This is a genomic window from Bradyrhizobium sp. UFLA05-125 (assembly GCF_059803515.1).
In genome coordinates this window covers 282937-339338 of the sequence record NZ_JBANBJ010000002.1, presented here as the reverse complement: position 1 = coordinate 339338, position 56402 = coordinate 282937, and the positions used below count along the sequence as shown (strand labels likewise).

Sequence of the window (56402 nt, the reverse complement as noted above, 5' to 3'; positions counted from 1 at the left end):
CTGCGACACTTCGACCCGTTCAGACAGGCCAGAGGCCACCATCCACCAGCCGACCGCGCCTTGCAGCCCGCCGAGGCCGAACAGCAACCACAGCCGCCGTTTCAATTCGTTCGACAGACCGCCTCGCCACAGGAAAAACAGGAATGGCAACAGATAGGCGACGCCGATGAAGCGGCCGAGCAGCCGGTGGCTCCATTCCCACCAGAAGATGGTCTTGAACTCAGACAAGCTCATGCCAGAATTGAGCTCGCGATATTGCGGGATCTTCTTGTAGGCCTCGAAGGCCTCGGTCCACTGCGGCTCGGTGAGCGGCGGCAGCGCGCCCGCTACCGGCTTCCATTCGACGATCGAGAGCCCGGCCTCGGTCAGCCGCGTCGCGCCACCGACCAGCACCATCAGCGCGATCAGCGCGGCCACGGAAATGAGCCACCAGCGCACGGCGCGATGCGGGTCGGACGGAGCTGATATCGTGGTCATTTTGGCCGGAGAAACCAATGCTTGAACCAAACTGCGCGCCCCTTATAGTCCCCCGCTCCCGCAGCGCAAGTTACGCGAAAAGCCGCAAGCTCCCGCCATGAAGATCCGCACCCGCAAGTTCCTCGGTACCATCGCGCTCCTGGTGCTCGCGGCAATTTGGGCGCTGCTCGGCATGACGCTGGCGCAGATGCCGTGGATCGCAGAATCCGGCTGGCGGCAGGCGATCTACTACGTCGTGGTCGGCATGGGCTGGGTGCTGCCGGCAATGCCGGTCGTGAGCTGGATGCAGCGGCCCGACCCGGTCTAGCCTACGCAAACGCGCTTGCGCGTTTGTCGGCAGCAAGCTCTGGTGTCCACTCATCCTCCCGGATCGAACTTAACTCAAGACGTCGTACTGCCCGTCGGCTTCACCGGCGGAAACGTCACGCCGGAGACAAGCACGCGCAGCATCCGCAACGAGCGGCGCCGGCCGTCCCAGGAAATCCGCGGTAGCGCGCGCAGATTGGTCCGCCCCTCGACGTCCACGATGCCAGGAATCGTCGACACCGCGCTGGCAAAGCCCGCCTCCTCCGCCATCACCACATGGCTGCGCCGGAACGAGCTGCGATCGCCGAACGGATAGGCAAAGTGTCCGATCTCGCGGTGGAACGCGGACTCCGCCACCGCCTTGCCCATCGCCATCTCGCGCGCGGCGGCCGTATCCTTCATGGTGGCGAGCGCAGCATAGTTCACCGTCGCGCTGCCGATCGTCACCAGCGGGTCGGCCGCGAGTTTCGAAAGATCCGACCAATCCATCGACGCGTCGCGCGAGACGGCGGCGAGGTCGACCTGATGGCGCTTGCAGAGATCGTTGATCGCAGTCGAGAGCTCGGCCGACGGCAAGGTTCTGAGCCACTCTTCGAGCAGCGTGAACAGTGCCTGCTTCTCCGCGCGCGCGGTGACGACGAAGCGCTGCTCCTTGTCGCCCATCATCAGGCTGATGCGGCTTTCGCGCGCAATCACCTGTTCGAGCGCGAGCCACCAGGCTTCGCCGACGCCGTCGGGAAAGGCCGTCGGCACGTAGACCGTGAAGGGAACGCCGTGGCGCGACAGCACCGGATAAGCGAACGTGGCGAGATCCTTGTACGCACCGTCGAAGCTCAGCGCCACGAAGCGCCGCCGCTCGGGCAGCGTCACCGCGCGCCGGCAGACCTCATCCATGCCGACGATGTCGAACTTCCACCGCTTCAGCGCGCGAAGCACGCGGTCGAGGAATTCTGGCGTGATCTCATTGGCAAGCAGCGGCCGGAAGGGCACGCGCCCGCGCGGCCTGACGCGCTGAAAGCGCAGGATCGCACCGGCGCCACCTGCCCTCCGTCCGCGCAACCGGTGCTGGCCGGTGAACCAGGCCAGTTCCAGCCGCAGCCGTTCCATCCATCGATCATCGGACGCCAAAATCCCACCCATTGCAAACCGACGAGCGGCCGGTTCCCCTTCGCATTCTCCTTACTCTTTGTTGACCTTTCTTTGCAAAGGTCGGCCGCAGGCCGAATTACGCTCATTTTCCGTTTTCTCGACAGGTTTCGCGAATGACCATGGCTGCGGCGATACAAAGCCGGACGGCAGAAGCGCCAGCGCGGTCGAAAGCGAGCCGTATCGCCGAGGTCGACATCGTCAGCGATCTCACCATGGCCGAACCGGTGTGGCGCGCGCTGGAAAACACCGGTCACCTCGCAACACCCTATCAGCGCTTCGACCTGCTCGCCCCCTGGCAGCGTCTCGCCGGCGAGCATGAAGGCGCAACGCCTTTCATTGTCATTGCCCGCGATGCCGAACGCCGGCCGCTCGTCGTGCTGCCGCTGTGCACGCGGCAAAACCGCGGCGTCACGGTCGCCTGCTTCATGGGCGGCAAGCATACGACCTTCAACATGGGCCTGTGGGACGCCGATTTCGCAAGCCACGCCAACAACGCCGATCTCGACGCGCTGTTCGCGGCCCTGCGCGCGCGCAGCGGCGTCGACGTGCTCGCGCTGTCACAGCAACCAATACGCTGGCGCGACCAGCAAAACCCGTTCGCACATCTGCCACGCCAAAATTCGATCAATGGCTGCCCGCTGCTCGCGATGCAGCCGGGCGACCCGCCGGCGTCGCGCATCAGCAACTCCTTCCGCCGTCGTCTGAAGAGCAAGGAAAAGAAACTTCAGGCGCTCGCCGGCTACCGCTATCACGTCGCCGCCACCGATGACGACATCACGCGCTTGCTCGACTGGTTCTTCCGCGTCAAGCCGATACGGATGGCGGAGCAGAAGCTGCCGAACGTATTCGCCGAGCCCGGCGTCGAGGCATTCATCCGCTCGACCTGCCTGAGGTCGCGCGGCGAGGCCCGCATCATCGACATCCATGCGCTGGAATGCGACGAGGAGGTGATCGCGATCTTCGCCGGCGTCGCCGACGGCTGCCGCTTCTCGACGATGTTCAACACCTACACGATGTCGGAGCATTCGCGCTTCAGTCCCGGCCTGATCCTGCTGCGCAACATCATCGACCATTATGCGGAAGCCGGCTATCACGCACTCGATCTCGGCGTCGGCTCGGACGACTACAAGCGCATGTTCTGCAAGAGCGACGAAGAGATTTTCGACAGCTTCGTCCCGCTGACCTCGCGCGGCAAGCTCGCGGCGATGGCGATGTCGTCGCTGAGCCACGGCAAGCGCCTCGTGAAGCAGAACCAGATGCTGTTCGACCTCGCGCGCAAGGTGCGACAGGCGTTCGGGTAAGAACTAGCTGTCGAACGACCCTCTCCCGCAAGGGGAGAGGGTACACCGACTGCGTGGTTAGATTGATGATCGCGCCGAGCGCAGCGCTCGCCTAGGCCGCCACCACGCGAGGCGCCTCCACCGCATCCGACGGCTGCACCGGCTTCTTCAGCATCGTCACTTCACTGAAGCCGACCGCTTTGAGCTCCTCGCACATCGAGGTGCGCGCCTCAGTGGGCATGCCGGCGTCCGGAACCACGACGACGCGGGCATTCGTCGTCAACAGTTCGGCAGGCAGGTCGGAGGCGGTACCGGCATCGAGCAGCACGTGATCGTAGACGCGGAGCAAGGCGTCGATTGCCAGCATCACGCGCGGCGATTGCAGCAGGCTGCGGTCGAAGCCGTCGCGACCCGCCGCCACCAGTTGCAGACGCGAGAGCCTGTCCTTGGTGATGATCTGGGCGAACGAGGCCTCGCCCTGCATCAATTCGGCAAGGCCGGGAGCGCTCGGATCGGCGGAGATCGCCGAAATCGTCGGCGACGATGCAGCGAGATCGACGACCACGACCCGCGCCTCGCGCGCCAGATGGCGCGCCAGCGTCAGCGCGGTCAGCGTGATGGCATCGCCCGCCGCGGTGCCGAGCACCGTCACCTTGCGCGCGCCGTTGCCGGCGCCGCGCAGGCTGTCGGCAAGCTGTTCGATCTCGGCAAACTCGGTGATGCCAGCGTCGGAAGCCATCTCCGGCTGGAGCGGCGTCGGCTCGCTCACCATGGGCTCGGGCTCGACGGCTGGTTCACTGCGGGGAACGACGCGCGACGCTGCAGCCGGCGTGAATGCGGCGATTGCACGCGGCGCGGTCATGTGCAGGAGCTCGCCGGTGACGACGATGCCGGCACTGAGCAGCAGCGTCGCCAGCGTCGCGATGAGCACGATCGGCAATTTCTTCGGATAGGCGATCGTGTTCGAGACGATGGCGCGCGAAATGATGCGCCCTTCGGTCGGCGCGGTGTCGATGGTCTCGCGGGCATTGGCCTCGCGATATTTGGCGAGATAGGTCTCGAGCAGATCGCGCTGCGCCTTGGCCTCGCGCTCCAGCGCCCGAAGCTGGACGTCCTGGCCATTGGTCGAGGTCGCCTGCTTCTTGAGCTGCTCGAGGCCGGCGGTGAGGCTGTCCACGCGGCTGCCGGCGATTCGCGCGTCATTCTCCAGCGAGCGCGAGATCTTGCCCGCCTCGTCACGGATCTGCGTATCGAGATCGCCGATCTGCGCCTTCAACTCCTTGATGCGCGGATGATTGCCAAGCAGCGTCGAGGACTGCTCGGCGAGCTGCGCCCGCAGCGTCACACGCTGCTCGGACAGCCGGCGCATCAGCTCAGAATTCAGCACCTCCGATGCCTCGATCGGCTTGCCGCTCTGGAGCATCTCGCGGATCAGCCGCGCCCTGGCCTCGGCATCGGCCTTCATCGCGCGCGCATTGTTGAGCTGGGTGTTGAGCTCGCCCATCTGCTGATTCGACAGCGTGGTATTGTTGGTGCCGACGAACAGCGACGACCTGGACCGAAAATCCTCGGCCTTGGCCTCGGCGTCCGAGACCTTCTTGCGCAGGTTCTCGATCTCGCCCGACAGCCACTGGCTGGCCGACTTGGCCTGCTCCTGGCGCGCATTCTGTTGCAGCACCAGATAGCCATCGGCGATCGAGTTGGCGACGCGCGCGGCGAGCTCCGGATCGGTCGACTGGAACTCGACGACGATCACGCGAGACTTGTCGACCGCGTAGGCCGTCAGGCGGTCGTAATAGGCATCCAGCACCCGCTCTTCAGGGGTCATCGAGAACGGATCGCGGCCGATTCCGAACAATGCCGCCAGCGATTTCAGCGGCGAGACACCCTGGAGCACCGGATCGAATTCGGGCCGCTCTGCGAGCTTGTTCTTCTTGATGATCTCGCGCGCCAGATCGCGTGACAGCACGAGTTGCACCTGGCTGATGACGGCCTCGGCGTCGAGCGCCTGCCGTTCCTCGGTGCTGCGGTCGCTGGACGGACGCAAAAAGACGTTCTCGCGCCCGTCGATCAGGATGCGGGCTTCCGACTTGTAGCGCGGCGTCACCAGATTGACGCCGGCAAGCGCGAGCACCAGCGCCAGCACCGTCGGCACGATGATGAAGCCACGCCTGCGCTTGAGCGCGGAACCGAGCGCATGCAGATCGATGTCACCGGATTCGGCTTGCGCCCGCGCGACAGCGGCCGCGGGCCTCGGCTCGGGCTTGTGCAAGGCCCGTTCGATCACGGCCTTGTCCTTGCCGGCACGCCAGAACGCCAAACGCATCGCACACTCCCGCAGGGCAACGCCGTCGCCCACCTCAACCGAGGCGATTACACTCCATTAAGGTTGCCGCTGGGTTAATCGCGCCGCACGCGCGCATGGCGCGACGCGCGAACACCGTTTGTTAACCATGAGACCCCTTAATCGGCATCGATATTCAGTGGATTGCTCCGACGTCGCCTGCGAGCGCTGGTTCAGATCATGCCCCCCTCTCTCGACCAGCCGCTTCGCATCCTGCACGCCGTGCGTGCCCCGGTCGGTGGCATCTTCCGTCACATCCTCGACCTCGCCAACGGCCAGGTCGATCGTGGACATCATGTCGGGATTCTCTCCGACGATCTCACCGGCGGCGAGCGCGCAGCGAACGCGCTGGCCGAGATCGCGCCGCGCCTGAAGCTCGGCGTCCATCGGCTGGCGATCCGCCGCGAACCATCGCCCGACGACTTTCTCGTGTGGCTGCGCATGAGGCGCCTGATCGCCAAGCTCGAGCCGGATGTGATACATGGCCATGGCGCCAAGGCCGGCGCCTTCGTGCGGCTCAGGCGGCGCTCGAACGACACCATCCGCATCTACACCCCGCACGGCGGCTCGCTGCATTATCCTTTGCACACCTTCAAGGGCGAGTTTTATGCGCGACTTGAACGGACGCTGACGAACAGCACCGACCTGTTCCTGTTCGAAAGCGCCTTTGCCCGCGACACCTATCAGCGCATCGTCGGCAAGCCCAAAGGCGTGGTGCGCTGCGTCTTCAATGGCGTGACGCCGGAGGAATTCGAGCCGGTCGTCACCGCGGACGATGCGACCGACCTTGCCTATGTCGGCGAGTTCCGGCGCATCAAGGGCGCCGATCTCCTCGTCGACGCGGTGGCCCGCCTGCACGCCGACGGTCGGAGAGTCACGCTGACGCTGGGCGGCGACGGCGAGGAGATGGCGGCGCTGAAGGCGCAGGTCGAGGGGCTCGGCCTAACCAATTCGATCCGCTTCATCGGCCACGTCAAGGCGCGCTACGGCTTCTCCAAAGGCCGGTTGCTGGTCGTTCCCTCGCGCGGCGATTCCATGCCCTATGTCGTGATCGAAGCCGGTGCGGCCGGCATCCCCATGATCGCCGCGAGCGTCGGCGGCATCCCCGAGATCTTCGACGCCGGGAGTTCCGCCCTCTTCGCCCCGAGCAATCCCGAGGCCATGGCGGAGGCCATTGGGGCTGCGCTGGACGATCCGCAAGCGACTGCCCAGCGCGCAGCGAGGTTGCGCGAGCGGATCTCGGCGCACTTTTCCCAGCAGGCGATGGTGGATGGCGTGCTTGCCGGCTACCGGGACGCGTTTACCCATCATTAGCCATCCTTAAGGCGGCTTTAGAGTTTCTTCCGATTTGTCCGATAAGCGAGAGCAAGGGGGACTCCCGCGCTTCGCGCGCCCATATGCGCGTCCGGCGGGTTTCAGGAATGGACGTGAACGACCGTGGAACCGCTCAACGCACGCTCGATGCTCGACGCCGCGACCAGTGCCGCGGCCGCACCGGCTGACAAGCCCTTTGTCGAACGCCGTCGCCGGCTTTCGCCGGCAGCACTCGCCGTCGTCAACCAGAAGGTCGCCCGCGCCTATTCGCCGATCGTGATCGCCGGCTTCGTGCGCGTCGCCGATTTTGTCCTGCTCAGCCTCGTCGGCACGGTACTCTACTTCGGCTATGTCGCGCCGCTGACCGGCATCCGCTGGGAATATCTCGCCGCGATTTGCGCCGTCGCAGCGGCAACCGTGATCTGCTTCCAGGCCGCCGACATGTATCAGGTGCAGCTCTTCCGCGGTCAGCTCCGACAGATGACGCGGATGATTTCGTCATGGTCGTTCGTGTTCCTGTTGTCCATCGGCATTTCCTTCTTCGCCAGGGTCGGCAGCGAAGTCTCGCGATTATGGCTCGCCGCCTTCTTCTTCCTTGGCCTCGCCGCGCTCGTCGCCGGGCGCCTGGCGCTCCGAACGCTGGTGCGCAGCTGGGCGCGCGAGGGCCGGCTCGACCGCCGCACCATCATCGTCGGCTCCGACCGCAATGGCGAAGAGCTGATCGAGGCGCTCAAGGCGCAGGAGGACTCCGACATCCACGTGCTCGGCGTGTTCGACGACCGCAACGACAGCCGCGCGCTCGACACCTGCGCGGGCGCACCGAAGCTCGGCAAGGTCGACGATATCGTCGAGTTCGCCCGCCGCACCCGCGTCGATCTCGTGCTGTTCGCGCTGCCTATCTCGGCGGAGACGCGCATCCTCGAGATGCTGAAGAAGCTCTGGGTGCTGCCGGTCGACATCCGCCTCTCCGCACACACCAACAAGCTGCGTTTCCGTCCGCGCTCCTATTCCTATATCGGCGAGGTGCCCACCCTCGACGTGTTCGAGGCGCCGATCACCGACTGGGATCTGGTGATGAAATGGCTGTTCGACCGCATCGTCGGCGGCCTCGCGCTGTTCGCGGCCCTTCCCGTGATGGCGCTGGTGGCGCTGGCGGTGAAGCTCGACAGCCCCGGCCCCGTGCTGTTCCGACAAAAGCGCTTCGGCTTCAACAACGAGCGCATCGACGTCTACAAATTCCGTTCGATGTATCACCATCAGGCCGACCCGACAGCCTCGAAGGTCGTCACTAAAAACGATCCGCGCGTCACCCGCGTCGGCCGCTTCATCCGCAAGACCAGCCTCGACGAGCTGCCGCAACTCTTCAACGTGGTCTTCTCCGGCAATCTCTCCCTCGTCGGCCCGCGCCCGCACGCCGTCCAAGGCAAGCTCCAGAGCCGGCTGTTCGACGAGGCCGTCGACGGCTATTTTGCCCGTCACCGCGTCAAGCCGGGGATCACCGGCTGGGCCCAGATCAACGGCTGGCGCGGCGAGATCGACAACGAGGAGAAGATCCAGAAGCGCGTCGAGTTCGATCTCTACTATATCGAGAACTGGTCGGTGCTATTCGACCTCTACATTCTCCTGAAGACGCCGATCTCGCTGCTGACCAAGAACGAGAACGCGTATTGAAACGTAGTCATGCCCCGGCTTGACCGGGGCATCCAGTACTCCGCGGCGCCGAGGTTTAACTTCGCCGCCGCGGAGTACTGGATCGCGCGGTCAAGCCGGACGATGACACCGTGGTTGTGTGTACCAGTTGCGTGAGCGTGTGAGCGTGTGATGGCGTATGCGGCGACGGCCGGGGGAATGAACGTAGCGCGACCTGCTGCGCCCGGCGTTCTTGCCCTGCAGCGGGCGATGGTATGGCTGGTCGGTGCCTCCGGTGCGATCGTCTTCATCGAGCCCAGCCCCTACGAGATCGTGACGCTGCTTGCGACTGTCACCTTCTTCGCCACCGGCCTGCGGCTTCGCCTCGTCTTCATGCCGCTCGTGCTGCTGCTGATCCTGCTCAATGTCGGCTACACCATCAGCGCCATTCCGCTGCTCGGCCAGTCCGAGGTGGCAAGCTGGATCGCGACCTCCTGGTACATGGCGGTGACGGTGGTGTTCTTCGCCATGGTCACATCGGTGGATACGGCGGCGCGGCTCGACATGCTGCGCCGCGGCCTCGTGGTCGGCGCGATGGTCGCCTCAACCTCGGCAATCGCCGGCTACTTCAATCTCGTTCCCGGCGGCCACGACCTCCTGACGCTCTACGAGCGCGCGCGCGGCACGTTCAAGGACCCGAACGTGCTCGGCGCGTTCCTGATCCTGCCGGCGCTGTTTTCATTGCAGAGCGTGGTCTCGGACAAGCTGGCCAAGGCGTTCCGCAACGCGATCGCCTTCGCCATCATGGCACTCGCGATCCTGCTCGCCTTCTCGCGCGCCGCGTGGGGCGGCCTGATCTTGACCTCCGGCTTCATGCTGGCGCTGATGGTGCTGACCAGCCGGAGCAATGCGCAGCGCTCGCGCATCATCGTCATGGCGCTGGTCGCGGCCGCGCTGGGGCTGGCGCTGATCGCGATCCTGCTCTCATTCGATTCCATCGCCGAGATGTTCAAGCAGCGCGCGAGCTTCGACCAGAGCTACGACGAAGGCCGCTTCGGCCGCTTTGGCCGCCACATCCTCGGCGCGGAGATGGCGCTCGACCTGCCGTTCGGGATCGGCCCCCTGCAATTCCACCGCTACTTCCCGGAAGATACCCACAACTCCTATCTCAACGCCTTCATGTCCGGCGGCTGGCTTTCCGGCATCTGCTATCCTGCGCTGGTTTTCACCACCGTGATCACAGGCTTTCGCCACGTCTTCGTACGCGTGCCCTGGCAGCGCGCCTATCTTGCGATCTTCTCGGCCTTCGTCGGCACCGTCGGCGAAAGTTTCATCATCGACACCGACCACTGGCGGCATTTCTGGATGATGTTGGGGACGATGTGGGGCATGATCGCGGCCGCGCAGGCTTACAAGGCGTGGCAATCCGGCGTCGGCGAGGCTTCGCTGGAGCCCTAGCACACGTTCAGGAAACTTGGCGCACGCCACAGGGCTCTGCGAGACGCCGCCGTGATAGCGTGGCACCACTCTCGTTGTCACCGCCCGGCTCGACCGGGCGATCTAGTATTCCAGAGACGGCGACGAATACGGAGAAGCCGCGGCGTACTGGATGCTCCGCTTTCGCGGGGCATGACAGCGAGGATTAGGAAGCGGCTTGCACTCCTGACGCACGCTCTCGCCGTGCTGCGCTGCGCCCAAGCATCTCGAATATGTCCAATCCGTGATGCTCGGGCGCAGACATCTCGATTGACAAGCTGAGACCCGACAATTCTAATCGATTGACCTTTCGCGAGAGCCGTCTGCTCGAACGAAATGGTGCTCGAATGCATGTCGCGACGCAAAGAAGCGCGGTTGCACAATGATGAAAAAGACGAACCAAATCGTTCGCGAGGAAATCTTCTGCGCGATGGGAGGAACGCCGCAGTGACAGGCGATGGCTCTCGGTGCAGTGATGACGAGCCGCCCGAGGGCACTCAGTCCAAGGTGCTTCGGATCGATCGTCTGTGCAAGCGCTTCGGCGGTACCCAGGCCCTCAACGAGGTGAGCATGGCCGTGGGCCGCGGCGAGGTCGTCGCTCTTCTTGGCGAGAACGGCGCTGGCAAATCGACCCTGATCAAAATTCTGGCGGGCGTGTACTCCGCCGACAGCGGAACAATCTCCTATGCAGGCCAGGATATGACGTCCTCGGTCAGGCGCCTGCCCCTATCGTTCATCCATCAGGATCTCGGACTGATCGACTGGATGACGGTGGCCGAAAACATCTGCCTGACCCTCGGCTATCCCCGCCGTTTTGGCGTCATCGACTGGACCAAGGCGCGCAAGCGGGCCGAGCTTGCCCTTGCAAGACTCGGCGCCGACATCGATCCGGACCTCCGTATCCAGAGCCTGACACGAACGGAGAAATCGCTGGTCGCGATCGCCCGTGCGCTTGCGACTGACGCGGAAATCCTGGTGCTTGATGAGCCGACCGCAAGTCTTCCTGCGGACGAGGTATTGCGCCTGTTCACGGCACTCCGTCGCCTGCGCGATCACGGTGTAGGCATGATCTATGTCTCGCACCGCCTCGACGAGGTGTTCGAGGTGGCCGACCGGATGGTCGTATTGCGCGACGGCCGGATGGCCGGCGAGCGCATGGTCACGCAGACATCGCCGGACGAAACCATCCTGCTCATCGTGGGACGCGAGCCCTCTCAGGTTTTCCGACGGCCCGCCGAGCGCGAAGGCGCGGCTCGCCTCGAACTCGACCATGCATCGATGACGTCCGTTGGGCCGATCGACTGCCGTATCCACGCCGGCGAAATCGTTGGTCTCGTCGGCTTGCGTGGCGCAGGCCAGGAGGCCTTCGGCCGCGCGCTGTTCGGCATGGAAGCGGTTACCGGCGGACAAATCCTGGTCGACGGCGTGCCTGTCGAGATTACTTCTCCGCGGAGTGCGATGGACCTCGGGATCAGCCTCGTCTGTGCGGACCGCGTCGGAGAATCCATCGTCCCCGGCCTGTCGGTGCGGGAGAACTTCTTCCTCAATCCCCTCGCAGCAGGACACACGGCTTCGACCTGGCTTGCACCGGCGAAGGAGCGTGCGACAGCGAGGCGGCTCGGCGTGACTGTTGATCTTCGGCCCAACGATCCAAACCTGGCGATCGAGCTATTGTCCGGCGGAAATCAGCAGAAGGTCGCGATCGGGCGCTGGCTCAATCTGAAGTCCAAAGTCTATGTCTTCGAGGATCCGACCGCTGGCGTGGACGTCGGCTCGAAGGCGGAGATCTACAAGCTGTTCGATGTGGCGCTCTCCGAAGGCGCTGCCATCCTGATCGTCTCGACCGACTTCGAGGAGATCGCAAAGGTCTGCCATCGCGCACTGGTGTTCAGCCGCGGCCACGTCGTTCGCGAGCTTCATTCCGACGATCTGTCCATCAGCAATCTGTTGTCCGCCGCTTCCGCCAGCGTCGCGGGCAGCTCCGTCGCAGCGTAAGGGGCGGCTCACTGACCGAGGCCTAAGATGCAATCCATCAAGTCGAACGCCCTGGAGCCTACGCGCCCCGAACTCGCAGCGCTGACCAACGGGCAGGCGATCTTGCGATTGCTCCCGGTGTACGGCTTGCCCTTGCTGACGTTGCTCCTGATCATCTTCTTCTCGATCGCCCTGCCGGATACTTTCCCGACCTGGCTCAACGCACGCTCGATCCTTGCCGACAAGTCCATCGTTGCGCTGCTGGCGCTCGCTGCGACCCTGCCGATGATGGCCGGCCGCATCGATCTCACGGTCGGCTTCGGCATCGTGATGTGGCACATCCTGGCGATCAGCTTCCAGGTGAAATACGGCATCTCGTGGCCGATCGCGATCCTGCTGGTCGTGGCTTGCGCAGGCTTCGTCGGTCTCGTCAATGGCGTGCTGGTCGAAGTCGCCCAGGTCGACGCCTTCGTCGCGACGCTGGGCACTGGCACGATCCTCTATGCGCTTGCGCTGTGGCACACCGAAGGCCGCCAGATCATCGGCAACCTACCGCCCGATTTCGTGGCGATTAACTGGGCGTCAGTGTTCGGCATACCGATCCCCGCCTTCTACGTGATTGGGCTCGCGCTGGTCTTGTGGATCGTCAGCGAGCGCCTGCCGATCGGCCGTTTCATCTACGCGATTGGCGCCAACGAGAAGGCAGCCGCGCTCAACGGCATTCCGGTGCGGGCCTATGTGATCGGCGTGTTCATGGCCTCCGGCGTCATCACCGGGCTCGCAGGTTGCGTGCTCGGGGCAAAGCTGCGCATCGGCCAGGCGAATGTGGGCCTCGACTTCCTTCTCCCTGCCCTCGTCGGCGCCTTCCTGGGATCGACGACGATCAAGCCCGGCCGCGTCAATGTTTGGGGAAGTGTGTTCGGCATCCTGATTCTCGCCGTCGGCATTTCCGGCATCCAGTTGTTCGGCGGCGCCTTCTTCATTGAGCCCCTGTTCAATGGCACGACGCTGGTCGTCGCGATCGCGCTCGCGGCGTTCGCGCAGCGCCGTCGTGCGGTCGCCAAGCCACCACCACGCGATCCAAAGGCAATGCCGACCCAATCAAAATCCGCAGAGACGGCCAGGGCCACCTGACGCCGCTGCGTAAACCGCCGGCAAAGCCGGCCTGGCGGCCGCCTCTGGCTGCCAGTTCATTCCGGGGAGAGAAGCAATGATAGCGAGCAAAGTCGTACTGAAAGGGTTTTTGGCGTCGGCGAGCGTCCTGCTGCTCGGCACGGCCTGGGCGCGCGCCGATGACGACGCCGCCTATATCGAAAAGGCAAAGACCTTTCTTCAAGACGTGGCAGCTCCCGTGACCAAATGGGACGGGCCGACCACGGGTGCGAAAGCACAGGGCAAGAAGCTGATCGTCATCGTCTCAACCGATCAGCGCAATGGCGGTGCGCAAGGTGCAGGCGACGGCGCGGCGGAGGCTGCCAAAGCGTTGGGCTGGGACGTGCGCCAGCTCGACGGCCAGGGCACCGTGCCCGGACACGCAACCGCGCTGACGCAGGCGATCGCAATGAGGCCCAACGGCATCCTCAACGTCGGCATCGACAGCAAGGAGCAGCAGCCGCTGCTCGAGCAGGCTGCCGCCGCCGGTATCAAGATCATCGGCTGGCATGCCGGGCCGACGCCGGGACCAGTCGAAGGCGTTCCCGCCGTCTTCACCAATGTGACGACTGATCCGACCGAGGTCGCGAAATCCGCAGGGCTCCAGGCTGTCGTGAAGTCAGATGGCCACGCCGGCGTCATCCTGTTCACGGACTCGATCTATGCCATCGCGACCGCCAAGACCAACGCGGAGCGGGCTGCCGTGGAAGGCTGCAAGGGCTGCAAGGTGCTCGAAGTCGTCGACACGCCGATTGCCGATCTCTCCAACCGGATGGGCCAGCTCACAACGTCGCTGCTTTCCAAGTACGGCAAGCAGTGGACCTACTCGATCGCAGTCAACGACCTTTATTACGACTTCTCGGCGCCAGCGCTGCGAGCGGCGGGCGTGGATCCGGCCGAAGGATTCCCGCAGCAGATATCAGCGGGGGACGGTTCAGTTCCTGCGTTCAAGCGCATCCGCGAAAAACAATATCAGAACGCAACCGTGGCTGAGCCGCTGAACCTGCAGGGCTGGATCATGATCGATGAGATCAACCGCGCCTTCGCTGGCGAGAAGCCGAGCGGGTTCGTTCCCCACGTCCATCTCTTCACCGCTGACAATGTCGAGAAAGACGGCGGCAAGGACAACAAGTTCGATCCCGGCAACGGCTATCGCGACGAGTACAAGAAGATCTGGGGCGTGAAGTAGCAGCACAAGGCAAGCAACCATAGAGGCGGTCGCGCTCTTCGCTGCGGCCGCCTTCCTCCCGAACCCTTCGGACGACTTTCTTCCCGTATTGGAATTTGCAGAGGCAGCCGATGAGCAACGATCTTCCCAAACCCGACTACGCCACCGCCAACCTGAAGCTTGTCGGCTACAGCGACCAGGGCGGACGCTGCGACGGCGTGCAGATCATGGTCCACAAGGGCTTTGCCTATGTCGGCCACATCTTCTCCAAGGGCTTTTCCGTCATCGATGTGCGCGATCCCAAGAGCCCGAAGACCGTCAAATACGTCGCCGCTCCGCACAACACCTGGACGCTGCATCTCCAGGCCGCCGAGGACAAGCTCCTCGTGATCCACAACAAGGACATGTTCGCGCAAGCCGAGCTTGCCGACGAAAAGAACTACTACAAGGGCTCCGTCGACCATCACGCCGACGATAAGCAGGACGAGCGCGACTGGTCGGCCGGCATGGCCGTCTACGATCTCTCCACGCCGAGCGATCCCAAGCAGATCGGTTTCATGCCGGTCGACGGCACCGGCCTGCACCGCATCTACTGGACTGGCGGTCGCTGGGCCTATGCCTCCGCGTTGCTGGATGGCTTCACCGATTACATCATGATCGTGATCGATCTGGCCGATCCGACGAAACCGCAGCTCGTGGGGAAATACTGGCTTCCGGGGATGAACAAGGCTTCCGGCGAAGTGCCGAACTGGCCGACCCAAAACGGCCGCTTCGGCCTGCACCATCCGATCGTCCGTGATGATGTCGCCTATTGCAGCTGGCGCGACGCCTGCCTCGCCGTCGTCGACGTCAAGGACAAGTCCAATCCGAAACTCATCACCCACAAGGTATGGGCCCCACCGTTCGGCGGCGGAACGCACAACGCGCTTCCCCTACCCAACCGCAACCTGCTCGTCGTCGTCGACGAGACGGTGCTCGACAATCAGGAAGACGGCTTCAAGCCGATCTGGATCTTCGACAATCAGGTGAAGTCCAATCCGATCAGCATCTCGACATTCCCGGCACCGTCGAACAAGGACTATCTCAAAGTCGGCGGCCATTTCGGCCCGCACAACGTGCACGAAAACCGGCCCGATGCATTCTACAGCGAGGAGGTCATTTTCGCGACCTATCAGAATGCGGGCCTGCGCGTGTACGACATCAAGGATCAGTTTCGCCCGAAAGAGATCGGCGCATTCGTTCCGCCGCCGCCCGCGAAGTGGATGGACCCCCGGCCGAACCGTCCCGTCGTGCTGCACTCGGCCGACGTCTTCGTCGACAAGAACGCGCTCTGTTACGTCACCGATTTCAGTGCCGGCCTTTATATCGTGGAATACAAGGGCTAGCTTTGGACGATAGCAGCCCGCCCGGTCAGCGAGGCGACTTCGGCGTCTTGAGATTGGCGCGCTTCTCCGGCGGCGTGGCGAGCACGCCGTTCAGCGCCTCGGTCGCCTCGAGCACGCCCTTGTAGGCGTCGGTCGCAAAGCGCAGCAACAGCTTCAGCTCCTCGTCGGAATAGCGGCTCCAGACCTTGTGCATCGCCTGCTGCATCGGCACGTAGAGCTTGCCGATCTCGGCGAGATGCTCCGGCACGATGGTGATGAACACCTTGCGACGGTCGTCCTCGTCCCGCTCGCGGCGCACATAGCCCGCCTTCTCGAGCCGGTCGACGACGCCGGTGATGGCCCCCGTCGTCAACCCCGTGACCTCGGCGAGCCGTCCTGCGGTCGCCCGTCCCTCCAGTTGCAGAAAATCCATGCATTCGAGGTCGGAGCCGGAAATTCCGGCAACATTCGCAACGGCCTGGCCGTACAGCACGCCTTGCGCCGAGGAGCGGCGCATCGCCTCCTCGAGTTCCTGCACCAAGCCTGCGCGCGCTTTCCCTCTTGACAAGGCCGTCCTCATATCTTAGCGAATATATATCTTAGCCACTAAGATAATTAGTGGCCGTGATTTTTACTAGCACCGCAGCAGTCCCAGGAGCAAGCCATGTCGTCACGTCCCCGCAAGGCCCTCATCATCGGCGCCGGCATCGCCGGGCCCGTCGCCGGAATCCTGCTTCGCCGTGCCGGCATCGAGGCGCAGATCTTCGAGGCCTGGCCCTATTCCAGGGGGATCGGCGGCGGCCTTCAGATCGCGCCGAACGGCATGCAGGTGATGGACGAGATCGGGCTCGCCCGCGAAGTGACCAGCCGCGGCTCGATCGCAGATTCCTTCGACTTCTATTCGCAAAGCGGCCAGAAGCTCGGCTCGATCAACCGCGACATGGAGCGGCGCTTCGGCCAGCCTGCGGTGAACATCTGTCGCGCCACGCTGAACGAGATCCTGATCGACAAGGCCTGGTGCTCCTGCGTCTCGCTCTATTTCGAGAAGCGCCTGATCAAGATCGAGGACCGCGGCGACCAGCCGATCATCGCCTATTTTGCCGACGGCACCACAGCGGAAGGCGATTTCCTGATCGGCGCCGACGGCGTGCATTCGGTGGCGCGCCGCCAGGTCGTGCCGGACGGGCCGCAGCCGTTCAACACCGGACTGATCGGTTTTGGCGGCTTCGTGCCGCGCGCCGTGCTGGCCAACTATCCGATCGGCCAGCGCGTCGAGACCACGTTCGGCCAGAGCGGCTTCTTCGGCTACGGCTTCTGTAGCCCGGATCCAAATGACGGCGTGATGTGGTGGAGCACGCAGCCCGCGCACGGCATGGACGCGGCGACGTTCCGAGCGCTGGATCAGGCGACCCTCAAGCAGCATCTGCGCGACTTCCATCGCGGCTGGCACGATCCGATCCCCGCGATCATCGAGGCGGCCGAAAATATCGTGGTCACCGATACGCTCGATGTCGCGACCCTTCCGAACTGGTCGCGCAAGCGCTCGCTGCTGATCGGCGATGCCGCACACGCGACGAGCCCGCATGCCGGCCAGGGCGCCTCGCTCGCGCTGGAAGACGCGCTTCGCCTGGGCCGGCTGATGGCGGAAGGCAAGGAGCTCGGCGCCACCTTCCAGAATTTTGAAGCCGAGCGCCGCCCCCGCGCGGAGAAGATCGTCGCCATCGCCCGCCGCAACGGCAACAGCAAGCGCGAATTCTCAGCCACCGGCGCCTTCATCCGCGATCAGATGCTGAAATGGCTGCTGCCACTCGGCTCCAGGGGGATGGATTTCATGTACGCGTATGATGCGAGAGCGGCGTAAGCGCACGCTGCCGTAGGGTGGGCAAAGCGAAGCGTGCCCACCACTTCCGTTCGAAAATCGCGGAGAGATGGTGGGCACGGCGCTTCGCGCCTTTGCCCACCCTACTATCCGCGGCTAGCCTTCTACCCTGAACGTCAGCCCCGCGTGGGCCTCGAGCCGCTTGATCAGCTTGTGCTGCATCGCTGCGCCAGGCGTCCAGACGCCGCCGGGAACGTCGGGCGTGTCGCGCAGCAGGCAGATCGCGCATTCGGAGATCATCTTCGAGGTCGAGCCGTAGCCGGGATCGCGGTCGCCGGTGACGCCAGCGCGGACCTGGCGGCCATCGGGCGCGATCGCAACATAAAGCAGGTTGAAGAGACCGTTCTCGCGCTCCTCCTTCGACGGGCCCTCGCCCGGCTTCGGCGCATTCGGACCGGTCTTCTCGGCGTTCGCGGCCATCACACGCTTCGCATTGGCCTCGCCCTTCTCTCCGGCGCCGGTCAGGACCATCTCGTCGTAGACGAAGTCCTGCCCGTACGGAAAGCCCATCAGCATGTTGGAGCGATGGACGTTGCGCGTGTTGATCAGCGCCATCATGAACGGCGCCGCCCATGATTGCAGATCCTCCTCATAGGCCGCCCTGTTGCCCTTCGGTTGCTTCGGTCCGGTGAAGCCGGGCGTCAGCGCGAAGTGATCGTTGAGAATGGCGACAAGGCTGAGGTCCTTGGCGACCGCATCGAAGGTTGCCTTCGCACTTGCCGCGGTGCCGCCTGACAGCGTGCCGCGCATGTCGCGCACACGCCCCTTCACGCGCGCAGCCGGCGCACCGAGCACACGCCTGGCCTCTTCCTGCACGAAGAACGTACCGAGTTCGAACGGGACGGAATCATAGCCGCACGAGAACACGATGCGCGCGCCGCTCGTCTTGGCCGCCGCCCCGTACTTGTCGATCATCTGCCGCATCCAGACCGGCTCGCCGCAGAGATCGAAATAATCCGTGCCCGCTGCCACGCAGGCGGCGAGCAGATCTTCACCGTAGAACTGGTACGGACCGACGGTCGTGATCACCGACTTCGTCTGCGCGACCATCGCCTTCAGCGACGCCGGATCAGCCGCATCCGCGACGATCAGCGGCGTGTCGTCAGGCGCGCCGATCGCATCGCGCACGGATTTCAGCTTGTCGAGGCTGCGGCCAGCCATCGCCCATTTCAGCGCCTCGTCGTCCTTGTAATGCGCGGCCAGATATTCGGCGACCAGCTGGCCGGTGAAACCGGTCGCGCCATAGACGACGATGTCGAATTTCGACGAAGAACTCATGTTGCATCCTCAATTTGCTTCGTCATTGCGAGGAGCGAAACGACGAAGCAATCCAAACTGTTTCTGCGGTGACATCCCGGATTTGCTTCGCTTCGCTCGCAATGACGATTTACTTCTTTCCGTAACTCACGCCCATGCCGGCACGGACGTCGCTTTGAATTCCATAAGGCGGGATCGGATAACGCAGGCCGTTTTTCGCCAGCGCCTTCATGCCCGTGATCGCCTTGGCGAGATGCGCTGGGCTAAGCGCCATCAGCATCTCCTCGTCCGGCACGCCGCCATAGCGCCGTTCGGCATAGCATGGCAAGGACAGGCTGGGCTCGCCGGTCTTCAGCGCCCGCCCCCAGGAATCCGCGCAGGCGGTCTCGCCAACCACGCCCCATTCGAACTTCTTGTAGCCGGTATATTGCAGCCCGTTGATCAGGATGATCATCTGCCCCGGCGTGGCGTAGACCAGACAAATGTCGGGCGGATCGAGCCGCCCGCTCGCCAGCGGGCTCACGGCGAGCGCCTTGTACTGACCAAACGGCACCACGTCGAGCGCCTCCTGGCGCTTGCGCGCGTCCTCGGCCGTGCCATGCCACACGCCGACATAGCTTTCGCCCGCAAGCCATTTTTCATCCTGCGGGGAGAGGCCAATCACCGCGCGGCACTGGCTGCCTACGAGATCGTCGGCGGTGATGCCGACGGTCCAGCCGAGGCGCGAAGCCATGCTGACGATCTGATCTGTGGTGTGAACCGCGTTCGGCCGGCGGATCTTCGGGATCGCCTCCATGTCCTCGGCACGCGCGAACAGCTTCATGCCGATCACCGTCGTCTTCAGCCGCAACAGCGTGTTGAGGTCGGCCACGATGCCGGCGAGATCGATCGGTTCAGCGCGCTCTTGCTGCATGGCGTCCTCCCGGGGCAACGATTTTTATGTCCCCGTTCTAGTCCTTGGCGGGCCCGGGAAGCAACTCGCCGGTGCGGCCCATCAGGCGGTAGGCGACGAGCCCGATCCATTCGCGTACGGCGATGTCGGTTCGGACGAGCCCATCGGTACCCATATTGGTGAACGTGAAGAGGTCCTCGCGCCCACCCATTCGCCAATCCACGGGATAGGCCTCGACGTCAAAACCGGCCTTGCGGAAAATCCCGACCGAGCGCGGCATGTGGAACGCCGAGGTTACGAGAAGCCAGCGCTCCCCTCGTTTCGGCGCGACCAGCTCTTTCGTGAACATCGCGTTCTCATAGGTGTTGCGCGAGTTGCGTTCCACGATCAGGCGTTCCTTGGCGATGCCGAGATTTTCCAGGATCGGCGCGGAGTAGTCGGCCTCCTTGGCTTCGGTGGAGATCAGATTGGCATTCCCGCCGGTGAAGACGATGCGCGCATTCGGGTAGCGCCGTGCGAGCGCGGCCGGCGCCAGCATGCGATCGGCGGCATGGGCGACGACCGGCGTCTGGTGCGCCGACGACAGGTCGGTGTCGACGGAGCCGCCGAGCACGATGATGCCGTCGGGCGCGCCGCGCGAGGCATCCCACTGCGGAAAGCGCGACTCGAGGGGATAGAGCAGGAGCTCGCCGAGCGGCGAGAACGCCGCGAGCGCCAGCAGGACCAGCACGGCCACCGCAAGCCTGCGGCCGGCTCGCGCAAAGCGCGTCGTCATCAGAACGAGCGCGAGAATGCCGAGCTCGACCAGGACGTTGATCGGCAACAGCGCGACGCCGAGCGTCTTGGACAGGACGAATAACAGGGGAGCCTCGCTTTGGGATCATCGGGCCTATCGATGCGCGGACCTTGACGGGCCGATCCATCTTCAGAAATCTTCTTGAAAGAGGATGGATTGCCGGGTCAAGCCCGGCAGTGACGAGTCCTGATGAAAACAACCGCAAACAACCGGACCAGACCCATGACCCGTCACCACCTGCAATCCAGCCCCGAAACCTGCCATTGGGGCTTCTTCGAGGCGAAGCTGAAGCCGGTCCTCACCATCGAGAGCGGCGACGAGGTAACGGTCGACACCATCAGCGGTGGGCCGGACGTAGTGCCCGACCGCAACCAGTTTCATATTCCGCCGGAGCTGTTCGAGGTTCATGCCAGGAGCGAGCGCATGCTGCCGGGCCACATCCTCACCGGCCCGATCGCGGTGAACGGCGCCGAACCCGGCGATGTGCTCGAGGTCGAGATCCTCGACGTCACGCCGCGGCAGGATTGGGGCTGGAATCTGATCAAGCCGCTCTCGGGCACCCTGCCCGACGATTTCCATGAGACGCGCATCCTCAACATTCCGCTCGATCTGACGCGGATGGTCGGCCGCATGCCCTGGGGCCTCGACCTGCCGCTCAAGCCGTTCTTCGGCGTGATGGGCGTCGCGCCGCCGCTCGCCTGGGGCCGCATCTCCTCGCTGATCCCGCGCGCGATGGGCGGCAATCTCGACAACAAGGAGCTCGGTGCGGGCGCCACGCTTTATTTACCGGTGTTCGTGCCGGGCGCGCTGTTCTCCTGTGGCGACGGCCATGGCGTGCAGGGCGATGGCGAGGTCTGCGTCACCGCGATCGAGACCGCGCTGCAAGGCCGCTTCCGTCTCACGCTGCGCAAGGACATGAAGCTCGCCTACCCGCGCGCCGAGACCGCCTCGCACTACATGACCATGGCGATGGACCCGGACCTCGACCAATGCGTGGTGCGCGCGCTGCGCGACATGATCGCGCTCCTGGGCGAGAAGCGAAACCTGTCGCGCGAGGACGCCTATACGCTGTGCAGCCTGGCTGCGGATCTGCGGGTGACGCAGACCGTCAACGGCTCAAAGGGCATCCATTGCGTGATCGAGAAATCGCTCGTGCACGGCTAGCTCACGCCGCCTTTCCTCCCTCGCAGCCCGACCTCCGTCGCTGGTGAAAACCGCGCGGCGCGTCGGCGCTCGGAATTTCTCCAGCGATTCCAATAGCCTCGGACACCGACTCGATCCGGATTTGACTCCTCCTCGTTTCTAAATAGAGTCTTAATCGTTACTTTTATGTACCCGAGTAAGAGGCTAGCGTTTGCGTCATGGCCACCGAAAAAGCCGAGACTGACCGCATTCCCGTAACCTTGGCGCTCTCGACCATCACGTATCTCGAAAAACTGGTGAGACAGGGCACCCACGGCACCAGCGTTCCCGGCGTCGCACGGACCTTGATCGAAGAAGGCATCCGTCTCGCCATCAAGGACGGACTTTTGTCGATTCGCGACAATGGCAGGACGTGAGGAACGGAGCGCAACGCGGACGATTTCGGACGGGGTGGTCGATTTGCAACCTGGGACCATCACAACATGCCTGCTGCTTCACCGACCTCGCCAACGTCCGCTGCAACCTGGACCGTTGAGCGCATCGAACTACTGAAAAGCCATTTTCACGCCGGCCTGTCCTGCCGCGAGATCGCCGCTGATATCGGCGTCAGCCGCAATGCCGTCATCGGCAAGCTCAGCCGCCTTAACCTGACGCGGGGTCCCAAGCGGGAGGAGCGGAGCGCGGAAAAAAGCACCGCGCGGGCCCTGCGGACCCTTCGCAGGCTGCAATATGAGATGCTCAACACGATCCATGGCGAGGACGAGACGCCGCTCGCGCATGCACCCATCGACGAGGCCAACCGCTGCTCGCTGCTCGAATTGTCGGAGAACCGCTGCCGCTGGCCGATCTCGACACCGGGCGCGGATGACTTCTGCTTCTGCGGCAACGCCTCGCCCGACGGCCAGTCCTACTGCACGGGCCATGCGCGCCTCGCCTACCGGCCGAACGGACGCGCACGTCTCATGCGCGACTGACTGCGCTCGCAGCCACCGCAAAAATAAAAACCTCCGGCAGGGCACTGCCGGAGGTCTTGGAGGCCTAGCATGAAGCCAGGAGCCGTCAGTTCAACTTGTCGGCTGAGCGAGAATATAGCTGAGTAAATCAGCTAAGTAAATAAATTTGAGTGCGAAAGAATTGCATGGCACTCCTTCGCGTTTCGCGTAAGGCCTGCTCTGCCAAGGCAGGCCACCAACAAAGCAGCCAAGAAAACGAAGAAGAAAAACTAAGAAGAAAAACGAAGAAGAAAAATGGAAAAGAAAACCAACCAAGAAAAAACCCCGGCGGTTTCCCGCCGGGGTTCTCTGATCGGTCGAAAGATCGATCTTAGAAGTTGCGCTGGGCGCGGAGGAGCATGCTGACCGAGTTCTGGTCCTTCAGCTCATACACGGCTGCCGGCTTGGCAGCGGAAGCAATGCCCGGGCTGTTGATGGCGCCGGAATACTTCTGGTCCAGATGCGTCCAGTTCACGTCAGCAGTGAACGCCAGGTTCTTGACCGGGGTCCACACGGTGTTGACACCGATGACCGCGAAGTTGAAGTCCGGATTACAGGTCGAACCGGCCACGGCGATCGCTGCGAAGTTGGTGCAGATCAGCGCCTTGCCCGTGTCGCCGTACCTCAGCTGAGCATAGCCACCGTAGATGGCGCTCGCCCAGTTCGGATTCCAGTTGTGGGTGTAACCACCGCGGAAGCCCCAGGTCTTGACGGTGTCGATGCCGGTGCCGGTGCCGAAGACGCCGTCAGCAATGCCAGCGAAACCAGTGCTCTGGTAGGCGCCGGCGAGGCCGGTGCCGCTGAACATGAAGAAGCTCTGCGGGAACAGGCTCTGGAAGTTGTAGCGGCTCGCGCCATCCGTGTAGACGGCCTGCAGGTTGATGTTGTCGCCAGGTCCGGTCGGGATGTTCTTGATCGACAACGAACCCTGAACCGCCCAGCCCCACTTGTCACCGGGATGACCGGTGAGTTCGGTGCTGCCGTAGTAAGCGGAATGGATGTCATGCGCGGCAACCGACAACTGGGCCAGACCCCAGGCTTGGTCGACGCGGACCGCACCGATGATGTCGGGAGAACGCGTGCCACCCCAATCGTTGGCACCGTAGACGCCCGTCACGAACTGAGCCGCCGTACCCGACGACACGTTCCAGAGGTTCGACTGGCCGTTTGTCGCCGTCGTCATATCCTGCAAGGCCACCGAAGCGGTGATGCCCTGGCCGAAGTCAGCCGTATAGGCAACCTGGTTGATGCCGTTGACGTTGTTGCTGCCGCCCGGAATGGTGTCGGGACCGCCAGCCGGATAGCTCTGCCACGGAGCGTCGAAGATCGAGACCGTGCGGCCGAAAGTGAAGCCGGCGAACTGGATGAACGCATGGTAGAGGCCAAGCGAGGCGCTACCATCCGAGGACCCTTGCGCCGACCCGTTGCTGCCGGTCAAGGAGTTGCTCGTCCAGGTGAAGACCATGTCCGCGTACGTGCGCACAACGCCGTACTCGGTCGCCGTGCGGGTATCGACGGTGAAGTCCATACGGGCGCGGCTGTACCAGTAGTTGGTCAGACGATTGTTCGAGCCCTGGTTCGCGCCCGACTGGAAGGAATAGTCGCCGGCGCCAACCGTCGTGTCGGCACGCAGGTAACCGCCGAACTTGATGCAGGTGTCAGTGCCCGGCATGTAGTAGAATCCGGCTCCGTACAGGGAGCAGACCTTCACGTATTCGACCGCCTTGGCCTTCACGGGGAGATCGGCTGCCTGTGCTCCGCCAACGGCGATCAGACCCGCCGCTGAACCGAGCAAAAGGCTCTTCACCAATTTCATATTTAACCTCCAAGTTGCTCATTCATGGCGAGGCGGGCCATCAGCCCCCAGATCCCCGCCTTTTGAAAACCGCTCGGCCGCTTCACGCCTTCGGACGCGCGCGCCTTGGCGCGGGCAACCTGAGCGAACCACCTGCAACGGGACGGCCGAAGAATCCCCTGAACCGTCGGTGGCGAATATGCATGCGCGACTTCGCTAATCAAAATAGTTTATTAGATCAGTTATCTGATTACACTGATGCTGTGACCCGGGCGCAACACCGACTGCAGCCGCCGCAAAGGCTGACCGGGTCATCTGTGTAATATGCGTGACATAATTACCTTGCTCTGCACTTGCGTCAGGGCAGACTTGCGGTCAACAATGGGCGGGCCATGGCGCCGGTGACAAGAATCAAACCAGGGAGGGAAGCCGTGTCCGCGACGAGAAAGGACGGGGCGCGTCATCGCGCTGTCGGACATCTGGACATCATCAAGTGCTTCACGTGGGAGATCTCCTCGATCAACAACTATCTGGAGGAGTTGCGCCAGTTCTGGGCCCGCACGCTCGGCATCTCCGGTCCGCAATGGATGATCCTGATGGCGATCTCCGACCTCGACAAGGACGACGGCGTTCCCGTCAACGTGGTGTCCAAGCTGCTCCACGTCGATCCGTCCTTCATCACCACCCAGTCGAAGCTCTTGGAAAAGAAGGGCCTGCTGCGCCGCAAGCCCTCGCCGACCGACGCACGCGTCGTCAGGCTGTCGCTCACCGACAAGACGCAGAAGCACCTCGCAAGCCTCGCCGAGCAGTACAAGGCGATTCGGGAATACGTGTTCGAGGATTTCGACCAGGACGAGCTGACCGCGTTCACCGAGAAGCTCGCCACCCTCAAGAACCGCCTCGAGAAGGCCTGCCTGAGGGTCACGCTGGATTTCTGAGGCTCTATTTAAAGCGATTCCTCATCAGGCCGGCAGTGCACCGAGCCGCGACGCCAGCCAGTCGAAGATGTACTCGTTGGCAAGGCTCGGGTTGTCGGCATGCGATTGCGCCGCGGCGGTCTCCTCGGCGGTGAACACCCGAAGCGTCACGTCCGACCGCGTGGAGCGTACCTGCTGAACCATCTGCTGCGCGCGGTCCGGCTTCAGCCAGCCGTCGTCGCCGAGCGTGATCAGCACCGGACAATCGATGTCACGGGCGATCAGGGTGGCCTCAGGTCCGGGGACGAGACCGGCATCGCGCTGCATGATGCGGTTGGCGAGGAAGGTGCGCTCATGCAGATCCCACAGCCCGCCGTCACATACGGCTGCCGCGAGCCGGGGCTCGTGCACAATCGCCCGGGCCACGAATGAGGAGCCCCAGCCGTCCGCCAGGATCGCCACGCGGCCGAAGTCGACGTCGGCGCGCGAGGCCAGATAGTCCATGATCGCGGTGATCGACGTCTCCAGATCGCGCCGGCGCAAAATCCTGTCGAGGTCATCGTCGCTGCGCTCGCCCAGAAGATCGATCGCCAGCATCGACAGGCCCCGCTCGCGCGCGAACGGCGCGAGCTTGATCAGGAATTCCTCCTTGCGATGCCCAGGCTCGCCGATGCAGACCACCGTCGCTGCCGGCCGGCCCGCCGAACGCGCCGGCAGGAAGTAGCCCTGCAGCGAATGACCGTTCAGCCATGGCAGCGTGACGACCTCGCCTGCGGGACTGCTCACCTTGAGGAAGCTGCGCGCGCAGCCCTGCATTGCCAGGACCGCCTCGGTGCGCCGCGGGTCCGCAGGCTCGAGCGGAAGTGCGGCTGCATTGCAGTAGCTGATGGCGCGAAGCCAGTTGCGCTGGGCGGTGGCGAGATGGCCGCCGGCGAACGCCGCGTCGCCGCGCTCGCGATTGATCTGCGCAAGCGCCAGCCATTCGCGGTGCCAGGAGAGTTCGTCGCCGCGCCTGATCCGTCGCGCGATCAGGAGGCACTCGGCGATCGTCGCCCCGCCCTCCTGGGCGGCCGCGAGCAATCGCATGAATTCGGCGGACAGGTCCTCCCGCTCCGGCCAGAAAGCCCAATCGTCGGGAAGGCAGGCGGGGATCATGCGAGACGAAGCTTCATTTGCTATCTTCAACAATTGACCGAATAACTTATTTTGATCCAGCTACCAAGCTACCGGCGGCCGAAACGACGCCGCAATGGCATGCCTGGCGATCAAGATCGCTTGAGTAAGCGCGTGATAATGCGTGGGTGACTTTGCGTGCTTCGCGATCGGCAACCGCCGCAGCAAAAGTTCTGCGTCAACTTGCCGCGACCCTGGTCGCTTGGCCCGCAAGCGAGTCGCGACGCTGCCGGAGACCGAGCGATTTGCAGCCAAGCGCAATCCGGCGTCATCGCCTCAGCGCGCGCACAACCCCGGATGCGCGTCGCTCGACTGGCCAGCCGTACATCAACATCAATCCCCCGTAGCCCGGATGGAGCGAAGCGAAATCCGGGGTTGCCACGCGCGCTCCCATTCCCGGATTGCGCTTCGCTCCATCCGGGCTACGAGCCGCTCGTAGGGTGGGCAAAGGCGCGCCCTTCGCGCGCCGTGCCCACCACCTATCCATGCATCGGGGCGCCAAGGTGGGCACGCTTCCGCCTTCGCTCTCCGAGCTACGGCGGACAAGTCGCTTTGCCCACCCTACGATCTACCCATACTTCAGGTCTGACGCCGCCCCTCACCCCAGCCGCCAGCCGGCCTCCTGGGCAAAGCCCTCGTAGAAGGCCCTCTCATAAGCCTCTTCCGGCGTCGCGCGCACGCGCTGATCGAGGCGCACGGCGTCCTCACCGACCAGGATGCGCCACCTCTCGGCCTTGACGCCGTCGAGGATGGTCTTCGCGGCCTGCGCGGCGGTCGTCGGCGCATCCTCGCGAAAGCTGCGGGCGCGCTCGGCAAACGCGGCCTGGACTTCCTCGTCCGACATCTTGTCGGCATCGGGCACGCCGGCCGCGACCATGCGCTTGCGGGTCAGCGCGACCTCGTCGGCATTGAGGCGCTCGGAGCCGTCCCCGCTCTGCACCTTGCGTGAGTTGGAAACGATCGAGGTGCCGATGTGACCGGGCATCACGACCGAGCATTTGACGTGCGGCGCGTGCAGGCGGAGATCGTTGATCAGCGCCTCGGTAAACCCCTTCACCGCGAATTTTGCCGAGCTGTAGGCGGTGTGCGCCTGCCCCATGCCGATCGAGGCCCAGAAGCCGTTGACGCTCGCGGTGTTGATGATGTGCGCCTCGTCGGCCGCAACCAGCATCGGCAGGAAGGTGCGCACGCCGAGATAAACCCCGCCCCAGCAGATGTTGAAGGTGCGCTCCCACTGCTCGCGCGTATTGGTGAACAGGCTGCCGCCGCCGCCGATGCCGGCATTGTTGAACAGCAGATGGATCCGGTCTGTCTTCTGCTGCTCGGCGAGCTCGTCGCGAAACCGCTTGAGATGATCCTCGATCGCGACGTCGGCGACGTGGGTGGTGACGCGCAGGCCCTGCGGCAGCTTCTCGGCCTCGCACAGCCGCTTGGTCTCGGCCATCTCGGCTTCCGAGACATCGCACATCGCCACGTTGCAGCCCTCGGCCACGAGCTGGCGCGCCAGCTCGCGTCCCATCCCCGTTCCTCCGCCGGTGACGACGGCGATCTTTCCGGAAAAGTCCTTCATGGGCTCGGCCCCCCTCGTTATTGGTCTGGTTGTTGGTCTTGTTGGCCTTCACGGGCAATGCATGGGGCCGCTGCAAAGTGTAGCAGCGCCGCGCCTGCGGTAAAGCAGGCCGGGCGCTACGTCACGACGACGGCGAATTTCGGCGGACGATTATTCCGCCGCCCGGACATCGGCGCGCGGCCAGGTTTGCACGACCACGCAAGTCTTCACGACCACGATTGTCGGCTTTCACCGCGTTCAAACCAACCGGCTGCACAGCGACGAAGCGGGTGAGCGGCGACGTAGCCTATAAGATGGTTCATAGCAGCCCCTTCCCCGTATTTGTCCGGCTTCGGATTGAGGGGAATCTTTTTACAATCCGAATCGTCACATGGGGCGAAAGCTGGGGGTTAAGTCTTCAAGCCATCGTGTCGCGATCGACACACGGCGTGGCACTCCACTTGCATCTCCTCATGGCGAGTAACAACCAGAGAGGTGAAATGCATGTTTATTACCGTCGTGGCCGTGCTCTGCCGGCTTGGCGCAGCAGCCTCAGGCGGTTGCGTCGAGGAAATCGTCACCGACAGCAATATGACGCCTGAAATCTCGCTCATGCAGTGTGCGGTCGGCGCGCAGGCCGAACTCGCAAAATGGATGGGCGAGCACCCGATCTACCACGTCAACTGGCGCATCGAACGCTACAAGTGTGTGCCAGGTCACTACGAGATCAAGGGCCACGCCTAAGGCCCACCCCGAAAATGGGGAGGAAACGCCCGGAGGACCGGCTTCTGCCGATCTCTCGTCAAACGTTCTGAATGGTCGGAGCGGGAGGATCTCAACCTCCGCCCCCTTGTCTGCCAAAGCGAAGACAAGCATTTGATTGTTTCGGAAATTAAACTGTTATCCGGCGATTGAAATCTCACGCGTTCTGGTACGGTTGCAAGTTACATCATGCGACCGGCGAAAGCAGAACACCGATCGAAGCCGATCTAAACCTTGCTCCAATGGTGCTGGAGGTGCCTGCGCGCGCCACGCGGTTCCATGGCGGATAGCCCGCCACCGGTCCGACCGTCATTCATGAGGTGACGGACCACCGCTTGGCAGGCCAATGCCGACGGTCGTCCGTTGGGGAAACTGGCCGCCCGAGAACGACCTGCGATGAGTGGTGTGACTGAGATGCAACTCGCACGGTGTTCCCTTAGGGAACGTCGGGTACCGAACCGTTGGTAGGTCGCGTCGCGATTAGGATACCTGGACCGGGGCTGAGATCAGCCGCTTGATATTGGACTCGGTGGCCGCCCGGTATATTGCGGGCGGCCCTTTCCATTCCTGACGCCACGATTTGGGTTCTGCGATGAACCGCAATCGATATTTCGAAGGGCCACGTTGCACCGTGTGCGACCAGCCGCGCACATTCGTCCGCAGCGAACCAGCCGCCGGACGATACGAAATTCGATCGTATGAATGTCCGGCCTGCAAGAGCGTGCTGCGGATCGTCGAGCGCTCCGAACCGAGCATGTTTCCGCACTGATCAGGAACCTCGTCGATGAAAGCGACTTGGTTAGACGCTTTTTCGAATGGGCTTACCGATGTCGATCGATTCTTTCAGATCCACAACGCCGTTGTTTCTTCCCGAAGGATTTTTCGTCGGGCGGCTCGAAGGCTGGGCAGGAAGGCGGAGGAGCATATGGTCCCTTCTCCCTCCCCGACCGTGGTCGAGGGCAGTTGGGCGTCTAGCACTGTCACCGCAATTCCGTGTCGGCGGAGTTATTTCGACGAGATGAGTTTGGCGGCGCGAAGTCCGTCACTTCGAGGCTTGGTCGATCTTGTGTCCCAAATGCCCGGTGTCGTGGTCACGACGCAACTGGCTCAGCGACGTCTCGTTCAACTGAAGCAGGACCTCGCTGAGCTGGGTCGCATCCGGATAACCGGCCGCAAAACCCTTGCCGTAGATCTTGCGTAACGTACCGACCAGCGTGTTGCCGTGCTTCTTGCTGATCGCGCCATCCTTGTCCCGATGGCGACCGTCCAGGCCCGGTTCCTTCATGTGTCTCTCCCTGCGGTGCGTCTAATGCGCCGGGACAGCGTGCGCCCAATGGAGTTGATTGGCAACGGCATGACGCGAGGGAGTTGAGGCAGGCGGGTGGCTAAGCGGCCTGTTCCTCAAGCGAGGTGTATACCCGGCCATCTGGATCAACAATCTGAACGTCCCAGCACCCATCCTCGACAAGCTCTTTGGCTTTCTTGAGAGCGGCGGTGAGTGACAGCCGCTTGAGGCTGACGATGCCTGCCGTGTCGAAACCGCTGATTTCAAACATGCCGCTCCTCCCGTTTTGCCGAATCCTACACTTTTGGCGTGAGCTGTCTGCAACTTTTGTCGCGCTTCGAAGCAGGCTGCCCCAATCCTCAGGGGAGCACAACACCTTGCTTCGGCGGGAACCGGGACACGCCGGCAATTCGATCGCACTGCCCCGTAATCGGCCGGGGGGCTGGGCATGCCAGGCGGCCACGTCGCTAACGCGGAATTAATCCGAAAAGCCCACAATTTTGGGCAGTTGTAGATCGGGGCTGCGCAGGCGTCGTGAGGACGTTCCGCCGACGGCTTGCTATTGCTTGCTCATTTGGGTTCAATGCACGTGACCACGACATCCGAAACACAAGGCCTCGCCGAGCAACTCGGCCCCGCAGCACTCGCGGTCGCAGCCCCAGAAGCTCCGGTACTGATCAAGCGGTCCAGCCGGAAATCGGTTCTGGCACTGTCCGCGTGTGCCTTGGCCATCAATGGCGCGGCGGCCATCTATACACTGCCGTTTGATTTTCCGTCACCGAATGTCAGCAGCTTGGCTCAACTGCTTCCGCGTTGGGAATCTTCCGCGCCAAAACCGGATCCGGTTGTCGCTGCTTTGAAGGATATTCAGTCGGCCCAGCAGCAACATGCCGCCTCGCTGCAGGAGAACAATCACTCATTACAGCAAAATGCAGCTCTGCAGCAGCAGGATTCAGCTATCCTCGGCTCTCTGCGACAGAGCATCACGGACGAACGGGTCGATGTGAAGAAGATATCGGCGCAGCTTTCTACGCTGATCGCGAAGGTCGACTCGCTGCAAAGTGCCATGATGTCGGAAATAACCTCTTCCATCCCAAGAGGGCGCGCTCGTGATCGACTGGCGATGCGCAAACGGATGGCTCGGCAGTCGAAATCTTTAGGGCCCGTTTCAGTTGGAGGAGCGCCCCTGACTACGCCAGCCACAGTTTCAGCCCCGGAAAGCTGAAGACGCGTCAAGCGCCAACCAAAATTGTATTCGGTGACAGTGCACTCAACTCTCTCCGTTTCCACGCCGGACGACACGGCAAAAAATTACGGTGACACCCAATTCTCGTCCGACCGCAATTCGAAGTGATCGGCACCAATCATCATCATAGGCCTATATTCGACAGTATCTGAGCATCGTGGATGCCGGAGGATTGCGGCCGGTCCGTTCACCCGCGTAATCTTGTCATGCCCGATGGTGATCAGGTCGAGATATCGTCGCGGCCGCACTTCCGCTGATTGTGAGGCTGTCCTATGCACCCGAATTCGATGACCATTCCGTCTGGCCGCTTGCCGCCCGGCGCCTTCGGCCATACGCGCAGCGTCGTGCGCCGCAACTATGCCTTCATGCCGCCTGAAGGCATCATGGACAGCTATCTGCCCGCATATGAAAAGACGATCGTCCGTTTTCAGGCAGCGCCGGCACTCGGAGCAAAATTCGCACAGGCGATGCTCGAGATCGAGGTCGGTGGCGGCACGCGCGCGCCGATCGGCGATCGACTCCAGCGCTTCTTCTACGTCATCGGCGGCACGGTACTGCTTTCCGTGAATGACGCGGCACAGATCGAACTTGGCCCGGAGGGCTATGCCTATCTGCCGCCGCACACACGGTTTTCGCTTCGGAACGCCGGAGCGAACCAGGCGCAGGTCATCGGTCTCTGGAAGCCTTACGAGGCAATAGACCTGCCGCAGCCAGATCCGATCGTGTCGCACAGGAAAAACGTGGAATGTATCAACCACAATGGCACGGAAGGTCGTACCTGGGAGCACTTGCTCGGCTTCAACGACTTACGGTTTGACATGGAGATGAACATCCTGAGCTTCCAGCCGGGAGCACATTTTCCAGATGTCGAGACACACATCATGGAGCATGGCCTTTACATGCTGGAAGGCCAGGGCATGTATCTCCTCGGTGCCGACTGGCACGAGACCTGGACCAGCGACTTCATCTGGATGGGCCCGTATTGCCCGCAGCTCTTCTACCCGACGGGGTGGAGCAAAGCCGCCTATCTCCTGTACAAGGATGTTAATCGCGACGTCACCTTCTGACGCGCATCAAAATTACGGTGCAGTCCAGCCCCTAACTCTCGTCCGGCCATGTGCGAGGCGAAGGACAATTAGTGCACTGTCACCGTAGTTCTACCAGGGCCAGCAATTCGAGATCATCAGCATCGGCGAGATCGGCCGCCGCCGTGGCGTGGACCTCACGTGTCGGAGGGGCGGCCCACTACACGAAGAGTCTCCCCTCAAGCTCGGAAATGACATGCCCGGTGCGCCGCATTTCAAGTTCAGAGCTTGAGTGAAGCCGAGCGCCAAGTTCTGCGATAGCAAGACGATGTTGATGCCATTTCGACACCTCGCGATTGATAAGCATGGTGGCAAGGTGTGTCTGGGTGTTCACGAACGTCACCCAACTGCTCACCAAGGTAGCGGCCATGAGAGCTTGATCGACAAAAGCGTTTCGATCGCTCTGAATGCGCGCGTCTCCCCAGATTTCGCCTCGCGCTCGTTGAATGTCGTTGGCGAAGTTGTTCAATCGATCAACGGCCGCCTCGAAGCGGACCGACGCCGAATGCGCCCCAATTCCACCAGTGAGATATTCTCGCAAGTTTCGATCAACAAGTTCGGCACCGCTGCACACCTCTTCGATCAAGATTTTCTCGTCGTTCAGATCCGTGGCACGCTTGCGCATTCGATCGTAGAGAACATGATCGTTCTGCTTTATCAGTTGATCAAGTTGGGCTTTGACGGGGGAAAGTGTCCTGTAAGCCGCGAACAGTGCCATCGCAGCAGCCGTCAGAGTTGCTGTAGCGCCGAACATGGCTCCTAGAAACCCAAGCCAGTCCGAACGATTGCCGTCGCGCGCAAAATTGATAAGCGCAACAACCCAAAGGGGAAGGGTGAAAAACGAAAGGGATATGCCGGCGCATAGCCCCAACAGAATAGTGTGCCAATGCGAGACCTTGTTCATTGCTTGAGAATTCCAGGTGCTTGTTTGCTCCGCTGTCGAGACGAGAGGGTTGCAGCATGACGGCCCGAAAAACCAACAATTCCAAGCTCAATCCGTGGTCAGACTGCTGAACATCTGCTTCCAGCCCTTAATCGCGCTGTCATTGATCCTCGAAGAATCGGCCAACGCACGCTTCTTCACCTCGCGCGACAATGACACCTTCCAGCCTTCAGCTAGCGAAATTAACTGTGCTTTGGCCCAGGCTTCAATTTGCGGAATGATTGGCGCTCCGGCTTTTGCAACGTCGCTGAAGGGCAAATCGGCCTTACGCTCCCACCGATCAACGACATCCACCATAAAATCGAATGGAATCAAATCCTCCACTTCCGACTCAGGAAATGGAGCGTACGCATCCGTCTGAAGGACCCGATCCTTCTCGGCTTGATACAGGCCGTTTTTCAGGTCGAGCGCCATCTTCTTGCCCGCCGCATCGCTGTCCAACAGTACAATGGGTAGCTTTCCACCGGTGCTCGACAGTATGCTAGCGATCACCTTAGCGTTGCCTGCTCCGTGGCATGGCGGGAAAACAATTTCACGCTTGGGTGTAATCTCGCCCTTAGCGACCAAGATAGTCTTCATAGCCGTCAGATAATGCTGATCTGATGGTCCTTCTACGATAACCGGCTGACAGCCATAGAGTATGCTCTCTGCAACATTCATATTCAGCGCCGAATAGATCGCGTACGTCGCTCCCGACTTACGCGGATCCTCGCTACCACGACGAAGATCGGAAGACGCCTTAGTCGATCCGTCACCCGCCACATAGACTTTGCGGACACGGTCTAGCATGTCGGCATCGACCAAAAACGGAGAATGGGTCGTGTAGATGAGTTGATTGGTGCCCGCCAAATTCTCAAAGAACGCGGACAAGTCTCGTTGCGCTAGGGGATGCAACGAAAGACCCGGCTCATCCAAGAGCAGAATCGCATTCCGATGGTCGGCGGCACTCTCCACTAGGAAGATTAGGTAGAAGCTCAAGAACCATTGTAGGCCGCTACTACGATCCTCGAGCTCGATCTTTTCAGGGCGACGCACGTCGCTGACCCAAATCCGAAAATGATCGCCGTCAGCCTGGAATTCGAAGGTATAGTCACCCTGCTTCCACCACTCGCGAAATTTCTTGGTCAACTCCGTGCCTGCGGAGTTTAGCAAAATGGTGCGTTCCCTCTTCTTAGTCGCGATTTCGCCAATTTCTTCTTCGGTAGGCTTTCGATTTGTCACTTGGAAATCGCGCCCCAACTCCAAGATCTCTTCTGGCTCCAACCGAACGAACTTGAACAGGACACGCAGGGTTCTAGCCTTAGCAGCCTCCTTGGCTCCCAGGTCGGTACGCTTCAGATTGTCCACTACGTGAGGGAGATATATTTCTGAGTCCAAATTGCCATAGTTCGAATAGTAGACGAAGCGCGGAACGTTGCCCCAAATCAGCTTGTGCACCCCTTCTACGCGGTGAGGCGAAGGCTTCTTGAGTTGCACTTCGATAGCCTGGAGATCTTCGATAAGCCGTTTCATCCTAGGCACGATGGTGCTCGTAGAGGCGACCGTTTCCGGCAGGGCAGCCGTAAGTGCGGCGACAACTCCAGCGAGATCCCGCGCTGCGTGTTCATCTTTGGATTTGACTGTCTGATCGGCCGCGTCGATCGCAGCCAAGAAGGCTAGATGTAGTGTTGCCTCCTTTTGTAAAGGCGCAGTCGCGGAGATGTCTTGCCTCGCCGCTTGTACGAGGGATGCAAGTTGGCCAGAGCCGACTTCTCGCACCGGAACGAATTTCGGGAATTTCACGAAGGTCTGATTGCCGTAGCTCCGACCAACCTGAACGATGTCGAGCTTGGCAGGATCCACGCCGGTCAGCGTGGACAGCTTGGTGACCAACTCAGGTGGGACCTCAAACTCAGCTAGGATGAATTCATAGCCTTCGGGGTTCTCACGGACGGCCCCGAAATATCCCTTCGGATAATCCGACGTCGGTACGATTTCCCCCTCTCGAGCCGGATTCAGTTTCCAGAGCGGCAGCAACAGATTGGTCTTGCCAGACTCGTTTACCCCGATGAGTGCCGTGACACGCTCAACATCAATCCATCCGCTGTCAATAACCGAACGAAAATCGTTGACCTTGAAACGAATTAATTTCACGCGCTCCTCCTCCCACGATCCGAACCGCGCGAGCGCGAATCGACGAGCTAAGGCTGCCATGCTGGCACACGCAACTAGTGCGATCGCCGCTAGTTCTCCCAGCTATTCACAGTTGTAGCTCAGGCAGAGTTGCTCGCTAGTGACCAAACCCCGCCTACTTTGCATGGGGTTGTTTTTCGATATTTTGTGTCGGGGTCACCGAGGCCGTCACGACCGCATCGTCGCACAGGCATCAGGGGCGGCGGCGCCCGTGCCACGCCCCGCGATCAGTCCGCCCGCCAGATGGTTTGAAAAATGGTCGGAGCGAGAGGATTTGAACCTCCGACCCCTAGTCTCCCAGACTAGTGCGCTAACCGGGCTGCGCCACGCTCCGAACGTCGTTCCATTAGCTAGGATCGCCGCTTTGCGCAAGGCGAGGCCCCAGCATTTTGGTGTCCTCGCCTCGAGGTCCCGCCCCCTGCAAAGCCTGCCGAATGCGGCCCCTACCCGTCCTTCAGCGCCTGATCCAGCATTTCCCGGCAGGCGACGAGGTCGGCGAGCACCCGTCCCAGCCGCTCCCGGTCGATGGCGCTCGGGCCAGCGGGGGCTGCGGGGGCTCCGCCCTTGCGGAAGGTGGTGAGGATTTCCTCGTCGTCGATCTCGGCGAAGCGGAAATCGATGCCTTCCTCCTCCTCGCCCTGATAGTCGTCATCGTCGGTATCGGCGACGCCACGGATTTCGGGTTCGTCCTCGGGCTCCATCAGGCTCTGCCCGATGGCGTCCTCGATCGCGCCGAACGACACCGCGGCCGACGAATCGGCGAGCCCCTGGACCGACTTGATGCCGTGCTCCTTCAGGATCCGCTGCACGCCGCGGATGGTATAGCCCTCGCCGTAAAGCAGCCGGCGGATGCCCTTGAGCAGGTCGACGTCGTCGGGGCGGTAGTAGCGGCGGCCGCCGCTGCGCTTCATCGGCTTGATCTGGGAGAAGCGGGTCTCCCAGAACCGCAGCACGTGCTGCGGGATGTCGAGGTCCTGCGCTACTTCGCTGATGGTGCGAAACGCATCCGGCGCCTTGTCCAAGGGCCTCATCCTTTCGGAAGGCGATTTTACGCCTCCAGTTCAGTCTTGGTGCCGTCGCCGTTGGCCTTGTGCTGCGAATTGATCCGCTGCTTCAGGATGGCGGACGGCTTGAACACCATCACCCGGCGCGGCGAGATCGGCACCTCGGTACCGGTCTTCGGATTGCGTCCGATACGCTGACCCTTCTTACGCACCATGAAGGACCCGAACGAGGACAGCTTCACCGTTTCGCCCCGCTCAAGGCAATCGGTGATCTCCTTCAACACGAGTTCCACGAAGGCAGACGATTCCGTCCGCGACAGGCCGACCTTTTGGTAGACGGCCTCGCAGAGATCAACACGCGTTACGGTTTTAGTAGTCTCGGTCATCGCCCTGCCCCACACCACGGCGAACAATTGTCGTCTAAAATTATGAGGTTACGAGACAACGGTCAACCCGCTCATCCGAGCTTGAGTCGACAAAATGGCCCGTAATCCCGGCAAAATTTTATCGATCGCGCTCTACTACCAGCGCACGAGTGCGGAGCCCCAGGTGAAGCCGCCGCCCATCGCTTCGAACAGCAGCAGATCGCCCTTCTTCACCCGGCCGTCCTTCACCGCGACCGACAGCGCCAGCGGTATAGAGGCCGCCGAGGTGTTGCCGTGCTTGTCGACGGTCAGCACCACTTTCTGCGGCGCAATATGCAGCTTGTGGGCGGACGCATCGATGATTCGCTTGTTGGCCTGGTGCGGGATGAACCAGTTGATGTCCTCGGCGGTCATGCCGGTGGCGTTGAAGGCATCGACGATCACGTCGGTGATCATGCCGACCGCGTGCTTGAACACCTCCTTGCCTTCCATGCGCAAGTGACCAACGGTCCGGGTCGAGCCGGGGCCCCCGTCGACGAACAGCTTGGCCTTGTGGCGGCCGTCCGAACGCAGATGCGTGGTCAGCACGCCGCTGTCGGAGGTCTTGCCCGGTTGCGTCTGCGCTTCCAGCACGATGGCGCCGGCGCCGTCGCCGAACAGCACACAGGTGCCGCGGTCGTTCCAGTCGAGGATACGCGAGAAGGTTTCCGCGCCGATCACCAGCGCGCGCTTGTAGGCGCCCGTGCGCAAGAAGTTGTCGGCAGTGGCGAGCGCGAACACGAAGCCGGAGCAGACCGCCTGCAGATCGAATGCCACGCCATGGTTGATGCCGAGCCCGTGCTGGACGGCGACTGCGGTCGCCGGAAACGTGTTGTCGGGCGTCGAGGTCGCGAGCACGATCAGATCGATCGCCTGCGGATCGAGCCGGGCATGCGCGAGCGCTGCGCGCGCCGCCCTGATCGCAAGGTGCGAGGTGAACTCGTCGTCGGCCGCGATGTGACGCTCGCGAATGCCCGTGCGTTGCACGATCCACTCGTCCGATGTGTCGATGCGGGCCGCCAACTCTGCATTGGTCACGACACGCTCCGGCAAATAGCTGCCGCAGCCGAGCACGACCGATCGAATTTGAGTCACGAAACAGCCTCCTGCGCGGTCGGCACTGAAGTCAGCGCGCCACCGTCGCGGTTGAGCATCTGATTGATCTTGGTCAGGAGATCGTAATGCACCATCTCATAGCCAACATCGATCGCATAGGCAAAGCCTTCGGCGCTGGTTCCGCCATGGCTCTTGACCACCAGCCCCTTCAATCCAAGGAACATACCGCCGTTGGACTTGTTCGGGTCCATCTTGTCACGCAGGGCCTGGAAAGCGCTGCGCGCGAAGAGATAACCGAGCTTGGACAGCCAGCCCCGCTGCATTTCATTGCGGAGCAGTTCAGCCATCTGCCGCGCCGTTCCCTCGGCCGCCTTGAGCGCGATGTTACCGCTGAAGCCCTCGGTGACGATCACGTCGGCCACCCCCTTGCCGATGCCGTCCCCCTCGACGAAGCCGATATAGTCGAGCTGCGGCAGGTTCATCGCGCGCAGCGTCTCACCGGCCTCGCGGATCTCCTCGTGGCCCTTGATCTCCTCGGTTCCGATATTGAGCAGGCCGACCGTGGGGCGCGGCTTGTTGAACAAGACGCTTGCCATCGCTGCGCCCATGACGGCGAGCGACACCAGGTGGTGCGCATCGCCGCCGATGGTGGCGCCGAGGTCGAGCACGACGGAATCGCCACGCTTGGTCGGCCATATCCCGGCAATGGCCGGACGGTCGATGCCGGGCAGCGTGCGCAGGTGGAAGCGCGACATCGCCATCAGTGCGCCGGTGTTGCCGGCAGAGACCGCAACATCCGCCTCGCCCTTTTTCACGGCGTCGATCGCGAGCCACATCGATGAGGTCTTGCGCCCGCGCCGCAGCGCCTGGCTCGGCTTGTCCGCCCCGCTGACGGCGACGTCGGTGTGGATCACCTTCGAGGCGGCTTTCAGCGAGGGGTGCTTGCCGAGCTCCGGCTCGATCTTGGCGCGGTCACCAACCAGCAGGAATTCGATATCGGGATGCCGGGCAAGCGAGATGGCCGCGCCAGGAATGACGACGGGGGCGCCGACGTCGCCTCCCATGGCGTCAAGCGCAATTCGAACCTTGCTTGGCATGAACGTCCCGGAAACCTGGTCTCGTGCGGTCTAGAAACTCGCGGGGCCGCGAAATGGGTTCGCCATCATCAACAGCGATCGGCCAGGCGCCACACACGCACCCGGACCGGGCCGCGACAATAGCGTTTCCCCGCGTCGAAACAACCTCTTGACCCCAGCCTTTTACATCCCGGGCGATCCCGGGATTGGCCCCGCCCTGGCGATAAAATGGCCATGAAATCAAACCGATGAGGCAATCTTTCAACCTGACGAGGCAAACCATTCATGCACATCGCAAAGCGAACCCGCCCGCGCCGCACAGTTATTTGCCCTCATTTGCGTTTGGGCTTGTCCCGGAGCGCCTTCAAGGCCGCAAAGGGGTGATCTTCGGGATCAGGGGCCGTCACCTGCGCTTCGAACACCGCACCCGGCTTACGCGGATAGGGGTCGATGCCCAGAAAGAGGGCGTCCGTCGCCAGCCGGCCGAGGTCGATGACGCCCGCGATGATCGCCTCCGGCGGCTCCGGGACAGCCTGCGCGTCGTCGCTGTCCTGTCCCTCCTCGATGAGGTCAGCCAGTCGCCGCGCCTCGGCTTCGGGGGCGAACATCAGGTCGATCTCCTCGTCGATTTCGCTCTCGATCGGGTCGAGCGTCACCACGCAGGTCTGGCCGATTCGCGCCCGGACGTTGCCGGTGACATGCACACGCCCGCCGCTCTTCGGGGACACGTCGAATGAGGCCTGGGCGGAGAGGACCTCGCGAACCCCAGCGACCTCGGCTATGGCCTCGCGCTCGCGGCTCGATGCCTCGATCTGGCGATGCAGGCCAGTGTCCGGGATCTGCGCCACGATCACCGGCACGCGCCACGGATCGGTCCCGGGTCCGGCATTTGGTCTGGTCATGGCGCCACATGCTCCCCTGGCGGCGGTGGAAACGCGAACGATCCGCGCAGCAGCGCGCCCTGGTCGGTCCGGGCGAGATCAGCCTCCGTGGCCCTGGCATAGGCCGCAAGCCGTCGCGCCTGCGCGCTTTCAGTCCCATTCAAGATATTCTTGCAGAACGCCGATGCCAGCGCCTCGCCGCCCTCGTCCATGGCCTGGTCGTAGGCCCGCGCCCGGCCATAAAAGGCCTCTCCAAAGGCCCGCATGCGCTTGGGAACGGTCTGATCCCCGACGCCCATCTCCCGCAGATTATCGTCCATGTCCTCGCAAAAGCGGTCGAACAGCGCCTGCGACAGCTCGGTGGCGTCGGAAGCTGCCCGCAGCCGGCGCAGCAGGAGCCACAAATGCAGGAGAAGCAGGTCGAATCGGCCGTCAACCGTGTCCGGGACGGCCAGGTCACGGTAAAACATGGGTTCTCGCGCCTGCGTCACGATCATGCCATAGATGGTCTCAATGGTGCCGCGCGGGGCTAGCCGGGGTTTCCTGAAGTGTTTGAACGGCCAGAGCATTGTGGGTTCCACAAGCGTGCGCGCGCGGGTTGCGCTCGCCGCGTCTGCCCGGTACTTCAGCGCCTCGCGCGACGCAAGGGGACGGGATAGTTCCGAGAATGACCAATTTGAGCCAGACCAGCTACCACGGAGCCACGGAGCGCAGCCGTTACGCGCGCTGGCGCGCCGTCGCCGCCGCGGCGCTCGTCAGCATCGCGCTTGCCGCCTGCACCGGCGAGCAGTTCCAAAAGGGCTACATCCTGCCGCCCGGTGCGCTCGAGCAGATTCCGCTCGGCGCAAGCCAGGATCAGGTGTTGATCGTGATGGGCACGCCCTCCACCGTCGCAACTCTCGACGGCGAGGTGTTCTACTACATCTCCCAGCGCTCTGAGCGTCCCGTCGCCTTCATGAACCAGAGCGTGGTCGACCAGCGCGTCATCGCGATCTACTTCGACAAGAACCGGCGCGTACGCCGGCTTGCCAACTACGGCATGCAGGACGGCAAGATTTTCGACTTCATCAGCCGCACCACGCCGACCTCGGGCCAGGAGCTCAACTACCTCACGCCACTGTTCAAGCTGCTCAGCTTCAACTGAGGTCAGGTTGCGGCGTCGTGCCGCTCCACGTTGCGTGCGGTTGTGCCCAGCGTTCCCTACGCTCCCTGCAAAACAAGAAGCAGGGAGCGGATTCGTGACCAGGACATCCTTTTCCCGCCGGCGCGTGCTTACCGGCGCGGCAGCCCTGTCGACGGCGCCGATCCTGCCGCGCACGAGCCTTGCGGACTGGAAGCCCACCGAGAACATCCGCATCATCGTGCCGGCTGCTGCCGGCGGCTCGACCGACGTCATGGGTCGGCACCGCCGAAGCTGCACGCGCAAAAGCGGATGGCCACACCATCCTGATCGGCAATCCCGGCCCCAACGCGATCGCCTACAGCATCTTCAAGAACCTCAGCTACAAGGCCGACCAGCTCCAGGCGGTCTCCAACATGATCCGGATCCCGAACATCGTCTCGGCGCATCCGAAGACCGGCATCAAGTCGATCGGAGAGCTGATCGACTTCCTCAAGGCCAATCCGGACAATTTCAGCTACGCCTCCTCCGGCGTCGGCCAGAGCCCTCACCTCACCGGCGCCTGGTTTCTCCAGCTCACCGGGCTGAAGATGACGCACATCCCGTTCCGCGGCGCCGGCCCCGCGCTCCAGGCCGCGCTCGCCGGCGACATCCAGATCCTGTTCGACAATCTCTATCCGAGCCTGCCGCAGGTGCAGAACGGCGCGCTCAACGGGCTCTGCGTCACCACGCCGGAGCGCAGCGAGCTCGCACCCAGCCTTCCGACCATGCGCGACAGCGCCCCTGAGCTTGCCAAACTTCGTCGATGCCGAAACGAAGAAGTTTGCAGGCATCATCGCGAAGGAAGGCTTGCAGATGGATGTGCAGTAGGCGCGCAGCGTCATTCCGGGGCGATGCGAAGCATCGAACCCGGAATGACGTGACAAGCTCAAACAAAAACCCCGCGGCTTGTGCCGCGGGGTTTTGTTCATGCGGTGGCTGACACCGCTCAGTGGGCGAGGATCGCCAGCAGCAGCAGCGCCACGATGTTGGTGATCTTGATCATCGGGTTGACCGCGGGGCCGGCCGTGTCCTTGTAGGGGTCGCCAACGGTGTCGCCGGTCACGGCGGACTTGTGGGCGTCGGAGCCCTTGCCGCCGAAATGGCCGTCCTCGATGTACTTCTTGGCGTTGTCCCAGGCGCCGCCGCCCGAGGTCATCGAAATCGCGACGAACAGGCCGGTCACGATCACGCCGAGCAGCATGGCGCCGACCGCCGAGAACGCTGCCGACTTGCCGGCCGCGCCGCCTCCCGCGATCGCATAGATCAGGAAGTAGACCACGATCGGCGAGAGCACCGGCAGCAGCGACGGGATGATCATCTCCTTGATCGCCGCCTTGGTCAGCAAGTCGACCGCCTTGCCGTAGTCCGGCTTGTCGGTGCCCTGCATGATCCCCGGCTTCTCGCGGAACTGGCGACGCACCTCTTCCACGATCGCGCCGGCCGCACGGCCCACAGCGGTCATGCCCATCGCGCCGAACAGGTACGGCAACAGACCACCAAACAGCAGCCCCACCACCACGTAGGGATTGTTCAGCGAGAAGTCCGGATTGACGCCCGCGAAGTAGGGGTGCTCCGCCGACCCCGCAACGAAGAACTTGAGGTCCTGGTTATAGGCCGCGAACAGCACCAGGGCGCCGAGACCGGCGGAGCCGATCGCGTAGCCCTTGGTTACCGCCTTGGTGGTGTTGCCGACCGCGTCGAGCGCATCGGTCGACTTGCGCACCTCCTTGGGCAGACCCGCCATCTCAGCGATGCCGCCGGCGTTGTCGGTCACCGGGCCGAAGGCGTCGAGCGCGACGACCATGCCGGCGAGCGCCAGCATGGTGGCGGTCGCGATCGCGATGCCGAACAGGCCGGCAAGGCTGTAGGTGACGAGGATGCCGGCGATGATGACGATCGCGGGCAGCGCGGTTGCTTCCATCGAGACCGCGAGACCCTGGATCACGTTGGTGCCGTGGCCCGTCACCGAGGCCTGGGCGATCGACTTCACCGGCCGATAGTCGGTGCCGGTGTAGTACTCGGTGATCCAGATGATCAGCGCGGTCACGACGAGGCCGACCACGCCGCATTCGAACAGAGCTGCGCCGGTGTAGTCGACGCCCTCGAGCTTGCCGAAGCCGATCAGGTAGTAGATCACGCCGGCGATGCCGATCAGCGACAGGACGCCGGTCGCGATCAGGCCCTTGTAGAGCGCACCCATGATCGACTGGCTCGGCCCGAGCTTCACGAAGAAGGTGCCGATGATCGAGGTGATGATGCAGATGCCGCCGATCGCGAGCGGCAGCGTCATCATGCTGGCGAGGATCGGCGTCTTGGCGAAGAAGATCGCCGCCAGAACCATGGTGGCGACCGCAGTCACCGCATAGGTCTCGAACAGGTCGGCGGCCATGCCGGCGCAGTCGCCGACGTTGTCACCGACGTTGTCGGCGATCGTCGCCGGGTTGCGCGGATCGTCCTCGGGAATGCCGGCCTCGACCTTGCCGACGAGGTCGCCGCCGACGTCCGCACCCTTGGTGAAGATGCCGCCGCCGAGACGGGCGAAGATCGAGATCAGCGAGGCGCCGAAGCCGAGCGCGACCATGGCGTCGACGACGGTGCGGCTGTCAGGTGCAAGCTTCAACGAATAGGTCAGGAAGCCGAAGTAGAGGGTCACGCCGAGGAGCGCGAGGCCCGCCACCAGAAGGCCGGTGATGGCGCCCGCCTTGAAGGCGAGCTCGAGACCGCCGGCCAGCGACGTCGTCGCAGCCTGGGCGGTGCGCACATTGGCGCGGACCGAGACATTCATGCCGATGAAGCCGGCCGCCCCCGACAGGATGGCGCCGATGGCAAAGCCGACGCCGACGTAGATACCCAGGAAATAGGCGAGCAGCACGAAGATGACGATGCCGACGATGCCGATCGTCGTGTACTGGCGTCGCAGATAGGCCTGCGCGCCCTCACGGACCGCTCCGGCGATTTCCTGCATGCGAGGCGAGCCCGCATCCGCACCCAACACCGAAGACGTCGCCCAGATCGCGTAGACGACAGAGAGCACTCCGCAGAGCACTATCAACCATAATGCTGTCATGTGAATTTTGCCTCAGATCCTTGATGTACCCCCAGCGCCGATTTTTTCCCGTCGTGACGGAGTGGCGCCTTTAAAGCGGGACCGCGCCTCCCCAAAAGGAGCAGCCCCGATGGGCGGGGACCTTGCCAAAATCGCCATGCCCGTGCAACGTCGGAGGCGCGAAAATCGTTGATCTCGGCAGGTCCTTAGGTCGTAGGCGTCCGTTTCGCGGAAATTGCTAGAAGTGACTGTAGGACAACCGCTTGAGGACCAGTTCCCGGCCCTCGCCATCCAGGAAGCGCGGTGCCTCATTTCCCGGCACTATCGTTCCAATGGCGGTCACGGCCACGCCAACCGTCCGTCCGGCCGCAATCAGGTCGGTACAACGCGCCTCAGGAACAGTGCATAGAAGCTCGTAGTCGTCGCCACCGGATAGCAGCGCGTCGATCCCGACGGCGCCACGCGCAACGAGGCCGGCGGCCGGCGCCGACAGCGGCACGCTGGCCGAATCGATCGTGGCTGACACGCCTGAAGCTGCACAGAGCTTGGCGAGATCGCCGGCAAGCCCGTCAGAGACATCCATCGCAGCGCTCGCACAGTCGCGCACCGCCTTTGCCAGCGCGTTGCGTGGTTGCGGGACGCGGTAGCGTGCGACCAGGATATCCCGTGCTGCCGGATCTGATGCGAGCACGTTCGCGGCAACACCGCCCTTGAGCACATCGAGGCCGAGTGCGGCATCGCCGATCGTGCCGGTCACCATGATGCGGTCGCCGGCTTTGGCACCGGTGCGGCCGACCATCCGCCCCGACGGCACGCGGCCGAAGGCTGTAATCGAGATCATCTGCGGCCCGGGCGTCGAGACTGTGTCGCCGCCGAGCAATGGGCACGCGAAGCTATTGGCGTCCTCACCCAGAGCATCGGCAAATGGCTTCAGCCAGGCATCGTCCTTGCTGCGGAGCGCCAGCGTCAGCACGAAGCCCGCCGGCGTGGTACCCTTTGCCGCAAGGTCGGACAGGTTCACCCGGAGCGCTTTGCGAGCGATCGTACCGGGCGGGTCGTCGGCAAGATAGTGCACGCCTTCGACCACGGCGTCTGTGGTGACGACGACGTCATCATCGGCGGAGGATTTCAGGATGGCAGCATCATCGACCAGCGCGAACGCGCCGGGGTCAGTTGCCAGCGGCTTGAAATAGCGCACGATGAGCGAGTCTTCGCCGGAGGGATTGTGCGAGCTTGCCATCAACGCCAGCCCCATACCGAACGGTCATCGCCCGGCTTGACCGGGCGATCCAGTATTCCAGAGACGGTCGTGCTGAGTCGATAGGCCGCGGCGTACTGGATGCCCCGCCTTCGCGGGGCATGACGGCAGAGCATGGGGCTAGCGTGTTGCTTCAATTTGACGCCCCTCGACTTACGACTACCGCCCGAACTCGTCGCCGCGAAAGTGACGGCCGATCTGGTCGAGGACCGCGTTGACCATGCCGGTCTCCTCGCGATCGACGAAGGCGTTGGCGACGTCGACATATTCAGAGACCACGACGCGGCCCGGCACGTCCTTGCGATGCTCCAACTCGTAGGCCCCTGCCCGCAGCACCGCGCGCAGGATCGCCTCGATGCGCTTCAGAGGCCAGCCCTTCGAGAGCGCCTCGTCGATCAGGGGATCGAGCTTTTTCTGGTCACGCACGACGCCCGAGACGACGTCGCGAAAGAAGGCCGCTTCCGCCGGCAGATATTTGTCGCCTTCGACCTCGTTGCCGAGCCAATGGCTCTCGAACTCGGCGAAGATGTCATTGATGCCGGCGCCCGCAATATCCATCTGGTAGAGTGCCTGCACGGCCGCGAGCCGGGCGGCGCCGCGCCGGTTCGCCTTTTTCTCCGCCCCGCCGGGCTGTTTCTTGGTGTCGGCCATGGCTCAGGCCCGCGCCAGGCGGCGCTTGATGCGCAGCATGGCCAGCGCCGCGCGCGCAGCATCGCCGCCCTTGTCGAGCTCGCTCGCGCGCGCTCGCGCCCAGGCCTGCTCCTCATTGTTGACGGTGAGGATGCCATTGCCGAGCGGCAGCTTGCGCGCCACGGCGAGATCCATCAGCGCACGGGAAGATTCCTGCGAGACGATCTCGAAATGAATGGTGTCGCCGCGGATCACGCAGCCGAGCGCGATCACAGCATCATAGGGTTTCCCGTTGCTCGCGGCAGCATCGACTGCGATGGCCACGGCTGCCGGGATTTCCAGCGCTCCGGGAACCGTAATCACGTCATGGGTCAGGCCGGCCGCCTTCAGCTCGGCGACCGCGCCTTCCAGAAGCGCATCCTGGAGGTCGTCGTAGAAGCGCGCTTCGACAATCAGCGCACGCGCGCCCGAAATGTCGGTCTGGTCGTTCAGGGGTGCGCGCCGCGCGTCTGCCATCGTTCAATCCGTTTTACTGAGGTCGGCGCGTTATGTAGTCGCCGCAAGCGGTTAAGCCAAGTTCAAAAGACACTATCGCCGCCGCATGACGGCCGTGCCATTACTTCATTTCCGTCAGCCGCGCTGCATAGCGGGCCATCAGATCGACCTCGATATTGACCTCGTCCCCGGCGCGCCAGGCACCGATGGTTGTAACGCTGAGGGTGTGCGGGATGATCAGGACCGAAAAGGTCACGTCCTTGACCGTATTGATGGTCAAGGACACGCCATCCAGCGTGATCGAGCCCTTGGTCGCGATGAAGCGCGCAAGCTCGCGCGTGGTCTTTAGCTCGAACCGCGCCATGTCAGGCAAGTCCTCGCGGCTGAGAAGCGTCGCGATCCCGTCGGCGTGGCCTGCGACGATATGGCCGCCGAGCTCGTCACCGATTTTCAGCGCGCGCTCGAGGTTGAGCTTCGTGCCGGTCTTCCAGTGCTTGGCCGTCGTCAGCGCCAGCGTCTCCGCCGCGGCGTCGACGTCGAACCAGGTTTTGCCGCTTTCAACGCCGGAAGCCACCACCGTCAGGCAGACGCCATTGCAGGCGATCGACGCGCCATCAGCGATGGTCGCACGATCGTAGCGGCAGGCGATGCGCAAGCGATGCAACTGGCCCTGCGCCGTCGGCGTGAAGCCGACGATCTCGCCGATATCGGTGACAATGCCGGTGAACATTAAGCGCGCTCGTAGATGGTGAGAGTATCCCTGTCGAATGTTTCGCTAGCATGAATGCGATAGTATTTCGAATGCGTGACTGAGCTGAGAGGTAGTCCGTCCAAGGCCTTGACGCCATCGGTTCCTATCGTTTCAGACCCACGGAATAACCAGATCTCATCAGCAAGATCCCACGCAACAAACGACGACGCCACGTGGCTGCCGCCCTCGACCATCAGCCGCGTGATGCCCTTCTCGGCCAGCGCGTGCAGCACCGCAGGAAGATCGAACCCCGGCGTGCTGCCGGGCGGCATGCGCAGGACCTGGGCACCGGCCGCACCAAGCCGCGTAGCCGCGGCCGCTTCCGCGAGCTCGGAGCCGATCACCCAAAGCGGCGTCTCGCGCGCTGAATGAACGAGTTGGCTCGACGTCGGAATACGTAAATTGCGGTCGAGCACCACTCGTACCGGCGAGCGCGCCTCCATGCCCGGTAACCGGCACGTCAACAGCGGATCGTCCGACAGCACCGTGCCGATGCCGACCAAAATCGCGTCGCTCTGCGCGCGCAACAGGTGCACGCGGTCGCGCGCGGCCTCTCCCGTGATCGCGACCGGCTTGCCGCCGGCCGCCCCGATCTTGTCGTCGGGCGAGACCGCCAGCTTCAGGATCACATGCGGGCGCTTGTCGCGGATGCGGCGGAAATGACCGGCATGGTCGTAGGCCGCATCCGCAGCACAGAGCCCGACATCGACGCTGATGCCGGCTGCCCGCAAGCGCGCGTGGCCTTGTCCTGCGACTTCCGGATTGGGATCCTCGATCGCCGCCACCACGCGCTTGATGCCGGCCGCGATCACCGCGTCCGCGCAAGGCGGCGACTTGCCGAAATGCGAGCAGGGTTCGAGCGTGACATAGAGCGTCGCGCCACGGGCCGCCTCGCCCGCTCGTCGCAGCGCCTCCGGCTCGGCATGCGGGCGACCGCCGGGTTGCGTCCAGCCGCGCCCGACGATCACGCCGTCCTTGACGATGACGGCACCGACGGCAGGGTTCGGCCAGGTGCGCCCCTGCCCGCGCCGGCCAAGCGCCAGCGCAAGCTGCATGAAGCGGCGATCAGCATCGTTGGACTCACGGGCCTTCTGCGCGAGCTGATCCTCCAGAATGCGGAAGATCATTTGCGTATCGCGGCGAGCCGCGCTTCCTCCTCACCGGAGAGCTCGCCGAGCACGTCGGCGAAATCCTTTGCCTCGCGGAAATTGCGGTAGACGGAGGCGAAGCGCACATAGGCGACGTCGTCGAGCGTGCGCAGATGCTCCATCACCGTCTCGCCGATCACCTCCGAGGAGATCTCGGCTTCGCCGGCGGTCTCGAGCTCGCGCACGATGGCAGAAACCATCTTCTCCACCCGCTCGGGCTCAACAGGCCGCTTGCGCAAGGAGATCTGCACCGAGCGCATCAGCTTGTCGCGGTCGAACGGCACACGGCGGCCGTTGCGCTTGATCACGGTGAGTTCGCGCAGCTGCACGCGCTCGAAGGTGGTGAAGCGGAAATTGCAAGCGACGCAGATGCGCCGCCTGCGGATCACTGACGAGTCCTCGGTCGGACGCGAGTCCTTAACCTGCGTATCGAGACTGTTGCAGTTGGGACAGCGCATCCGCTTGTTATCCGGTCTTACTGGTAGATCGGGAAGCGATCGGTGAGCGCCTTGACCCGTTCCTTGATCGCGGCTTCCACCAGCGGCGCCTTGCCGTCGGAGGACTGTGCGATCGCGTTCAGGACTTCAGCGATCAAGCCGCCGACCTGCTGGAACTCGGCAACGCCGAAGCCACGCGTGGTCGCCGCCGGCGTGCCGAGGCGCAGGCCTGAGGTGACGAAAGGCGTCTCGGGGTCGAAGGGGATGCCGTTCTTGTTGCAGGTGATGGCCGCACGGACCAGCGCCTTCTCCGAGACGTTGCCCTTCAGGCCCTTCGGCCTGAGGTCAACCAGCATCAGGTGATTGTCGGTGCCGCCGGAGACGATATCGAACCCGTGGCTGCGCAGCGTTTCCGCGAGCGCCTTGGCGTTCTCGACGACGTTTTTCGCGTAGACCTTGAAGTCCGGCCGCAGCGCCTCGCCGAAGGCGACCGCCTTCGCCGCGATCACATGCATCAGCGGGCCGCCCTGGAGGCCAGGGAAGATCGCCGAGTTGAGCTTCTTGGTCAGCGTCTCGTCATTCCACAGGATCAGGCCGCCGCGCGGGCCGCGCAGCGATTTGTGCGTCGTCGTGGTGGTGACATGCGCATACGGCACCGGCGAAGCATGCACGCCACCGGCCACGAGGCCCGCGAAATGCGCCATGTCGACGAGGAGGTAGGCGCCGACGCTGTCGGCGATCTCGCGAAAACGCTTGAAGTCCCAGGCGCGCGAATAGGCCGAGCCGCCGGCGATGATCAGTTTCGGCTTGACCGTTTCGGCCTGCTTGGCCACCGCGTCCATGTCGATGATCTGGTCCTCGCGCCGCACCGTGTAGTGCGAGGCCTTGAACCACTTGCCGCTCATGTTGACGGGCGAACCGTGGGTGAGATGGCCGCCGGCGGCCAGATCAAGGCCCATGAACGTGTCGCCGGGCTGCATCAGCGCCAGGAACACGGCCTGATTCATCTGGCTGCCGGAGTTGGGCTGCACGTTGGCAAAGCTGGCACCGAACAGCCGCTTGGCGCGATCGATCGCCAGGTTCTCGGCAACGTCGACCCATTCACAACCGCCATAGTACCGCGCGCCGGGATAACCTTCCGCGTATTTGTTGGTCATCACCGAACCCTGCGCTTCCAGCACGGCCCGGCTGACGATGTTCTCGGAGGCGATCAGCTCGATCTCATGGCGCTGACGGCCGAGCTCGCCCTTGATGGCGGCGGCGATCTCCGGGTCGGCCTGCTCAACGGAGGCCGTGAAAAACGAATCGGGCGCGGAAGCGGTTTTTGCGGAAGTCATCGGCGAATATCTCCACCGCCGCAGCCTTTTTGGCGGGCTACGGTCGGTCTTGTGTGGCGGTTGGAAGCAGGCGCGATCTACCACATCGGCCCGCCCCGGCCAAGCTTTTGCGGGTCGGGGGCGATAATTATGCCAGATGTGGTGGGATACCAGCCCGGCAACTGGGGGGCATGCCTGCCCTACCCTTTCACCGCGGCATCACACCCTACTCCGGCCGGCTAGCCGATGGGTTGCAACCCAGCCGCGATCCGCCTCTCGTTGCAGAGCGTCCGATGCAGCGCGCTTGGCTGCACCGCACATTCGGGGGTGGCCAATTCGCGCCAATCCGTGGCATCAACGGTGATGCCGCAGTCGGCGAGCCAGCGCCGCCCGGTCGCAAAGCCCTCCGGATCGGAAAAGGTGTTGTCGCCGAGCATGGCCTCAGCCAAGTTACGTCCCTGCATCAGGTCGAACTGGCCTTCGGTATCGAGTTTGACGATCAACGCCGTCTCGATCGGCGTCCGTTCAGGGCCGTGCCAGTAGCCGATCATGTCCCCATCGTCGCTCGTCGCGACGAAAGTGATGAGCGCGATCAGCTCATCAATGGCCGCGACATTTGCCATGATGCGGGGATTTTGCCGATCGCTGTCGTTGAGGTAGGAGCCGGTCAGCAAAGGATAGTCGCGCCCGGGGACCAGCAGCGAATAGCGCAGCGCCTCACAGATCGGATCGATGTCGTCCTTGCCGGCGTGCGCGGCGATTTCGAGCAGAGCCCGCAGGTCGGGCGGGGCGATCTGCCCCTTCAGGATTTCCTTTTGGAACATCTGGATTTGGCGGAGTGGCATCAAGCGATCTCGGCTCTCTGTCGTTGCGTTGCCGTCGTTGGTCGCCGATGACTTCCGGGCGGTTCGATGGGCTGGCCGGGGCAGCCGCCTGCTCGACCGCGCTGGAAGGCCGGCCGCGCATGCAACCCGTTTCGGTCTGATTGCTGGTTTGGCCGCCTCTCCTCACAAACCGGTGTAACCCGCCTTCACCGGGTCGATGCTGCCGTCGAGCTCACGCAGATAGGTCAGGCCGCAGACCGTCAACCGATGAGTGTCCTTCTCGCCCGCCTCAACCAGCGTATTGAGGTAGTTCGTCACCTTGGCCCTCGCCTCGTCGCTGGCCGCAGCGGTGCGGTTGGCCAAGAGGTCATAGGTCTTCATGATGCGGTCGATGGCGGCTTCCATGGCATCCTCTGTTTGATCTGAATTTTGGGGAATGCTGTCAGGCACGCGCTTCCGCCTCGAAGGCGGCCTCGAATTTGACGATCGCCTTGTTGGCAAGCCTGATCTTGTTGAATTCGCCGTGCTGGAACAGCTGCACGATGATCTTCAGCAGCCGCTCATCGGTGACGAGCGTATCGGGGAGCGCGCCGGCTCTGCGCAGATAATTTGCGGCGATGGCATACGCCTCGCTCACAATCTCCACGTTCATAGTCTGTAGTCCACGCTCGACCAGCATCGCATGCCTCCGATCCGAAGGGGATAAGCCGCGAGCCAACGGCTAGTTCCGCAAAGACGCTGCTTTTTTTCGCAGATGCAAAAACGCAAAACGCACCGGTCCGGGCAAAGCCGGGCCGGCGCGATTGGGGAAGTTCAGGCACGTTCGAGAGGCGCGCCGGTCTTGTTTGGGGCCGGCTTTTGTCCCTCCGAAAAACTCAGAGCCGATACAGGATCTGGTCGGTCCAGAACCGCTCGAGGCGGTGCAGCGACTTGTTCAGTGTGGAGAACTCCTCGCCCGAGATGCCGCCGACCTGCTCCACCGTCTTGACGTGCTTCTGGTAGAGCGCGTCGACGATGCGGCGAACTTCCTGGCCCTGCGGGGTCAGGCGAATGCGCACCGAGCGGCGATCAACGCGCGAGCGCTGATGATCGAGGAAGCCGAGCTCGACGAGCTTCTTCAGGTTGTAGGAGACGTTGGAGCCGAGATAATAGCCGCGCGTGCGCAGCTCACCTGCGGTCAGCTCCTTGTCGCCGATGTTGTAGAGGAGCAGCGCCTGCACCGAGTTGATGTCGGCGCGGCCGCGACGATCGAATTCATCCTTGATAACGTCGAGCAGGCGGCGATGCAGCCGCTCCACCAGAGTCAAAGCTTCCAGATAGAGCGACTGCACCGAGCCCTGCTGGCCGGCGACGCGCTCTGCGGTATCTGCCGCAGTTGCGACGGCTTTCATCATGACACTTCCCCTGTTGTCGTTTTTGTCGACACTTATTCGACGAAACTTTTGTCCCGCCTGATAGCCGCAACTTAAGGGGAGGCGTTTGAAGATCAGCTTAAATAAGAGAATAAAGAGATCATGAATTTAAGACAGTGAATCGCGGATTAAGCCTGTGCAACAAGGACTTTTCGCAACCCTCTGTTGACGGTGGCAAGGTCCTGTTCACCCTCCGTCCGCACCACTTGTCGCATTCCAGAACAGCCTTGCCCTGTTTCGAAACGGGAGCGTAAGAGCTGTGGCGGATCACGCGGGATCTTCGAAAACTTGCCGCAAATTTGAAGCAACCATCGATCAACCATCGATGCGCGAAAACACACTCTGACGCGCCGCAGCGTGCAATGCTGCTGCGCAGTGCCGCCCGGACCGACAATCGTGGAAAATGGGTCTCGCACCACATCGTGGGTGCACTGCGCAAAATCAGAATTGCGGTTTGCTATGGCGGGCGCTCGCGCGCGGCCATCCAGGCGAGCGCGAGATAGGCGGCGAGCATGAAAGCTTCGACGGCAACCACGATGAGACTGCCGCCATAGATGCCGGGGAACATCAGTTCGATCACCGCCATCGACACCACCGTCGTGAGCCATACGACCGCGCCCCAGGGCGTGGCGAGCCAGAGGCCGACGGCGGCGACGAGCTCGATCACGGCGAAGTAGACGGTTGCAGCCTGCCAGGCCATCGACTGGTTCTCGAACGCATCGTCCTCGCCGCCGACGAAGCCGGTGACCTGCGCCCAGTGGTAGAGACCCTTGAGGATCGAGAGCAGCGCCATCACGCGCAGGAACAGCACGAGCCGCCGCGTCCAGACGTTCTCGTCGGACTCCGGCCGCTCGGACGACAGCGCGGCCACCGACATCGCACTGGCGCTATCTCTGGTGTTGTCCCTGGCGCTGTCGCGGCCGGCATCGCGGGTTGATATCTCGGACATAGCTCTCCTTCTGGCCGCTTCGCCAGGCAAAATCAATCGGTCTGCTCCCGGGTTGCGCAAGGTCAAGCCGCGGTGACGGGAACCATGCGAGCTGGTATAAGAATAATTCCATTCCTGCATGATCCGGACCCGGAGGGCCGAGTTAGCGCAAAGTGTGCAGCGGTTTTCCGAAAAGATCATGCTCAAACAACAACTAAGCGCGATGATGAGTCATCGCGCTGGAGATACCTACGATGGCGATCAAGTACGGACGTCCGATCGAATTGCGCGAGGTGGCGCGTGGAAGCGCGGCGGCCTCGCCGGCCCTGGATCTGACCGTCCGCCCCCGCCGCAACCGCAAGGCCGAATGGGCGCGGCGCCTGGTGCGCGAGAACGTGCTCACGACGGATGATCTGATCTGGCCGCTGTTCCTGATCGACGGCAGCAAAAAGCGCGAAGCGATTGCCTCGATGCCCGGCGTCGAAAGGCTCAGCGTCGACCAGGCAGTGCGTGAGGCCGAGCGCGCGATGAAGCTGACCATCCCCTGCCTTGCGCTATTTCCCTACACGGAAGCCTCGCTGCGCGACGAGCATGGCTCGGAAGCAACCAATCCGGATAACCTCGTCTGCCAGGCCGTGCGCGCGATCAAGAAGGAATTCCCTGACATCGGCATCCTCTGCGACGTCGCGCTCGATCCCTTCACCAGCCACGGCCATGACGGCCTGATCGCCGACGGCAGGATTTTGAACGACGAGACGGTCGCCGTGCTCGTGCGCCAGGCGCTGGTGCAGGCGGAAGCCGGCTGCGACATCATCGCGCCCTCCGACATGATGGATGGCCGCGTCGGCGCGATCCGCGAGGGGCTCGACCGTGCCGGCCTGCTCGACGTGCAGATCATGGCCTATGCGGCGAAATACGCCTCCGCCTTCTACGGCCCGTTCCGCGACGCCATCGGCTCGGCCAAGACGCTGACCGGCGACAAGCGCACCTATCAGATGGACAGCGCCAACACCGATGAGGCGTTGCGCGAAGTCGAGCTCGACATCGCCGAAGGCGCCGACATGGTGATGGTGAAGCCGGGCATGCCCTATCTCGACGTCGTGCGGCGGGTAAAGGACACTTTTGCGATGCCGACCTTCGCCTACCAGGTCTCCGGCGAATACGCGATGATCGCGGCAGCCGCCGGCAACGGCTGGCTCGACGGCGAGCGCGCGATGATGGAGAGCCTCCTCGCCTTCAAGCGCGCCGGCGCCGACGGCGTGCTGACGTATTTCGCGCCGAAGGCGGCGGAGAAGATCAAGGCGCAGAGTTAATACAACTTCCGTCATTCCGGGGCGGTCCGCAGGACCGAACCCGGAATCTCGAGATTCCGGGTTCGATGCTGGCGCATCGCCCCGGAATGACAGTGCCCAAATCACCGCCCCCGAATCGCCGGAATATTTCCGCTTGTTAATCCCCGCAGCCTTGGCAGGGGGACGGCCCGATCCCATGTGCTGCCACGGGTGTTTCCGATCGGGAGGACGGACCATGTCGTATTCGAATTCGGGCAATTCGGGTCCCAATTCGGGTCCCTGGCGCAATGACGGCGGGGTTCCGCCGCATGCCTATGATCCCTACCTCCAGCCGGAGTTGTTCCACGGCGTGGCGACGCGGCGGGTGTTCGCATTCCTGATCGACCTTATCGTGATCTCGGTCCCGGTGATCCTCGGCTACATCTTCATCGCCGTGTTCGGCGTCGTCACGCTCGGCCTCGGCTGGGCGCTGTTCTGGCTAGCCTGGCCGGCCTCGGTGATCTGGGCCGTGGTCTATTACGGCGCCTGTATCGGCGGTCCGTATTCCGCGACGGTCGGCATGCGGGTGATGGATCTGGAGTTGCGCACCTGGTACGGGGCACCCGGCTATTTCGTGCTTGGTGCCATGCATGCGGTGCTGTTCTGGGTCTCGATCTCGTTCCTGACGCCGCTCGTCGTCCTCGTCGGCCTGTTCAACGGCCGACGGCGCCTGCTGCACGATATCGTGCTGGGAACGGTCATCATCAACAACTCCGTCCGCTCGCCCGTCCCGCAGACCGCGAGAACCTACTAGCGAACCTACTAGAGCGCCTCTTAAACCACATTGTGAGCAGACCGATTGACCATGAGCCTCCGTAGCGCGATGCTGATACCCGTTTCGGAGGCCCACGACGTCCCTTGACCCAGCACTCGCGCGACACCCCCCAATTCTACCTCACGGCGCCCTCGCCCTGCCCGTACCTACCGGGCCGGCATGAGCGCAAGGTGTTTACGCACCTCGTGGGGGACCGCGCCGGCGACCTCAACGATCTCCTGACTCACGGCGGCTTCCGCCGCAGCCAGTCGATCGCCTATAGGCCCGCCTGCGACCAGTGCCGGGCCTGCGTCTCGGTCCGGGTAGTCGCCAACGAGTTCCGGCCGTCCCGCAACTTCCGCAAGGTGATGGCGCGCAACGCTGACGTCATCGGCGAGCAGCGCAGCGCGGTGCCGACCTCGGAGCAGTATTCGGTGTTCCGCGGCTATCTCGACGCCCGCCACCGCCACGGCGGCATGGCCGACATGACCGTGCTCGACTACGCCATGATGGTCGAGGACAGCCATGTCGAAACCCGCATCATCGAGTACCGCAAGCGCGGTCCCGACAGCGGCATCACCGGCCGAGGCGAGGAGCTTTTGGCGGTCGCGCTGACCGACGTGCTCAGCGACGGGCTGTCGATGGTCTATTCCTTCTTCGAGCCGAGCCAGGTCGGCCGCTCGCTCGGCACCTTCATGATCCTCGATCACATCGCCCGCGCACGGCGCCAGGGCCTGCCTTACGTCTATCTCGGCTACTGGATCGAGGGCTCCAAGAAGATGGATTACAAGGCGCGCTTCCTGCCGCAGCAGCGCCTCGCGCCCTCCGGCTGGCTGCGCATCGACGCCCAAGGTGACACGGCCTCAGAGCCGCAGGATTAGGGCTTCCGAAAAACTTCGTCCCTCAAATGGCGGACACTTCGGCCTGGTGTGATTGGGCCGACCTGGCGCCGGCACGATTGCGGACGATA

The 56402-nt window shown here is 63.1% G+C and carries 56 protein-coding genes, 1 tRNA gene and 1 pseudogene (2 of these 58 only partly in view); 23 read left to right on the top strand and 35 right to left on the bottom strand.

From position 1 onward, the window contains the following. Positions 1–477, bottom strand: partial view of a COX15/CtaA family protein gene (locus SO156_RS05030; RefSeq protein ID WP_498534032.1) — the beginning only. Its footprint begins 606 nt before the window's first position; the window shows 477 of its 1083 coding nt (coding positions 1–477); its start codon is at positions 475–477; its stop codon lies off the left edge, out of view. A 97-nt stretch (positions 478–574) separates the two neighbouring features. Here SO156_RS05030 and SO156_RS05025 point away from each other — a divergent pair, with 97 nt between their 5' ends. Continuing rightward, complete coding sequence (locus tag SO156_RS05025) at positions 575–784, top strand: DUF2842 domain-containing protein (RefSeq protein ID WP_458146172.1); 210 nt, start codon at positions 575–577, stop codon at positions 782–784. A 74-nt stretch (positions 785–858) separates the two neighbouring features. Here the strand turns inward: SO156_RS05025 and SO156_RS05020 are convergent, their stop codons facing one another. Next, complete coding sequence (locus tag SO156_RS05020) at positions 859–1911, bottom strand: polysaccharide deacetylase family protein (RefSeq protein ID WP_498534057.1); 1053 nt, start codon at positions 1909–1911, stop codon at positions 859–861. Between the two features lie 134 nt (positions 1912–2045). Between SO156_RS05020 and SO156_RS05015 the strand changes: the two genes are divergently transcribed. Then, on the top strand, positions 2046–3233 hold the full coding sequence (locus SO156_RS05015; RefSeq protein WP_498534031.1) for a GNAT family N-acetyltransferase: 1188 nt from the start codon (positions 2046–2048) through the stop codon (positions 3231–3233). A gap of 91 nt (positions 3234–3324) precedes the next feature. Here the strand turns inward: SO156_RS05015 and SO156_RS05010 are convergent, their stop codons facing one another. Further along, positions 3325–5538, bottom strand: coding sequence for a GumC family protein (locus tag SO156_RS05010; protein ID WP_498534030.1), 2214 nt, complete (start codon positions 5536–5538; stop codon positions 3325–3327). Positions 5539–5736: 198 nt separating this feature from the next. Between SO156_RS05010 and SO156_RS05005 the strand changes: the two genes are divergently transcribed. The 7 genes from SO156_RS05005 (at position 5737) to SO156_RS04975 (ending at position 15654) form a co-directional block, all read left to right on the top strand. Continuing rightward, positions 5737–6870: a glycosyltransferase family 4 protein gene (locus tag SO156_RS05005; RefSeq protein WP_498534029.1), complete on the top strand. Its 1134-nt coding sequence runs from the start codon at positions 5737–5739 to the stop codon at positions 6868–6870. A gap of 123 nt (positions 6871–6993) precedes the next feature. Beyond that, the gene (locus SO156_RS05000; protein WP_498534028.1) at positions 6994–8541 is read left to right on the top strand and encodes an undecaprenyl-phosphate glucose phosphotransferase; all 1548 of its coding nucleotides are present in this window, start codon (positions 6994–6996) and stop codon (positions 8539–8541) included. Positions 8542–8691: 150 nt separating this feature from the next. Further along, positions 8692–9957 carry an O-antigen ligase family protein gene (locus SO156_RS04995; protein ID WP_498534027.1) on the top strand — a complete coding sequence of 422 codons (1266 nt, stop codon included), beginning with the start codon at positions 8692–8694 and terminating at the stop codon, positions 9955–9957. A 465-nt stretch (positions 9958–10422) separates the two neighbouring features. Further along, positions 10423–11970 carry a sugar ABC transporter ATP-binding protein gene (locus SO156_RS04990; protein ID WP_498534026.1) on the top strand — a complete coding sequence of 516 codons (1548 nt, stop codon included), beginning with the start codon at positions 10423–10425 and terminating at the stop codon, positions 11968–11970. A gap of 27 nt (positions 11971–11997) precedes the next feature. Next, positions 11998–13083, top strand: a complete 1086-nt coding sequence (locus SO156_RS04985; protein ID WP_458146164.1) for an ABC transporter permease — start codon at positions 11998–12000, stop codon at positions 13081–13083. A gap of 79 nt (positions 13084–13162) precedes the next feature. Beyond that, complete coding sequence (locus SO156_RS04980; RefSeq protein ID WP_458146231.1) at positions 13163–14290, top strand: substrate-binding domain-containing protein; 1128 nt, start codon at positions 13163–13165, stop codon at positions 14288–14290. A gap of 110 nt (positions 14291–14400) precedes the next feature. Next, the gene (locus tag SO156_RS04975) at positions 14401–15654 is read left to right on the top strand and encodes an LVIVD repeat-containing protein (RefSeq protein ID WP_498534025.1); all 1254 of its coding nucleotides are present in this window, start codon (positions 14401–14403) and stop codon (positions 15652–15654) included. Positions 15655–15679: 25 nt separating this feature from the next. Here the strand turns inward: SO156_RS04975 and SO156_RS04970 are convergent, their stop codons facing one another. Continuing rightward, positions 15680–16150 carry a MarR family winged helix-turn-helix transcriptional regulator gene (locus tag SO156_RS04970; RefSeq protein ID WP_458146230.1) on the bottom strand — a complete coding sequence of 157 codons (471 nt, stop codon included), beginning with the start codon at positions 16148–16150 and terminating at the stop codon, positions 15680–15682. A gap of 147 nt (positions 16151–16297) precedes the next feature. On the opposite strand from SO156_RS04970, the gene SO156_RS04965 reads away from it, so the two are divergent. Continuing rightward, complete coding sequence (locus tag SO156_RS04965; protein ID WP_498534024.1) at positions 16298–17494, top strand: FAD-dependent monooxygenase; 1197 nt, start codon at positions 16298–16300, stop codon at positions 17492–17494. A 114-nt stretch (positions 17495–17608) separates the two neighbouring features. Here SO156_RS04965 and SO156_RS04960 read toward each other — a convergent pair whose 3' ends face one another. From SO156_RS04960 to SO156_RS04950, 3 genes are all read right to left on the bottom strand, one after another. Next, positions 17609–18790, bottom strand: coding sequence for a saccharopine dehydrogenase family protein (locus SO156_RS04960; RefSeq protein ID WP_498534023.1), 1182 nt, complete (start codon positions 18788–18790; stop codon positions 17609–17611). A gap of 109 nt (positions 18791–18899) precedes the next feature. Beyond that, entirely contained in the window at positions 18900–19682 is a 783-nt protein-coding gene (locus SO156_RS04955; protein ID WP_498534022.1) for a DUF169 domain-containing protein, read from the bottom strand. Between the two features lie 37 nt (positions 19683–19719). Further along, positions 19720–20487, bottom strand: coding sequence for a YdcF family protein (locus SO156_RS04950; RefSeq protein ID WP_498534056.1), 768 nt, complete (start codon positions 20485–20487; stop codon positions 19720–19722). 192 nt (positions 20488–20679) lie between these two features. Here SO156_RS04950 and SO156_RS04945 point away from each other — a divergent pair, with 192 nt between their 5' ends. The 4 genes from SO156_RS04945 to SO156_RS04930 all read left to right on the top strand — a co-directional run bounded on the left by SO156_RS04945 (position 20680) and on the right by SO156_RS04930 (position 22927). After that, positions 20680–21621, top strand: a complete 942-nt coding sequence (locus SO156_RS04945) for an acetamidase/formamidase family protein (RefSeq protein ID WP_498534021.1) — start codon at positions 20680–20682, stop codon at positions 21619–21621. 197 nt (positions 21622–21818) lie between these two features. Next, positions 21819–22016 carry a hypothetical protein gene (locus tag SO156_RS04940; RefSeq protein ID WP_007603456.1) on the top strand — a complete coding sequence of 66 codons (198 nt, stop codon included), beginning with the start codon at positions 21819–21821 and terminating at the stop codon, positions 22014–22016. A 66-nt stretch (positions 22017–22082) separates the two neighbouring features. Beyond that, the gene (locus SO156_RS04935) at positions 22083–22574 is read left to right on the top strand and encodes a GcrA family cell cycle regulator (RefSeq protein WP_498534020.1); all 492 of its coding nucleotides are present in this window, start codon (positions 22083–22085) and stop codon (positions 22572–22574) included. A 164-nt stretch (positions 22575–22738) separates the two neighbouring features. Next, on the top strand, positions 22739–22927 hold the full coding sequence (locus SO156_RS04930; protein WP_498534019.1) for a hypothetical protein: 189 nt from the start codon (positions 22739–22741) through the stop codon (positions 22925–22927). On the opposite strand, the gene SO156_RS04925 is transcribed toward SO156_RS04930, so the two are convergent. Next, positions 22924–24408, bottom strand: coding sequence for a porin (locus SO156_RS04925; RefSeq protein ID WP_498534018.1), 1485 nt, complete (start codon positions 24406–24408; stop codon positions 22924–22926). The genes SO156_RS04930 and SO156_RS04925 overlap by 4 nt on opposite strands. Before the next feature lie 410 nt (positions 24409–24818). Between SO156_RS04925 and SO156_RS04920 the strand changes: the two genes are divergently transcribed. Then, on the top strand, positions 24819–25325 hold the full coding sequence (locus tag SO156_RS04920; protein ID WP_458146155.1) for a MarR family winged helix-turn-helix transcriptional regulator: 507 nt from the start codon (positions 24819–24821) through the stop codon (positions 25323–25325). Positions 25326–25349: 24 nt separating this feature from the next. Here SO156_RS04920 and SO156_RS04915 read toward each other — a convergent pair whose 3' ends face one another. Together SO156_RS04915 and SO156_RS04910 are read right to left on the bottom strand one after the other, a co-directional pair. Next, positions 25350–26459 carry an alpha/beta hydrolase family protein gene (locus SO156_RS04915; protein WP_498534017.1) on the bottom strand — a complete coding sequence of 370 codons (1110 nt, stop codon included), beginning with the start codon at positions 26457–26459 and terminating at the stop codon, positions 25350–25352. A gap of 616 nt (positions 26460–27075) precedes the next feature. Then, the gene (locus SO156_RS04910) at positions 27076–28047 is read right to left on the bottom strand and encodes an SDR family NAD(P)-dependent oxidoreductase (RefSeq protein ID WP_498534016.1); all 972 of its coding nucleotides are present in this window, start codon (positions 28045–28047) and stop codon (positions 27076–27078) included. 483 nt (positions 28048–28530) lie between these two features. Between SO156_RS04910 and SO156_RS04905 the strand changes: the two genes are divergently transcribed. Continuing rightward, entirely contained in the window at positions 28531–28770 is a 240-nt protein-coding gene (locus SO156_RS04905) for a hypothetical protein (RefSeq protein WP_449380665.1), read from the top strand. 1060 nt (positions 28771–29830) lie between these two features. Here SO156_RS04905 and SO156_RS04900 read toward each other — a convergent pair. Together SO156_RS04900 and SO156_RS04895 are read right to left on the bottom strand one after the other, a co-directional pair. Then, entirely contained in the window at positions 29831–30073 is a 243-nt protein-coding gene (locus SO156_RS04900) for a hypothetical protein (RefSeq protein WP_458146153.1), read from the bottom strand. A 100-nt stretch (positions 30074–30173) separates the two neighbouring features. Then, complete coding sequence (locus tag SO156_RS04895; protein ID WP_254095647.1) at positions 30174–30344, bottom strand: hypothetical protein; 171 nt, start codon at positions 30342–30344, stop codon at positions 30174–30176. A 312-nt stretch (positions 30345–30656) separates the two neighbouring features. Here SO156_RS04895 and SO156_RS04890 point away from each other — a divergent pair, with 312 nt between their 5' ends. Continuing rightward, entirely contained in the window at positions 30657–31298 is a 642-nt protein-coding gene (locus SO156_RS04890) for a hypothetical protein (RefSeq protein ID WP_498534055.1), read from the top strand. 293 nt (positions 31299–31591) lie between these two features. Continuing rightward, positions 31592–32386, top strand: a complete 795-nt coding sequence (gene allE, locus SO156_RS04885) for a (S)-ureidoglycine aminohydrolase (RefSeq protein WP_498534015.1) — start codon at positions 31592–31594, stop codon at positions 32384–32386. 178 nt (positions 32387–32564) lie between these two features. Here allE and SO156_RS04880 read toward each other — a convergent pair whose 3' ends face one another. From SO156_RS04880 to SO156_RS04840, 9 genes are all read right to left on the bottom strand, one after another. Next, on the bottom strand, positions 32565–33308 hold the full coding sequence (locus SO156_RS04880; protein WP_498534014.1) for a hypothetical protein: 744 nt from the start codon (positions 33306–33308) through the stop codon (positions 32565–32567). Positions 33309–33395: 87 nt separating this feature from the next. Next, positions 33396–35480: an AAA family ATPase gene (locus SO156_RS04875; RefSeq protein WP_498534013.1), complete on the bottom strand. Its 2085-nt coding sequence runs from the start codon at positions 35478–35480 to the stop codon at positions 33396–33398. 295 nt (positions 35481–35775) lie between these two features. Continuing rightward, a tRNA-Pro gene (locus tag SO156_RS04870) sits at positions 35776–35853 on the bottom strand. Positions 35854–35962: 109 nt separating this feature from the next. After that, complete coding sequence (locus SO156_RS04865) at positions 35963–36541, bottom strand: MerR family transcriptional regulator (protein WP_458146149.1); 579 nt, start codon at positions 36539–36541, stop codon at positions 35963–35965. Between the two features lie 26 nt (positions 36542–36567). Continuing rightward, positions 36568–36909 carry an integration host factor subunit alpha gene (locus tag SO156_RS04860; protein WP_458146148.1) on the bottom strand — a complete coding sequence of 114 codons (342 nt, stop codon included), beginning with the start codon at positions 36907–36909 and terminating at the stop codon, positions 36568–36570. A 135-nt stretch (positions 36910–37044) separates the two neighbouring features. Next, positions 37045–38022: a beta-ketoacyl-ACP synthase III gene (locus SO156_RS04855; RefSeq protein WP_458146147.1), complete on the bottom strand. Its 978-nt coding sequence runs from the start codon at positions 38020–38022 to the stop codon at positions 37045–37047. Continuing rightward, the gene (plsX, locus tag SO156_RS04850) at positions 38019–39080 is read right to left on the bottom strand and encodes a phosphate acyltransferase PlsX (protein WP_498534012.1); all 1062 of its coding nucleotides are present in this window, start codon (positions 39078–39080) and stop codon (positions 38019–38021) included. Before plsX ends, SO156_RS04855 begins: the two co-directional genes overlap by 4 nt. Before the next feature lie 311 nt (positions 39081–39391). Next, positions 39392–39961, bottom strand: a complete 570-nt coding sequence (locus tag SO156_RS04845; RefSeq protein ID WP_458146145.1) for a YceD family protein — start codon at positions 39959–39961, stop codon at positions 39392–39394. After that, a complete protein-coding gene (locus tag SO156_RS04840; protein ID WP_458146144.1) occupies positions 39958–40509 on the bottom strand; it encodes a ubiquinol-cytochrome C chaperone family protein in 552 nt (183 codons plus the stop codon). The genes SO156_RS04845 and SO156_RS04840 overlap by 4 nt, the downstream gene beginning before the upstream one ends. Positions 40510–40607: 98 nt before the next feature. Between SO156_RS04840 and SO156_RS04835 the strand changes: the two genes are divergently transcribed. Together SO156_RS04835 and SO156_RS04830 are read left to right on the top strand one after the other, a co-directional pair. Beyond that, positions 40608–41084, top strand: a complete 477-nt coding sequence (locus SO156_RS04835; RefSeq protein ID WP_498534011.1) for an outer membrane protein assembly factor BamE — start codon at positions 40608–40610, stop codon at positions 41082–41084. A gap of 94 nt (positions 41085–41178) precedes the next feature. Continuing rightward, positions 41179–41930: pseudogene (locus tag SO156_RS04830) on the top strand (Bug family tripartite tricarboxylate transporter substrate binding protein). A 118-nt stretch (positions 41931–42048) separates the two neighbouring features. On the opposite strand, the gene SO156_RS04825 reads toward SO156_RS04830, so the two are convergent. The 13 genes from SO156_RS04825 to SO156_RS04765 form a co-directional block, all read right to left on the bottom strand. Next, positions 42049–44169, bottom strand: a complete 2121-nt coding sequence (locus tag SO156_RS04825; protein ID WP_458146142.1) for a sodium-translocating pyrophosphatase — start codon at positions 44167–44169, stop codon at positions 42049–42051. A 217-nt stretch (positions 44170–44386) separates the two neighbouring features. After that, a complete protein-coding gene (thiL, locus tag SO156_RS04820) occupies positions 44387–45388 on the bottom strand; it encodes a thiamine-phosphate kinase (RefSeq protein WP_458146141.1) in 1002 nt (333 codons plus the stop codon). Positions 45389–45565: 177 nt separating this feature from the next. Further along, positions 45566–46057, bottom strand: a complete 492-nt coding sequence (gene nusB, locus SO156_RS04815) for a transcription antitermination factor NusB (protein ID WP_458146140.1) — start codon at positions 46055–46057, stop codon at positions 45566–45568. A 3-nt stretch (positions 46058–46060) separates the two neighbouring features. Next, positions 46061–46552 (bottom strand): 6,7-dimethyl-8-ribityllumazine synthase, encoded by a 492-nt coding sequence (gene ribH / locus SO156_RS04810; protein ID WP_458146139.1) that lies wholly within the window; start codon positions 46550–46552, stop codon positions 46061–46063. Between the two features lie 100 nt (positions 46553–46652). Next, positions 46653–47261: a riboflavin synthase gene (locus SO156_RS04805; protein WP_458146138.1), complete on the bottom strand. Its 609-nt coding sequence runs from the start codon at positions 47259–47261 to the stop codon at positions 46653–46655. Next, on the bottom strand, positions 47261–48409 hold the full coding sequence (gene ribD, locus SO156_RS04800) for a bifunctional diaminohydroxyphosphoribosylaminopyrimidine deaminase/5-amino-6-(5-phosphoribosylamino)uracil reductase RibD (RefSeq protein ID WP_458146137.1): 1149 nt from the start codon (positions 48407–48409) through the stop codon (positions 47261–47263). The genes SO156_RS04805 and ribD overlap by 1 nt, the downstream gene beginning before the upstream one ends. Further along, the gene (gene nrdR / locus SO156_RS04795) at positions 48406–48888 is read right to left on the bottom strand and encodes a transcriptional regulator NrdR (protein WP_027522895.1); all 483 of its coding nucleotides are present in this window, start codon (positions 48886–48888) and stop codon (positions 48406–48408) included. The genes ribD and nrdR overlap by 4 nt, the downstream gene beginning before the upstream one ends. Before the next feature lie 17 nt (positions 48889–48905). Further along, on the bottom strand, positions 48906–50204 hold the full coding sequence (gene glyA, locus SO156_RS04790; RefSeq protein WP_498534010.1) for a serine hydroxymethyltransferase: 1299 nt from the start codon (positions 50202–50204) through the stop codon (positions 48906–48908). A 218-nt stretch (positions 50205–50422) separates the two neighbouring features. Next, positions 50423–51028 carry a hypothetical protein gene (locus tag SO156_RS04785; protein ID WP_458146135.1) on the bottom strand — a complete coding sequence of 202 codons (606 nt, stop codon included), beginning with the start codon at positions 51026–51028 and terminating at the stop codon, positions 50423–50425. 162 nt (positions 51029–51190) lie between these two features. Continuing rightward, entirely contained in the window at positions 51191–51412 is a 222-nt protein-coding gene (locus SO156_RS04780) for a hypothetical protein (RefSeq protein ID WP_458146134.1), read from the bottom strand. 37 nt (positions 51413–51449) lie between these two features. Then, the gene (locus tag SO156_RS04775; protein ID WP_458146133.1) at positions 51450–51686 is read right to left on the bottom strand and encodes a hypothetical protein; all 237 of its coding nucleotides are present in this window, start codon (positions 51684–51686) and stop codon (positions 51450–51452) included. 196 nt (positions 51687–51882) lie between these two features. After that, positions 51883–52401 (bottom strand): transcriptional regulator LdtR, encoded by a 519-nt coding sequence (gene ldtR / locus SO156_RS04770; protein ID WP_027522899.1) that lies wholly within the window; start codon positions 52399–52401, stop codon positions 51883–51885. A gap of 475 nt (positions 52402–52876) precedes the next feature. Further along, positions 52877–53368: a DUF6163 family protein gene (locus SO156_RS04765; RefSeq protein ID WP_458146132.1), complete on the bottom strand. Its 492-nt coding sequence runs from the start codon at positions 53366–53368 to the stop codon at positions 52877–52879. 233 nt (positions 53369–53601) lie between these two features. Here SO156_RS04765 and hemB point away from each other — a divergent pair, with 233 nt between their 5' ends. From hemB to SO156_RS04750, 3 genes are all read left to right on the top strand, one after another. Continuing rightward, positions 53602–54660, top strand: a complete 1059-nt coding sequence (hemB, locus tag SO156_RS04760) for a porphobilinogen synthase (protein ID WP_498534009.1) — start codon at positions 53602–53604, stop codon at positions 54658–54660. Positions 54661–54874: 214 nt separating this feature from the next. After that, positions 54875–55432 (top strand): RDD family protein, encoded by a 558-nt coding sequence (locus tag SO156_RS04755; RefSeq protein ID WP_458146130.1) that lies wholly within the window; start codon positions 54875–54877, stop codon positions 55430–55432. 104 nt (positions 55433–55536) lie between these two features. After that, positions 55537–56313, top strand: a complete 777-nt coding sequence (locus SO156_RS04750; RefSeq protein ID WP_284263080.1) for an arginyltransferase — start codon at positions 55537–55539, stop codon at positions 56311–56313. Between the two features lie 22 nt (positions 56314–56335). On the opposite strand, the gene SO156_RS04745 is transcribed toward SO156_RS04750, so the two are convergent. Beyond that, a protein-coding gene (locus SO156_RS04745) for a Dyp-type peroxidase (protein WP_498534008.1) crosses the window boundary here: on the bottom strand, positions 56336–56402 show its 3' end. The gene runs 1361 nt beyond the window's last position; only the last 67 of its 1428 coding nucleotides appear in the window; the start codon falls outside the window, past its right edge — the gene reads right to left on this strand; its stop codon occupies positions 56336–56338.

Excerpts from the sequence above, each read along its gene's own strand:
- SO156_RS04805 (WP_458146138.1), bottom strand. The coding sequence starts at position 47,261 with ATGTTCACCGGCATTGTCACCGATATCGGCGAGATCGTCGGCTTCACG.
- plsX (WP_498534012.1), bottom strand. The coding sequence starts at position 39,080 with ATGCCAAGCAAGGTTCGAATTGCGCTTGACGCCATGGGAGGCGACGTC.
- ribH (WP_458146139.1), bottom strand. The coding sequence starts at position 46,552 with ATGGCAGACGCGCGGCGCGCACCCCTGAACGACCAGACCGACATTTCG.
- SO156_RS04915 (WP_498534017.1), bottom strand. The coding sequence starts at position 26,459 with ATGATCCCCGCCTGCCTTCCCGACGATTGGGCTTTCTGGCCGGAGCGG.
- SO156_RS04775 (WP_458146133.1), bottom strand. The coding sequence starts at position 51,686 with ATGCTGGTCGAGCGTGGACTACAGACTATGAACGTGGAGATTGTGAGC.
- SO156_RS04860 (WP_458146148.1), bottom strand. The coding sequence starts at position 36,909 with ATGACCGAGACTACTAAAACCGTAACGCGTGTTGATCTCTGCGAGGCC.
- SO156_RS04930 (WP_498534019.1), top strand. The coding sequence starts at position 22,739 with ATGGCACTCCTTCGCGTTTCGCGTAAGGCCTGCTCTGCCAAGGCAGGC.
- SO156_RS04960 (WP_498534023.1), bottom strand. The coding sequence starts at position 18,790 with ATGAGTTCTTCGTCGAAATTCGACATCGTCGTCTATGGCGCGACCGGT.
- SO156_RS04995 (WP_498534027.1), top strand. The coding sequence starts at position 8,692 with ATGGCGTATGCGGCGACGGCCGGGGGAATGAACGTAGCGCGACCTGCT.
- SO156_RS04940 (WP_007603456.1), top strand. The coding sequence starts at position 21,819 with ATGGCCACCGAAAAAGCCGAGACTGACCGCATTCCCGTAACCTTGGCG.
- SO156_RS04785 (WP_458146135.1), bottom strand. The coding sequence starts at position 51,028 with ATGCCACTCCGCCAAATCCAGATGTTCCAAAAGGAAATCCTGAAGGGG.
- SO156_RS04925 (WP_498534018.1), bottom strand. The coding sequence starts at position 24,408 with ATGAAATTGGTGAAGAGCCTTTTGCTCGGTTCAGCGGCGGGTCTGATC.
- SO156_RS04765 (WP_458146132.1), bottom strand. The coding sequence starts at position 53,368 with ATGTCCGAGATATCAACCCGCGATGCCGGCCGCGACAGCGCCAGGGAC.
- SO156_RS04780 (WP_458146134.1), bottom strand. The coding sequence starts at position 51,412 with ATGGAAGCCGCCATCGACCGCATCATGAAGACCTATGACCTCTTGGCC.
- SO156_RS04945 (WP_498534021.1), top strand. The coding sequence starts at position 20,680 with ATGACCCGTCACCACCTGCAATCCAGCCCCGAAACCTGCCATTGGGGC.
- thiL (WP_458146141.1), bottom strand. The coding sequence starts at position 45,388 with ATGGCAAGCTCGCACAATCCCTCCGGCGAAGACTCGCTCATCGTGCGC.
- SO156_RS04955 (WP_498534022.1), bottom strand. The coding sequence starts at position 19,682 with ATGCAGCAAGAGCGCGCTGAACCGATCGATCTCGCCGGCATCGTGGCC.
- nrdR (WP_027522895.1), bottom strand. The coding sequence starts at position 48,888 with ATGCGCTGTCCCAACTGCAACAGTCTCGATACGCAGGTTAAGGACTCG.
- glyA (WP_498534010.1), bottom strand. The coding sequence starts at position 50,204 with ATGACTTCCGCAAAAACCGCTTCCGCGCCCGATTCGTTTTTCACGGCC.
- SO156_RS04835 (WP_498534011.1), top strand. The coding sequence starts at position 40,608 with ATGACCAATTTGAGCCAGACCAGCTACCACGGAGCCACGGAGCGCAGC.
- SO156_RS04755 (WP_458146130.1), top strand. The coding sequence starts at position 54,875 with ATGTCGTATTCGAATTCGGGCAATTCGGGTCCCAATTCGGGTCCCTGG.
- SO156_RS04905 (WP_449380665.1), top strand. The coding sequence starts at position 28,531 with ATGTTTATTACCGTCGTGGCCGTGCTCTGCCGGCTTGGCGCAGCAGCC.
- SO156_RS05010 (WP_498534030.1), bottom strand. The coding sequence starts at position 5,538 with ATGCGTTTGGCGTTCTGGCGTGCCGGCAAGGACAAGGCCGTGATCGAA.
- SO156_RS04975 (WP_498534025.1), top strand. The coding sequence starts at position 14,401 with ATGAGCAACGATCTTCCCAAACCCGACTACGCCACCGCCAACCTGAAG.
- SO156_RS04900 (WP_458146153.1), bottom strand. The coding sequence starts at position 30,073 with ATGAAGGAACCGGGCCTGGACGGTCGCCATCGGGACAAGGATGGCGCG.
- hemB (WP_498534009.1), top strand. The coding sequence starts at position 53,602 with ATGGCGATCAAGTACGGACGTCCGATCGAATTGCGCGAGGTGGCGCGT.
- SO156_RS04910 (WP_498534016.1), bottom strand. The coding sequence starts at position 28,047 with ATGAAGGACTTTTCCGGAAAGATCGCCGTCGTCACCGGCGGAGGAACG.
- SO156_RS04985 (WP_458146164.1), top strand. The coding sequence starts at position 11,998 with ATGCAATCCATCAAGTCGAACGCCCTGGAGCCTACGCGCCCCGAACTC.
- nusB (WP_458146140.1), bottom strand. The coding sequence starts at position 46,057 with ATGGCCGACACCAAGAAACAGCCCGGCGGGGCGGAGAAAAAGGCGAAC.
- SO156_RS04965 (WP_498534024.1), top strand. The coding sequence starts at position 16,298 with ATGTCGTCACGTCCCCGCAAGGCCCTCATCATCGGCGCCGGCATCGCC.
- SO156_RS04825 (WP_458146142.1), bottom strand. The coding sequence starts at position 44,169 with ATGACAGCATTATGGTTGATAGTGCTCTGCGGAGTGCTCTCTGTCGTC.
- allE (WP_498534015.1), top strand. The coding sequence starts at position 31,592 with ATGCACCCGAATTCGATGACCATTCCGTCTGGCCGCTTGCCGCCCGGC.
- SO156_RS04895 (WP_254095647.1), bottom strand. The coding sequence starts at position 30,344 with ATGTTTGAAATCAGCGGTTTCGACACGGCAGGCATCGTCAGCCTCAAG.
- SO156_RS04935 (WP_498534020.1), top strand. The coding sequence starts at position 22,083 with ATGCCTGCTGCTTCACCGACCTCGCCAACGTCCGCTGCAACCTGGACC.
- SO156_RS04845 (WP_458146145.1), bottom strand. The coding sequence starts at position 39,961 with ATGACCAGACCAAATGCCGGACCCGGGACCGATCCGTGGCGCGTGCCG.
- SO156_RS04970 (WP_458146230.1), bottom strand. The coding sequence starts at position 16,150 with ATGCGCCGCTCCTCGGCGCAAGGCGTGCTGTACGGCCAGGCCGTTGCG.
- SO156_RS04890 (WP_498534055.1), top strand. The coding sequence starts at position 30,657 with ATGCACGTGACCACGACATCCGAAACACAAGGCCTCGCCGAGCAACTC.
- SO156_RS05015 (WP_498534031.1), top strand. The coding sequence starts at position 2,046 with ATGACCATGGCTGCGGCGATACAAAGCCGGACGGCAGAAGCGCCAGCG.
- ribD (WP_458146137.1), bottom strand. The coding sequence starts at position 48,409 with ATGATCTTCCGCATTCTGGAGGATCAGCTCGCGCAGAAGGCCCGTGAG.
- SO156_RS05025 (WP_458146172.1), top strand. The coding sequence starts at position 575 with ATGAAGATCCGCACCCGCAAGTTCCTCGGTACCATCGCGCTCCTGGTG.
- SO156_RS04840 (WP_458146144.1), bottom strand. The coding sequence starts at position 40,509 with ATGCTCTGGCCGTTCAAACACTTCAGGAAACCCCGGCTAGCCCCGCGC.
- SO156_RS04880 (WP_498534014.1), bottom strand. The coding sequence starts at position 33,308 with ATGAACAAGGTCTCGCATTGGCACACTATTCTGTTGGGGCTATGCGCC.
- SO156_RS05005 (WP_498534029.1), top strand. The coding sequence starts at position 5,737 with ATGCCCCCCTCTCTCGACCAGCCGCTTCGCATCCTGCACGCCGTGCGT.
- ldtR (WP_027522899.1), bottom strand. The coding sequence starts at position 52,401 with ATGATGAAAGCCGTCGCAACTGCGGCAGATACCGCAGAGCGCGTCGCC.